A 56154-nucleotide genomic window follows, 5' to 3' on the forward strand; every position below is an offset into this window, starting at 1 on the left:
GGGTCGTTCAGCCCGATCTTGCCGGTGCTCTTGCCGAACCCGCGCGCGGACCACGTCATCACGACGAAGCCCTTCCTGGCGAGTTCGCGGGCGTCGTCGGCGACGCTGGTCTTGTCCCCGCCGAAGCCGTGCGCGAGCAGGACAGCGGGCGCGGGCACGGTGGCGGGCAGGAAGGTGGTCGTGTCGATCTTGACCTGCTCGGCCGAGCCGGGCGCGGCGGGCATGTCGATCAGCGCGTCCTGGGTGGGCACCGCGGGCGGGGCCGTGTCGCGCGTCGCCCAGAGGACGGTCGCGGCGGCGAGCACCACCACGACGGCGCCGAGCGCGGTGAGGCGGCCGCGGCGGGTGCGCGGGAGCGGGAGTCGGGGCACGGTGTGAACCTATTCGAGGGTTGCTGAGAGTGCTGCCCCTGGTTCACAGCGATCACACGCCAGGGACCACCTGGTGGACCGAGGTGACCGAAATTACAGGCCCAACCCGGTGACGTGGGCGATTCCGGCTGGCGCTCGGGTGGGGAGAACCGGCAAACTGGACGCGCTGTGAGGGGAGTATTCCTTCGCGGCGGTGTCGTCAGCACGGTGGCCCTGCGCCCCCGGCACCGTCGGCCGGTGTTCGCACCGGCGGAAGAGACCTCCGGTTAGTTGCTCATGCGCGCTATCCGGAGGTTGAAGTTCCATGACTGTCCCCCTGTGGCTGTGGATCGCCACGATCGGTGGCCTGCTCGCGCTCATCGCGCTCGACCTGGTCATCGTCGATCACAAGCCGCACGCGGTCACCACGGGGGAAGCCGCTCGCTGGGTGATCTTCTACGTCTCGTGCGCGGTGCTCTTCGGCGCCGGCGTGTGGTTCTTCGCCGGGCACGACCCGGGTGTCGAGTTCTTCACCGGGTACATCACCGAGTACTCGCTGAGCGTCGACAACCTGTTCATCTTCATGATCATCATGGCGTCGTTCAAGGTTCCCGCCATCCACCAGCACCGCGTGCTGCTGGTCGGCATCCTGCTCGCACTCGCCATGCGCAGCGTGTTCATCGCGGTCGGCGCGGCCCTGATCGAGCAGTTCGTCTGGGTGTTCTTCCTGTTCGGCGCGGTGCTGGTCTGGACGGCCATCAGCATGCTGCGGGGCAAGGGAGAGGACGAGGAGTACCACGAGAACGCGCTCACCCGGCAGGTCCGCAAGATCGCCCCGGTGACCGACGACTACCACGACCACAAGTACACCGTGAAGATCAACGGCAAGCGGATGATCACGCCGATGCTGCTGGTGATCGTGGCCATCGGCTCCGCGGACCTGCTGTTCGCCGTCGACTCGATCCCGGCGATCTTCGGCATCACGCAGGAGGCGTTCCTCGTCTTCACCGCCAACGCGTTCGCGCTGATGGGGCTGCGGCAGCTGTACTTCCTGCTCGGCGGCCTGGTGACGAAGCTGGTCTACCTCACCTACGGCCTCGCGGTGATCCTCGCCTTCATCGGCGCGAAGCTGTTCCTGCACGCGCTGCACGAGTACCACGTGGTGCCCGACTGGCTGGACATCAACAACTGGATCTCCCTCGGCGTGATCGTCGTGGTCCTCACCATCACCACGGTGGCCAGCCTGGCGAAGGCCCGGCGGGACGAGCGCAAGCAGGTGGCCGCGTGACGCCCTACGAAAGTCGTTCGCACAGCTAAGGGATTCGGGTACCGTCGGACAGGTGCGCCCTGCCGACATCGAAGCCCTCGTCGTCCCCGGCCGTCCCGCCCTGCGCGGAGACCTGCTGCTGACGGCGGTGCAGCACCCCGACCTGAAGACCAACGCCGCGCACAGCGCGCTGAGGCGGGTGTCGCTCGACGGCACCGAGTCCGCGTGGACCCACGGTCCGCACGACTCGGCGCCGTCGATCTCCCCGGACGGGCGCTGGGTGGCCTTCCTCCGCGCGGGGGACGGCAAGGGCGCCGACGGCCGCCCGCAGCTGCACCTGATGCCGGCCGACGGTGGTGACGCGCAGCGCCTGACGTCCCTGCACCTCGGGGCCGGCGAGCCGGTGTGGGCGCCGGACTCGCGGCGCATCGCGTTCGTCGCGCGGGTGCCGGAAGCCGGCCGGTACGGCACGGCGGACGCCGACGACGAGACACCCGAGCCGGCGGCCGAGGCCCCGCGCCGGATCACGCGCATGGACTACCGGATCGACGACGTCGGCTTCCTCCGCGACCGCGTGCAGCGCCTCTTCGCCGTGGACGCCGTCGCAGCCTTCGAAGAGGGCGAGCTGCTCGAGCCGGAACCCCTGACTCCGGGCGAGTTCGACCCGGCCCACCCGGTGTGGACGCCGGACGGCACCCGGATCGTCTTCACCGCGCCGCCCGAGTGGGGCGCCGCCGAAAGCGACTCGCGCGACATCTGCGCGATCGCCGCCGAGGGTGGCGACCCCGAGGTCGTCGTGCACTGCCCGGGTTACTCGGAGCGCCCGGCCTTCGGTGCCGACGGCACGTTGTTCTACTACGGACAGTCCTTTGAGGACCACCGCGAGGCTGCGTCCACCGGGCTTTACGCCGCGACGCCGGAGTTCGGCGTCGGCCCGGTGAAGGCCCGCCGCCTCACCGACATCGAAACCGTCGACTGCGAGGGTTCGGCCGGTCCGCCGGTGGCGCGCGAGGCCGACGTGCTCGTCGCCGTCCGCAACCGCGGCGCGGTGGAGCTGCGCGCGGTCGCCTTCGCCGCCGCCGACGCGCCGCTGGCGGACCTGACCGTGGTCTACGCGGACCGTTCCGCGCTCCGGTCGTTCACCGTGGACGGCCCGGTGATCGCGGCGGTCGTCGCCACCCTGGAGACCTCGGGTGAGGTCGTGCTGCTCGCCCCGGCCGCCCCGCGCGTGCTGACCGACTACTCGAAGCCGTTGCGGGACAAGGGACTCCGGCCGGTCCTCGAGCTGGAGACCACCGCCCCGGACGGCTACCCGGTGCACGGCTGGCTGGTGCTGCCCGAGGGTGAAGGCCCGCACCCGGTGCTGCGCGTGGTGCACGGCGGCCCGTTCACCCAGCAGGACTGGGCGGTGTTCGACGAGGCGCAGGTGTACGCGTCCGCGGGGTACGCCGTGGTGCTCGGCAACCCGCGCGGCTCGGCGGGGTACGGCCAGCAGCACGGCCACGCGATCACGCACGCCTTCGGCACGGTCGACGTCGACGACGTCCTGGCCCTGCTCGACAAGGCGCTGGAGCGCCCGGACCTGGACGCCTCACGCGTCGGGATCATGGGCGGCTCGTACGGCGGTTTCATGACGAGCTGGCTGGCCGCGCACCACGGCGAGCGCTTCAAAGCCGCGTGGAGCGAGCGCGCGGTCAACGCGTGGGACTCGATGGTCGGCAGCTCCGACATCGGCTACACCTTCGTCGACTCCTACATCGGCGCCGACCCCGAGGTGCAGCGCGACCGCAGCCCGCTCAGCTACGCGGACAAGATCCGCATCCCGTTCGCGGTGGTCCACTCGGAGCAGGACTGGCGCTGCCCGCTGGAGCAGGCGCAGCGGATGTTCGTCGCGCTGCGGCGCGCCGGCGCGGACGCGGAGTTCGTGCTGTTCCCCGGGGAAGGCCACGAACTGTCCCGTTCCGGCCGGCCGCGCCACCGCGTCCAGCGGTTCGACGCGATCCTGGAGTGGTGGGGCCGTCACCTGTAACCGCGCCGGTATTGTCCCGGGCCCGGCGGCCTGCGAATCTCGGTACCCATGACGGTGCCCGAGGTGGACTTCGAACTGGAGACCTGGCGGATGGTGCTGTTCCGCAAGGGACCTCGCGCCGACGAGATCTCCGGCGAGATGGCTCTTGAACTGCGCGCGCGTCACCTCGCGGCGGCCCGCGCCCAGCAGGCGGCCGGGACGCTGCGGCTCGCGGGCGCGATCCCGGCGCCGTCGGCCACGCTGCCGGTGACCGGGGTGGCCTTCTTCCGGACGTCGGAGGAGGAGACGCGCGCGATCCTCGACGCCGACCCGGCCGAGCAGGCCGGGCTGATCGCCTCGGAGATCGTCGGGTTCGTCTGCCCGCGAGGCACGCTTGGCTGAGCGCGGCCTGATCTGCTTCGACGTCGACGGCACGCTCGTGCCCGGTACGTCCTCGTCGGTCTGGGTGGCCGCGCGGCTCGGCGGTGAGGACGCGCTCGTCGCCGCCGAGGTCGCGTACGCCGAAGGCCGGATCACGAACGAGGAAACGGCGACGATCGACGCCCGCGGCTGGGCCGGCCGCACCGAGGCGGAGATCCGGGCCCACCTCGAGACGCTGCCGCTGGTCGGCGGGATCGCCGAGACGGTGGCGTGGTGCCGCGAGCAGGGCCTGCGCCCGATCCTCACCACCCTCGCGTGGACCCCGGTCGGCCGGTTGCTCGCCGGGCGGTTCGGGTTCGCCGCGTACTGCGGGGCGGAGCCCGAGGTCGAGGACGGCCGCTACACCGGCCGCGTCGCCCGGCACCTCGACGAGTACGGCAAACGGGACTTCGCGCTGAGCTACGCGGCCGAGCTGGGCGTCTCCCCGGATCGCTGCGCCGCGATCGGGGACAGCCGCTCGGACCTGAAGCTGTTCGCCGCCGTCGGGCTGAGCGTCGCTTTCAACGGTGACGCCGCGGCCCGGGCTGCCGCGACCCACGTCGTCGACGGCGGTGACCTGCGGGCGGTCGTCCCGCTGCTCGAAGCTCAGTTCAGCAGCGTGTAGTTCAGCTCTTCGCAGACGCGGCCGAGCGGGACGTCCAGGCCGGGGTGGTCGAGCGGCAGCAGCACGTCCGGGGCGATCGGCAGGGCCGCGCCCGCGGGCGGGTCCCACAGGCAGATCGCCGGGTCGCCGGAGTCCATGGACGAGCGGTACCAGAGGCCGTCGAGGTCGCTGAAGGCCGCGCGGATCGCCCGGGCCCAGGCCTGTGTCAGCTTCTTCGGCCCGCTCGAGATCTCCTGGGACGCGCCGACCCGCGTCGGCCACAGGCCGGTCAGGTCGAGCAGCCGCAGCGTGCGGGTCGGGCGGACCACGACCAGCCGGGGCCCGCGGGTGCGGCGGTCGACCGTCGAGCTGGTCTGGAACACCTCGGCGATCGACGTGCGCACGGTGAGGCCGAAGTAGAGGACCCCGTTCGCGGGATCGGTGACCGGCGCGCCGCCGCGGCCGGGCGACTGCTGGTCGAACCGGCCGTGCGGGAGCGGGCCGGTGTAGCGGAACGAGTTCCACTGCTGGGGGTGGTTGCCGTGCGCGGTGAAGATCCGTACCAGCCTGGTCGCGGGCTGGACCGTCACCACGTCGTTGGCGCGGTTCAGCTGCCGGACCAGGACGGATCGGGCGGGCGGCAGCGGTAGCCGGGCCATGGGTCGGGGGTGGTCCGTCCTTGTCGGTGATCTTGCTCGGGGAGGTCCAGCCTAGAACGGCGAGCCGAGCGTGGCGATGAGGCGCGCGACGTGCTCCGGGTCACCGCCCGAGAGGAGCCACTGACGCGGGGTCGCCGGGTGGTCGTTGATCACCAGATCGGGTTGGGGTGTGCTCATGAAGGCGGCCACGACGAGCGCGGGCTGGTCCTCGGGCAGAGCCTTGAGCACGGCCTCCAGGCCGGGCAGCACGCCGGAGCCGGCGAACTGCCACGCCGGGAGCCGCCAGCCGCCGTCCTTCCAGCCGGTTAGGCGGCCTTCCTTGAGGCGGTGCCGGATCCGGCTGTCGTCGACCCCGAGGGCCTTCGCGGCTTCGTTGACGCTGAGAGCGCCTTCGGCGAGCACGGCGTGGGCGGCGACGGTGCGCGCCCGGAAGTCCGGTTCCTCTTCCCGCCGCGGCGAAAGATCCAGGCCGACGTCGGTGAGCGCGGCGCGCTGATCGGCCGAGAAGTAGTGCGAGGGATCGGGATTCGGTGGGGACAGTCTGCGCGCGGCGTCTTCGACGAGCGTGAGGAACTCGTTCGCGTCGACCTTCAGGCCCGCCTTGGCGAGGATGTTCTCCAGCGCTACAGACATGCCGCTCAGGTTAACCCGAAACAGCGCGGCTGTGCGGGTTCGTGCGGGTTCGTGCCCTATCTGTGGGGGAATTCACCAGAGATCGACACTTTACGCACATCACTCAACACGTTGAGTAGGCAACTTCCGGCAAGTCTGCCCGCATCGGACGACGTTGTCCAGGCTTGACACTCCGCGGTCCGAGCCTTACGTTCCGTGTGAGTAAACGATTTCCGCTCCGTGCTCACAGGATCCGGCGGGTTGGCGCCGGCCATGGGGGACACAGGGGGTGGGGCGTGCCTGGGGGGCCTGGCACGAGCCGGCCCCCCAGGCACGTCTGTCCCTCGCCCCTCGCTCGAGCGCGACTCGATCCCCGGCCCAGCGCCACTCCAGGCTCGCCGGCCGCCCCTCAGTCACGCGAACCGACCTTCCAGGCGCGTGAGCCGACCGTCCACGCACGTGAGCCGACTCCTCCAGGTACGCGAGCCGACTGTCCGGGTACGTGAGCCGACTGTCCGGGTGCGTGTGCCGACCTTCCGGGTACGTGACCCGACTCTTCGGGTGCGTGAGCCGACTTTCCGGTGCGTGAGCCGACCTGCGGGGCACGTGAGCCGACTGTCCGGGTATGTGAGCCGACTGTCCGGGTGCGTGAGCCGACTCTCCAGGTACGCGAGCCGACCTTCCCTGTACGCGAGCCGACTCTTTAGGTACGCGAGCCGACTGTCCGGGCGCGCGCCGACCTTCCCAGGTACGCGAGCCGACCTTCCGGCATGTGAGCCGACTCTCCGGGTGCGTGAGCCGACTCTCCAGGTACGCGAACCGACTCTTCGGGCGCGCGAGCCGATGCTTCCGGTGCGCGAGCTGGCCTTGCCGGAACGCGAATCGGCCCTGCAGGTACGTGAACCGGGCATCCAGTGCGCGAGCCGACTCTCCGGGTACGTGAGCCGACCCTCCAGGTGCGTGAGCCGACGCTTCCGGTGCGCGAGCTGATCTGCCGGGTGTGCGCGCCGATGCTTCGGTGCGCGAAGCGGCCGTGCGGGCACGCGAGACGTCCCCTTGGGCGCGCCAGGGGCTCTCCGGATGCGCGGATGGAGTCGCCGGGTCTGCGAGCCCGACCGTCCGCACAAGCAGGCCCACTCGCCGGGCGGGTCAGCGGCGGGAACTCTTCCGTTCGATCAAGCGCGCTTCGAGTGTCGTCGTGGTCGCGTCGCGGGTGCTGTCCGAAATCCGGGCCAGCAGCAGCTGGGCCGCCACGCGGCCGACCTCGTAGGCCGGCTGGGCGACCACCGTCAGAGGCGGGTCGATCAGCGTCGTCCAGGGGGCGTCGTCGAAGGAGACGATGCCGATGTCGCGGCCCGAGCGCAGGCCGCGCGCCGAGAGGGCCTCCAGGACCCCGATCGCCATCGTGCTGTTCGCGACCAGCAGCGCGTCCGGCGGGGAGGGCTCGTCCAGCAGCTCCAGCGCCGCCAGCCGGGCGCCTTCCGCGCGGTACTCCGCCCGCCGGGACACGATGTTCCCCTCGCCGACGACGTCGGCGTAGCCCGCGAGGCGGTCGTCGGCCGTGCGGACGCCCGCGGGGCCCGTCAGGCAGCCGACGCGGCGGTAGCCGCCCGCCAGCAGGTGCCGCGTCGCCTCGGCCGCCGCGTGCCGCGTGTCGACCAGCACCTGGTCACCCGCCTCGGCCGGCAGCGGCCGGTCGACCGCCACCAGGGGGGTGCCCTGGCGGCGCAGGCCCTCGACGTTCGTCGACCGGCCGGTGGGGGACAGCACCACCCCGGCGACCCGCTCCTGCAGCGCGACCTCGATGTAGCGCCGCTCCTTGTCCTCGTTTTCGTCGGAGTTGCAGAGCACCACCGAGTACCCGGAACGCTGCGCGAGGTCCTCGACGCCGCGCGCGATCGCCGTGAAGAACGGGTTCTCGACGTCGGAGATGATCAGCGCGAGCACCGCCGTCTCCTGCCGGCGCAGGTTCCGGGCCAGCCCGTTCGGGTGATAGCCGAGCTCGGTGGCGGCCTCCTGGACCCGCGCGGCCAACGTCGGGTCCACAGTGGACTTGCCGTTGAGCGCGCGCGACACAGTCGCCGTGGAGACGCCGGCCCTCGCCGCGACGTCACTGATGGTGGCCACACGCCCTCCCGACCGAAGCCCTGGTCACACTTCGAGGGGGAGAATAGCGCTCCCGGTAGTCGTCGACCGTCCGCTCACCTTTCCGGGCCAGGGCCGGCGGCCGGCGTTACGCCGAACGGACCTGGTCCACAGTGGACCGCCCGGGGAAGTAGGCGCGCGGGGTCAGGCCGGTCAGGGCCCGGACGTCCCGGCTGAGGTGGGCCTGGTCGGCGTAACCCGCGGCGGCGGCCAGCGCGGCCAGCCCCGGTGCGCGCGGGGCCAGCGAGACCGCGCGCTGGAAACGGCTGACCCGCAGGTACGTGGCCGGTCCGTAGCCGATCGCCTGGACGAAGCGGCGCCGCAGCCGACGTTCGGCGACACCGACCTGACCGGCGGCTTCCGCGACCCGCGTGGCCCCGGCCTCCAGCCGGGCGACCAGCGCCGCCACCGCCGGATCGGGTGGCGAGGCATCCGGCAGGCGTGAGGCGATCACGCGCGCCGGGGAGAGATCACCGGAGAGCAGGCGCTCGGTCAGCAGCTCGCCCTGGCGGCCCCACAGCTCGGGCAGCGTGACGCGTCGGTCGCGTAGCTCGTCGGCGGCCACGCCGAGCACCGCTGCCGCGCGGCCCGGCGTGAACCGCACGCCGCGCAGCACCTCGCCGGGCCTGGTCACGGACGACCAGGCCGTGGTGTCCGGGCCCGCGACGAACACGCCGGTGTCCCCGACGACCAGGTCCAGGCAGCCATCGGGCACGATCCGCTTCGGCGCCGAGGCGGCCGACCGCCACACGCAGCGGGCGACGCCCCGCAGCGGCGGGGGTGGTGCCACCTCTTCGTACATACTCCGATCATGCACCTGGGGTCCGACAATTTCGCGCCGCCCATCGACTCACTGGCCTGGATCCACGTCCGCGACCGGCGGCTCCTTTCGGTCCGCACCACCGGCAAGGCGACGTTCTACCTGCCGGGTGGCAAGCGCGAGCCGGGCGAAGGCGACGTCGCCGGGTTGTGCCGGGAGATCCGCGAAGAGCTGGGGGTGACGCTCGACCCGCTCAGCTTCCGGTTCTTCGCCGTGCTGGAGGAGCAAGCCGACGGTTTCGCCGACGGCCGCCTGGTCCGCATGACCTGCTACACGGCCGACCACGAGGGCGACCCGACGCCGTCGGGGGAGATCGCAGAGGCGGCCTGGCTCAGCTCGGCGGAGGCATCGATGTGCCCGCCCGCCGGACAACGGCTGCTGCGGATACTGGCCGACGCGGGGTTGGTCGACTGAGGTCGGTTGCGCCGCCGATGTTCGCCGACACGCTGGTCGGGGCTCTGCTGCGGATGGGCTGGTCTCGGCTAGAGGTCGGATGCTCGCCGCCGCGGTGGTCAGGGTCGTGCGGCGACGATGCTGTGGCTGCTGGCCGGTGTCGGGTGGACATGTCTCGGCTCGAGGTCGGATGCTCGCGCCGCGGTGGTCGGGGTCGTGCGGCGATGGTGCGGTGAATGCCGGCCCGGTGTCGGGTGGACATGTCTCGGCTGCAGGTCGGATGCTCGCCGCCGTGGTGATCGAGGCCGTGCGGCGATGGTGCTGTGAATGCTGGCCGGTGCCGGGTTGGTGGACTGACCTCGGGTGGAGTCGGCTGTGCTGTGGAGACTGCTCGGCGCCGTGGCTGCGGCGACCGTGTCGACCGACGCTGGATCAGGTCGATTGACCTCGGCTGGAGTCGGGCTGCGCCGCTGATGTTCGCCGATGTGATGAGCAGGGTTCTGCGGTGACAGTGCCAGCCGATGCCTGGTTGGTGGAGTGACTTCGGGGTGAGGTCGGCTGTGCTGCGGCTGTTCGCCGATGCGGTGCTCAGGGTGATGCCGCGCTCACCACAGCTCCGAGGCGGCTGCACTGCGCATGCACCGCCTCGTCGCGGAGGCGGTGCATGCCGGCTGGTCACGGCTCGAGGTCCACCACCCCGCGGCCCGTGGTGATGTCGAACGGCACCGATGCCTGGTCGTGGACGATCAGCCAGTCGTCGCCGAGTTTGCGGAAGCAGAACGTGGCCCGGACCCACATGCCCCTCGCCTCCGTTCCGTCGCCGAGGGTGCCGCTCAGCCTGCCGAAACAGTGGCCGAACGCCAGGTCCTCGCCCGCCGTGACGGTCAGGTTGCGGACCTCGTAGCTCACCTCCGCGAACAACGTGAACGCTCTGGCCCAGTTCTTCAGCTTCGCGTCGACCCCCACGTGCTGCAGCGGTGGCTCGACGTCGAACGACACGACGTCCGCCGCGTAGATGCTCCTCAGCGCGTCCAGGTCCTTTGCCCTGATCCCCTCGACGAGCTTGTCGATCTGCTGCCGGATCGCCGTGGTCATGCTGTCTCCTTCGGTCGGGGAACTCCCTCAATGAGAACGACGACGCAGCATGAGCGAATGTGAGGTCCAAGAGCGCACCCGATTGGGTGAAAGTTGGACTTCTTATGGATCGGGGGCTAACGCGGAGTTAGGTCACGGCGAGATGTAGTCGACGCACTCGACGGAAGTGCGCTCGACGAGAGAAGACCTTTCCATGGGTGTTCCCATCGTTACCCCGCCCGCCACGCCTACCGAGCGTGACCGCCAAAGCCGGTGCCGGCCCGCGGGCAATGTCGTCGTCGTGCTCGGTGTGATCGCCGTGGCCATGGCGGTGACGTCGTACGTCGTGCCGCGGTCCACGCACGGGCCGGTCCGGGACGAGCCGGTGGCCGCGCCGGTCGCCCCGGCCGCGGTCAGCACCGTCAGCCACTCCGTCGTCTACGAACTGCTCGGCGCGGACGGCGCCCGCAACGTCACCTACTCGGGCGCCGGGGCGGCGCTGGCCCAGCAGGCCGAGGTCGCCACGCCGTGGTCGGCGGCGTTCACCCGCACCGGCCCGGCCGACCGCACCGAGTTCTACTCCATCGCCGCGCAGAACCGCGGGCCGGGCGAGCTGCGCTGCCGGATCAGTGTCGACGGCGTCGTCCTCGCCGAGAAGGCCGTGTCCGAACCCGGCCGCCAGTTCAGCTGTGCCGTCTGAAAACCCGGCTGAAAACCCGTCTGAAGGCCGTCCGAAAGGCGCGTAAGGCAGGATTCAGGGCGTGATCACCTTCGGGCCCGCCCTGGTGGCCGTGCTGATCCTGCTCACCGTGGCCGGGGCCGCCATCGTCCGCTGGGGCGAGCTGGGCCAAGGCCGCGCGGTGCTGATCGCCGCCGTCCGCGCGGTCGCGCAGCTCGCGCTCGTGTCGCTGGTGATCACCGCGATCCTGCGGTCCAACCCGCTGACCGGCCTGTTCGTGCTGCTCATGTTCGGCATCGCCGCGGCGACGTCCGCGCGCCGCGCCGGGAGCTGGGCGAACCTGCCCTGGACGGCGCTGGCCATCGCGGCCGGCGTCGCCCCCGTACTGGGCCTGGTCCTCGGCGCCGGGGTCGTCCCGCTGCGCCCGATCGCGGTCGTGCCGATCGCCGGCATCGTCATCGGCGGCGCCATGACCGCGACGTCACAGGCCGCCCGCCGAGCCCTGGACGAACTCAAGGCCCGCCACGGCGAGTACGAAGCCGCCCTCGCCCTGGGTTTCATGCCGCGCCCGGCCGCGCTCGAGATCTGCCGCCCAAGTGCCGGCCACGCCCTCATCCCCGCGCTCGACCAGACCCGCACAGTGGGGCTGGTGACGCTGCCCGGCGCGTACGTCGGTGTCCTGCTCGGCGGCGCCGGCCCGATCCAGGCGGGCACCACGCAGGTGCTCGTCCTGATCGGGCTGCTCGCCGCCGAAGCCGTCTCGATCCTGGTGACCGTCCAGTTCGTCGCGGCCGGGAAGCTCAGCCGAGCGGGTTAGCCAGGTGCGCGGTGTCGTTGAAGCGCCGCACGATCCAGCGGTCGCCGAGCAGCACCAGGTGCGAGATCGAGCCGTTGTCCGCGCCGAGGTAGGCGAACCGCTCGACGGACCGGCCGGCCTGGGCGAACACCTCGCCGATCACACCGCCGTGGGTGAAGACGGCGACGCGCTGGTCGGGGTGGGCGGCGGCGATGCGGGTGAGCGCGTCGCGCAGCCGGGCGCCGAACGCCTCGTCGGACTCCGCGCCCGGGATGACGTCCCAGCGCTGCTCGGCCCACAGCCGGTCGACGATCGGGTGGCCGTCGGTCGTGTACTTGCGGAAGAGGCCGTTCTCCCAGTCGCCCAGGTGGATCTCACGCAGGTCGCGCTCGACGACGGGGGTGATCCCGAGCTTCTCGGCCAGCGGCGCCGCGGTCTGCACCGTGCGGCGCAGCGTCGTCACGTAGATCGCGTCGATGCGCTCGCCGGCCAGTCGGACGCCGATGCGCTGGGCGTGGTCGCGGCCCTCCGGCGCGAGGTCCGGGTCGGCCTGGCCGTCGACCAGGTCGAACGGGTTGCTGGCCCGGGCCGGCGCGGATTCGCCGTGCCGGACCAGGAAGATCTCGGTCGCGCCCGGGGGCGGGCTGAACCGGTGCTGCCGGTATTCGATCTCCTGCTCGGGCGTGCTCGTCATGGCCCCGACATTAGCCGAGCTGTTTGTCCACGAAGCACCATCGCCAGGTCTCGCCCGGTTCGAAGCTGCGCATCACCGGGTGCCTGCTCTCGTGGAAGTGCCGGGTGGCGTGCCGGCGCGGCGAGGAGTCGCAGCACGCGACGTTGCCGCACTTGAGGCACATCCGCAGGTGCACCCAGGTCGTGCCCTCCTCGATGCAGGCCGCGCAGGTGTCCGGCGAGCTGGGGTCCTTGTCCACCCACTCGTGCGCCAGGTGCTTGCACGACCCCGCGGTCGCGGCCGGGGTGCGCAGCTCGCGGCCTTCGACGTCGGGTTCCTCCTCGGCGCGGTCCAGCATGGACTCCTCGATGTCGAGGCGCTCCAGGACCTTCCGCAGGACGTCGTCGTCGGCGCTGCCGGCGGCACGGGCCTTCAGGAACTGATCGCGTTCGACCTCGAGGAGCTGGATCCGCAGCCGGCGGTAGGCGTCGCTGGGCGTCTCGGCCAGCACGCTCTGGCGGCCGAGCTGCTCCCACGCCGAGTCGGACCGGTTCTGCAGCCGGTCGCGGATGCGCTGGATGATCTCGGGCGGGTCGTCGGGCTGCTGGATCTCTTCGAGCTTCAGCAGCGCCGCGGTGGTCATGTCGTGCAGCACGGACGCCTCCTGCAGCGCGTCCTCCGCCGGGTCCGGCCGGGGCAGGCGCAGCCGCCGGATCAGCGGCGGCAGCGTCATGCCCTGCACGGCGAGGGTGCCGGCCACGACGACGAACGCGGCGAGCACCAGCACGGCCCGCTGCGGGGTGTCCGTCGGCAGCACGAACGCGGCGGCGAGCGTCACGACGCCGCGCATCCCCGCCCAGGAGATCACCGCCGAGTAGCGCCACGGCCAGATCTTCGCCTTCTGCCGCTTCGGGATGAGCCGCCGTTCCAGCCGTTTCACGGTGCCGATGCCGAGCATCCACAGCATCCGCGTGAGGATCGTCGCGGCGAGCACCGCCACGCAGATCCAGGTGAGCATGCCCAGCGACAGCTGGGATTCGCCGACTTCGCTGAGGATCCGCCGCAGCTGCAGGCCGATCAGCAGGAAGACCATGTTCTCCAGCAGGAACGCGATGGTCTGCCAGTTCAGCCTGCTGGCCAGGCGCGCCGAGCCGGAGAGGATCTTCGGGGCCTTGTGGCCCAGGATCAGCCCGGAGACGACCACCGCGAGCACGCCGGACCCGTGGATCGCCTCGGCCGGGATGTAGGCGATGAACGGCACCGCGAACGACAGCGCGGTGTCCAGCACCGGCTCGTTCATCCGTGCGCGGATGAACGCGGCCACGAACCCGACGACCAGCCCGACCACGATCCCGCCGATGGCCGCGCGGAAGAAGTCGGCGCCGACCTGCCAGAGGCTGACCGAGCCGGCCAGCGCGGCGATGGCCGTGCGGAGGGCGACGAGCGCGGCCGCGTCGTTGAACAGGCTCTCGCCCTCCAGCAGCCGGATCAGCTTGCGGGGCATGCCGACGCGGCGTGCGACGACGCTGGCGGCGACCGCGTCCGGCGGGGCGACGATCGCGCCGAGCGCGATCCCGCCGGCCAGCGGCAGGTCGGGGATCACCGCCCAGGCGACCAGCCCGACGCCGAAGGCGGTGAACACGACCAGCCCGACCGACATCAGGCCGATCGCGCCGCGGTTCTTCCGGAAGTCGACCAGTGACGTCTGGATGGCCGCCGAGTACAGCAGCGGCGGGAGCAGGCCGAGCAGCACGACCTCGGGGTCCAGGTGGTACTCGGGGACACCGGGCACGTAGGACGCGCCGACGCCGACGACGATCAGGCACAGGGGCGCCGACCAGTCCAGCCGCCGCGCGAGCGCGCTGACAAAAAGGACGGTCACGACCAGGGCCACTATCTCTGCCGCGATGTGCACGGGGTAATCATCACCCGAACCGCCGTGGCGGTGTGCCGCGCGGGTCGGTTCTGGTTGAATCGTCCCGGCTCGAGGAGCGGACGCCGCCATCTCCTGTGGGCCCTGCCTGATCCGTTTCGTCCGATCATGGAGGGTTTTGATGGCGGTCTCACGGACAAGACGTGTGCTGCGGCTCGGCCTGGTGGCCGCGCTGACGGCTTCGGCGCTGGCGGGTGGCGTGTCGACGGCCTCGGCCGCGCCCGTCCCGTTCAGCGGTGTCGTCCCGGCACCGGCGAGCGCGGTCCCGGCGAGCGGGGTGACGTTCACCCTCGGCTCTGGCGTCGCGATCTCCGCCGACGTCGCCGCGATCGGCGACCAGCTCGCGACGACCCTGCGCCGGTCCACCGGCTACGCGATCCCGGTGCACTCCCCGCCGTCGGGCACCGACGGCGTTCGGCTGCTGCTTTCCGGCGCACCGGATTCGGTAGGTGACCAGGGCTACCAGCTCGACGTCACGGCGTCCGGCGTGGTCGTGCGGGCCCGGCAGGCCGCGGGCCTGTTCGCCGGCGTCCAGACGCTGCTGCAGCTGCTCCCGCCGACCGCGCAGGGCTCCACGGTGACGGCGGGGCCGTGGGTGCTGGCCGGCGGCCGGGTCACCGACCAGCCGCGGTTCGGCTACCGCGGCGCGATGCTCGACGTCGCCCGGCACTTCTTCACCGTCGCCCAGGTGGAGCGGTACGTCGACCAGCTCGCCCGGTACAAGGTCAACACGCTGCACCTGCACCTGGCCGACGACCAGGGCTGGCGGATCGTGATCAACGGCTGGGAGCGCCTCGCCACCTACGGCGGCAGCACCCAGGTCGGCGGCGGCCCGGGCGGTTACTACACGCAGGCCGACTACGCCGCGATCGTCGCGTACGCCCAGGCGCGGTACATCACGGTCGTGCCGGAGATCGACCTGCCGGGCCACACGAACGCCGCGCTGGCCTCCTACGCCGAGCTGAACTGCGACGGCAAGGCGCGCCCGCTCTACACCGGCACCGACGTCGGGTTCAGCTCGCTGTGCACGTCGAAGGAGATCACCTACACGTTCCTCGACGCCGTCCTCGGCCAGCTCGCCGCGCTGACGCCGGGCAAGTACCTGCACATCGGCGGCGACGAGGCGCAGTCGACGAAGCCGGCCGACTACAAGGCGTTCATGAACCGCGTCCAGCAGATCGCCGCCGCGCACGGGAAGAGCGCGCTGGCCTGGCACGAAGTCGTCAACGCGACCCCGGCGCCCGGGACCGTCGCCCAGTTCTGGGACACCACGACGAGCAACAGCGCGGTGACGGCGGCGGCCAGGAACGGCACGAAGCTCGTGCTGTCGCCGGCCAACCACGCCTACCTCGACATGAAGTACACGTCGAGCTCGCCGGTCGGGCAGGACTGGGCCGGGCTCGTCGAGGTCAAGAAGGCCTACGACTGGAACCCGGGCGCCTACCTCTCCGGCGTCGCCGAGTCCGCCGTCGCGGGCGTCGAAGCTCCACTGTGGACGGAGACGGTGACGACCAGCGCGGACCTCGAGTACCTGGCGTTCCCGCGGCTGGCGGCGATCGCCGAGCTCGGGTGGTCACCGCAGAGCACCCACGACTGGACGGCGTTCTCGAAGCGGCTCGCCACCCAGGGGCCCCTCTGGAAGCTGCTGGGGATCAAGTACTACAAGTCGCCGCAGGTGACCTGGCCGGCCGGCGCCTAGGCTGGACCCGTGACGACGGCAGAGATCACGGGTGGCGCGGTGCGCGGGTCCGTCAAGGACGGGGTCAGGACGTTCCTCGGCGTGCCGTACGCCGCGCCGCCGGTGGCGGAGCTGCGGTTCCGCGCGCCGCGGCCCGTGACGCCCTGGACCGGGGTGCGGGACGCGACGACGTGGGCGCCGCGCGCGCCGCAGCCCGAGCTGACCGGCCGCGGTTTCACCGGCGACGAGGACTGCCTTTACGTCAACGTCTACGCGCCGGACACGCCCGGCCCGTACCCGGTGCTGGTGTGGATCCACGGCGGTGGTGGCGTGATGGGCGCGCCGCACCAGTTCGACGGGTCGGCGTACGCCCGGCGCGGGGTCGTCGTGGTGACCGTCGCCTACCGGCTGGGTGTGCTCGGCATGCTGCACCTGCCCGGGGTCGCCGACTCGAACCTCTCGCTGCGCGACCAGGTCGCCGCGCTGGAATGGGTGCGGGACAACGTCTCCGCATTCGGCGGCGACCCGGCGCGGGTGACGCTGGCCGGGCAGTCCAACGGCGGCCGCACGGTCGGGACGCTGCTGGCCGTGCCCGCCACGGACGGCCTGGTCCGGCGGGCGATCGTGCAGAGCGGCACTGGCGTCGGCGCGGTGGTGCACACCCCGGACGAGGGCGCGGCGGTCGCGTCGGCTGTCCTCAAGGAACTGGACGCTTCGCCTGCGGACCTGGCGACGTTGCCGGTGAAGCGGATTCTCGAGGCGCAGCAACGGGTTTCGGCCGTCTCGGGGACCAAGGTGACTTATCGGGTGGTCGTCGGGGACGAGCTGCTGCCCGAACGCCCGCTGGAAGCCGTCCGCGACGTCCCGCTGCTCATCGGGACGACGGCCGACGAAGAAGACCTGTTCAGCTGGCTCCAGTCGGGCGGCGCGAAGCTCCTCGGCGTCGGCTCGACGATGCTGGAGCCTGCCGAGGTCGAAAAGGCCGTCGCGGCGTACACCGAGCTGCTCGACTGGCCCGAGGACCAGGTCCGCAACCGCGCGCTGACCGCGGGGGACTGGTGGATCCCGGCGATCCGGTTCGCCGAGAAGCAGCCGGACGCCTGGATGTACCGGCTGGACTGGCGGATCGCGCCCCGAGGCCGTGGCCTGGGCGCGCCGCACGGACTCGACCTGCCGCTGGTGTTCGACGACATCGACAACAAGAACTGGCGGTTCCTCTTCGCGGGTCGCACCCGTCCGACCGAGCGTTTCCAGGCCCTGGCCACGGAGATGTCCAGCGCCTGGATCCGGTTCATCACCACAGGCGACCCGGGCTGGCCGCGCTACACGCCGACAGACCGCGTCACGCGCCTCTTCGACGACGTCTCCACCACGGTCGCCGACCCGGACCGCGCCCAGCGCCTGCTCTGGGACACCCTCTAATGCCGTGAATGGCCCATTGAGGGACTCTAAGTCTCTCAATGGGCCATTCACGGACTTGGGCTAGACGGTGATCTTGTCGACGTTCGGGCCGCCGTTGGCGGTCGTCGCGGTCGTCTTGATCTTGTTCACCCCGGCGGTCAGCGTCACGTGGATCGTGACCGTCTGCCAGGTGTCCCAGTTCCCGGTGCCGCCGAAGGCCAGCGCGGACGCCACCTTCGTGCCGTTCACCGAGACGTCCATCGGGCGGTTCACCGTCGTGCCGTTGGCGTACCGCAGGACGACGTCGGCGGGGCCGGCGGCGGCCGCGTTCACGGAGAACTCCACCGCGCTCCCGGTCGCGTTGTCGTAGTTGACGAACCCGCTGCCGGTGAAGCCGGCGTGGTTCGACTCCGCGACACCGCTGGTGATCGTGGCGTCCTCGGCTTCGTAGTCGACGGGGTTGCCCGGACCGGGGCCCGCGGTGCCGTCCGCCGGCACCGTCTTCGTGCCCGTGTTCCAGCCCGCGACCCGCACGGACGGCTTGGCGCCCTTGAGGTCCGCGGTCCGGTACGTCGCGGTCAGCGTGGCCGACTCGCCGGGCCAGAGGCTGACCTGGTTGTCGGTCCACGTCACCGGCAGCACCGGCGCGCCCGCCGCACCGAGGACGTGCGCGTCGACGAAGAACGCCGGCACCTTGCCGGCAGAGCTGTTCTTCAGCGTCACCTTGGTGGTCGTGGTGCCGTCGGAGTTCGCCGTCGAGTTCGCGGTGGTGTCCACCGCGACCTGGCCCAGGCCGGTCAGCCCGGACAGGTCCGCGTACGACGTCGTCGGCGTGTAGTACCAGTCGCTGTTGTCCCAGTCGAGCGTGTCGGCCTTGGTGGACAGCCAGTAGACGTTGCGGCTGACCTCCTTGCCCGAGGAGTCGGTGAGGACCAGCTTCGCCAGGTACGTCGTCGACAGGCCGCTCACCGAGCCGATGGTCAGCGCGGTGGTCTTGGCACCGTCACCGCCGACCGAGAGCGTCTTCGACTGGTTGTACTTCTCCGTCCCGTCGAGGTTGTACAGCTTGACCGACGCGGTCAGGTTCGACGCCGCGTCGTGGTTGTGGTTGACCACCACGACGGACTTGTTGTCGTACGAGTACTGGATGTGCAGCGGCTCGTTCGCCTTCTTGGCCCCGAAGTAGGAGCCGTTCTGGTCGAGGTAGGCGTCGAACAGCTGCCAGTGCAGCGACGTCCAGCCGCTGTTGAGCATCCAGTAGATGATCCCGGTCGACGGGTTCGAGCTGTCGCTGAAGTTGCGCGAGTGCGACTCGAACTCGGCGCGGACGTTCTCGTACTGCGCCAGCTGCGCTTTCCGGACGAAGTCGTCGAGGCTCGCCGGCTTGCCGTAGCGGCCGGTGAGAGCGTCGCCGAAGAGCTTCAGGTTGGCGAACGTCGAGGACGACGACCGGTGGTACTGCGCGGTCGACGGGCTCTTCCACAACGTGTCCAGCTCGCTCGGCGACATCATCCGCTTGAGCGTGTCCATCGTCGGGATGTCCGGCCCGGCGCTGGTTTCGGAGTTGAAACCCCACGCGCCGCCCAGGTCGCTGTGCGCCTTGTCGTACCAGTAGTTCGGCGGGACGTAGTCGTACGGCCCGTTCATCTTCATGCCGGACGCGCCGAGCTGCGGCGACGACTTCGCCGACGCGGCCGGGACCACCGGAGTGGGCCAGTCCGCGTCGGTCAGCGCGTCGAGGTAGTTCTTCTCGATCGTCGCGTCGGGCGCGAAGTCACTGCCGATCAGGAACGAGATGACGCTCGGGTGGTCGCGCAGCCGCTCGGCCTCTGCGGTCATCGACGCCTTCGCGACCGGGTAGTCGGCGGCGGTCCAGGGGTCACCCTTTTCGCTGCCGTTGACCTGGCCCTCCCACTTGTCGCAGCACTCCCAGCCGGGCAGCGTCAGCACGCCCATCCGGTCGGCGAGGTCGAAGAACTCGTCGGGCTCGATGTGCCCCTCCAGGCGCACGGTGTTGAGCCCGAGGTTCTTGACGTAGGCGAGCTTGTCCGCCGCGTACTGCTGGTTCCAGCGCAGGAACAGGTCCGGCGAGTAGCCGCCGCCCTTGATCAGCAGCGGACGCCCGTTGATCGTGTACGACCGGCCGCCGCTCGAGTTCTTCGGCGCCTTGACCTCGCGCACGCCGAAGCTCTCGTGGGAGGAGTCCGACGCCGCGCCGCCAACGCTCGCGGTCAGGTCGAGGTCGTAGAGCGGCTGCCCACCCATCCCGGCCGGCCACCACACCTGCGGGTTGTCGATCCCGACGACCGGGAACGTGACGGTCTTCTTCTCCTTGGCCGCCAGGGAAACCGCCTGGCTGATCGCCCGCCCGGCGACCGTGCCGGACACCGTCGCCGAGACCGCGGCGGCCGAGTCGTTGCGGACGTCGGCCTTGACCGTCAGGTCGGCGTGCGTCGTCCCGTTCAGCTTCGTGACGACGTGGCCGCCGCGCAACGCGACCGGCCCGCTGCGGCGCACGAGGACGTCCCGCACGATGCCCATGTTCTGGTCCGGCGGGGTCTGCGCCCAGTCGATCCAGCCCATCGACAGGTCCTTGTCGGGGTCGTTCGGGTAGACCTTGAACGCGACGCTGTTCGTGCCCGCCTTGACCTGCGCGGTGATGTCCAGGTCCTGGCGGGTGTAGGCGCCGGTGACCTGCGCCTTGTCCGCGATCTTCGTCCCGTTGACCCAGACGTCGGCCTTGGACAGCACGCCGCTGAAGTCGAGGTAGGTGCGCTGGGTGGTGTCGGTGACGGTGAGGTCGGTGCGGTACCACCACGGGACCTTGAAGTCCGCGGTCGGCACGTTCTTCATGTTCGTCGAGTAGAACGGGTCGGCGTACTTGCCGTTGGCCAGCAGGCCGGCGTAGACGGTCGAGCGCGGGCCGACCGGGTACCAGCCGGCGGTGTTGAAGCCCGGCTTCGAGACCGCCGAATCGTCGCTGACCTGGGCCGAGGTCTGGATCAGGAAACCGGGGACCGCGGTGGCCGGCCCGGCCGCGGCGACCGTGGCTTTCGCCGCTTCCTGGCCGCTGGCCGCCGGGACGGAGGCCCCGCTCACCGCGACGGCCAGCGTGACCGCCGCCAACAGCCGTAGAGTTCTTCTTTGCCGATGACTCACTAGCGCGCCTCCTAGGCACCGCGGCGGCGAGGAAAGGTGACCATCGTTAGGGAACTTTCCTAACAATTGCGGACGATAGTAGCGGTCCGATCACTCCGGGAACAGGGGCGTTTGCCCGATTGGCCAGACCCGGGCGGCTCCGGGCGGCGTGCCCCGCTCAGCGGAACATCGGCCCGGCCCCAGGCTTTCGCGATCGGCCCCGAAGGGTGCGACCACCTCGAGCCGGTGCCGTCGGCGAGCTTCGCATGCACGTCGACGACCGTGCCGGGCCGAACACCTCTTGGCCGGCGAGACTGCCGATTTCGGCCGTGACGGTGTGCGGCCTGTTCAGCTGCTGGAGGGCCCGCCGACCAGGAGCCCGCCCACGATGGCCGGGCCCCTCCGCGCTGCCTCAGGCCTCCGCGTCGAGGTAGACCCACTGGCCGTCTTCGCGGCGGAAGCGGCTGTTCTCCTCCATGAAGGCGTCGCGGCCCCGGTGGCGGTAGTGCGCGCGGAACTCGACCGTGCCTTCGGTGTGCAGCAGGCCGCCGCCGGTGCGGGCGAGGATCTCCAGCCGGGTCCATTCCTGGCCCGGATCGAGCGCCAGCTTCCGCGGCCGGGTGTCCGGGTGCCAGGTGCGCAGCAGGTAAGCCGGGTCGCCGACGGCGAAGGCGCTGAACCGGGACCGCATCAGCAGTTCGGCGGTCGGTGCCGCCAGGCCGCCGTCGTGGAACCGGCCGCAGCAGGCGACGTAGGACTCGGCGAGGCCGCACGGGCACGGAGCGGGAGGCATCGGCAAAGTGTGCCACGGCCGGGCCCGGCCGTGACGGCCGTCCTTTGTGGACTAGCCGCCGTTGACCGGCTTGCCGCTCTCGCGGGCTTCCTGGGCGCCGCGCACCGCGAGGCGGTCCGCGCGCTCGTTGCCCGGCAGGCCCGCGTGGCCCTTCACCCAGAGCCACTCGACCTCGTGCTCGCGGACGGCCTCGTCGAGGCGCTGCCACAGGTCCGCGTTCTTGACCGGCTCGCGCGCCGCCGTCTTCCAGCCGTTGCTCTTCCAGCGGGGCAGCCACTGCGTGATGCCGTTGCGCACGTACGTGCTGTCGGTGAACACGCGGACCTGGGACGGGCGCTTCAGGCTCTCCAACGCCCGGATCGGCGCGGTCAGCTCCATCCGGTTGTTCGTCGTCGGGGTGGCCTCACCGCCGTACAGCTCGCGCTCGTGCTTGCCGTAGGTCAGCACCGCACCCCAGCCCCCGGGGCCGGGGTTCCCGCTGCACGCGCCGTCGGTGTAGATCTCCACGGCCGGTCCGTCCTCGCTCGCCACGGCGGCGACCCTACCGGTCGTCTTGCCCTCGCTTCGGGCCACCACGCCGGGTTACGGTGGAAATCCGGAGGGGAGCCATGACGGGGCACGACGACCACGCCGAGGGGGCGCTCCTGGCCTACCTCGCCGACGCCGATCGCGAGTACCTGCTCGCCCAGGGCGTCCGGCGTCGCTTCCGCGCCGACGACTACGTGCTCATGGAAGGCGACCCGTCCGACCACGTGCACGTCCTGGTCTCGGGCTGGGTGCGGATTTCGAAGATCGTCGAGGACGGCCGCGAGGTGCTCTTCGGCCTGCGCGGCCCCGGCGAGGTACTGGGTGAACTGGCGGCCATCAACGGCTGGGCGCGCACGGTGTCGTGCCGCGCCATGGAACCGTGCCAGGTCGTCCAGTTCACCGGCGCCCAGTTCCTCGCCGCGCTGCGGGCCCGGCCCGAGATCGCCATCGCGACGATCAAGACCGTCGCCGTGCGGCTGCGAGCCGCCGAGAACGCGCGCGTCGCCTCGGCGGCCTACGACGTGAGCCACCGGGTCGCGGTCCACCTGGTGCGGCTGGCCGAGGAGCACGGCCGTACGGTGCCGGAGGGCATCGTCATCGAGGCGGGATTTTCGCAGGAGGACATGGCGAGCCAGGTCGGCGCGGCGCGCCGGACCGTCGCGCGGGCGCTCGCCGTCCTGCGGGAGCGGGGCATCGTCGAGACCGGCCGGAAGCGCGTCCTCATCCGCCGGATGCACGTCCTGCGCGCCCTGGCCCGTTCTGAGCCAAACGGCACACAAGGCCCGTGACAACGGGCATCTGAAGCTCGTCCTCCGCGCGCCATTCTGGGATCGGCCGGAAAAGAAAAGAGATGCCACCGGCCGGATTCCGTTTTTGAGCGAGGCTCGGGGGAGTGCTTGTCGTGAACGTCTACTGCAAAATCCGGACCCTGGTGAAATCCGTTTCCGCCGCGTTCGCAGCCGGCGTCGTCGCGGGATTGCTGGTGGCCTCCGGGACCGCGGTGGCACCGGCGGCACCGGCCCCCGCCTCGTCCTGGGTGCAGCGATGAGGAGGTGTGTGATGGAGAGCCACTCGATCTGGGCGCTGATCTTCGGCGCGAACTGACGCACCCGCGGTGCGGCCCGGCCGGCCGGCTCGTGGGGGGTCGACCGGCCGGGCTATTCACGGGGAAAGAATGTCCCCCATCTGTCATTCCGGAACGGAACCGTCGCTGGTAACGTGATGAGCCGTCCTGCGACTCTCTTTCTGCCGCAGCAAAGGAGGAGGGCCGGGTGACGGCGGAGAACTCCTTCCCGTTCGTGCGCGAGCTGAACGAGCTGCGCCGCGGCCGCGGCCTGGACGCCACCGATCTGCACCAGCGGATCGGGCCGTGCCTGCGGGCGGCGTGCGAGATCGCCGATACCGACCAGCCCGCCGCCGCGCGGCACAAGCTCGTGCTGCGGCTCACCGAACTGTGCGGGCGGCTGCCCGCGGACCTGCGGCTGGCCGCGCTGGCGGCGCTCGGCCTGCACGAGGAGGCGGCCGGGGAGTTCCTGGACCGGCGGATCTTCTGGCTGGCCAGCGTGCTGGACCGGGACCCGCGCACCGCGCGCCGCCGCATCGACCTCGCGTTCCGCCGGCTCGACGAGCTGCTCGGCGCGCCCGACCAGAACCGGGACCTGCACCCGCTCGCCGGCTGGTACGTCGAGTCGATGAAGGCGATGGTCCGGCTCGACCGCGACCCGCCGGACCTGCAGGAGGAGCGCCGGATCGTCGCGGAGGTCGACGAGCTCGACGAGCTGGTCCTCTCGTTCAGCGTCCCGGCCGTGCCCGGCAGCGACCCGGTGCCCGACATCAGCGCCGACGTGCTCTTCGGCGGCGAGGTCGTCGAGGCGAAGCAGGTTTCGGCGAGCCACGCGCAGTTCATCATGCGGCTGCCCAGCCCGTTGCGGCTGGGCCAGCGCCACGAGTACGGCATCCGGTTCGCGCCGCAACGGACGTCGTTGCGGCCGTACTACGTCCTCACGCCGTTGCGCCGCTGCGAGAAGTTCTCGGTCCGCGTCCGCTTCGACCGCGCCGACCCGCCGTCGCGGGTGTGGCGGCTCAACGGCGTGCCGGGCCGGGTGATCGACGACGGCGTCGACTCGGGCGACGCGCTGACGATCAACCGGGTCGGCGAGGTGGGCCTCGAGTTCCACGGGCTGCACCAGGGCCTGAGCTACGGCCTGCAGTGGGCTTTCGATCGGTCTTTCGACCCTCGGGAGGACTGAGGAGCCCATGCGCACCGTCCCGGTGTCCGCGACCGTCGTCCGGATCGGGATCGTCGCGCCGAGCCGCGGGCGGACCGCGCGTTCGGTGCACCTCGGCGTCACCCTCGACGCGGTGCTGGACGACGTGTTCGACGGTGTGCCGGTGCCCTACCGGACCCCGACCTGGTTCCGGCGGCCGGAGGGGGACAACACGACGCTGGTCATCCCGCCGACGGTGCCGTCGCGGTGGGTCGCGACCGGGCTGGTCGGCCTGGTGGACGAGGCGCTGGGGAGCCGCAACCGCCACCTCGCCCAGTTCGGCCGGCTGCGCCTGCGGCTGGCGATCGACCACGGCGACGTCGTGCTGCGCCCGCCGCACTTCGGCGGCGCCGCGATCGCGTTGTCGTCCTGGCTGTGTGATTCGGACGAGCTGAAGGCGGCGTCCGCGGCGGCGCCGGAGGAGGACCAGGTGCTGATCGTGTCCGACCGGTTCTACACGGCCGTCGCCGGCGAAGGCGAGCAAGACCTGGACCCGGCGGTGTTCCGGCAGGTCTTCGTGGCGGCCGGGGGCGGCCTCGAGATCGGCTGGCTGCGGATCCGTCCGGATGCTGGGACGTGGAATAGCGAGGACGACGACGGGTTGGCACCGTTGTAACCGACGGGAAGGGCCAGCGATGAGCACGTTCACGAGCGAGTGGCAGGACTGGAAGACCCGGCGCGAGTCGGACCTCGCCGAGCCGCACGGCTGGCTGGCGCTGGTGTCGCTGGACTGGCTGACCGATTCCCCGCGCGAGTACCCCGGCATCCCCGGCCGCTGGTGGCAGGACGCCGACGCGGCGTACGTCGACCCGGCCGGCGCTTCGCTGACCCACGAAGGCGAGCCGATCACGGACGTCCGCCGGTTCGAGCTGGTCAACAGCGGCGCGGGCACCCGGGTGCTGTCCGGTGACGTCGAGATCGAGGTGGCCCGGCGCTCGGGGTACCTGATCCGGGTGCACGACCCGAAGGCCGAGGTGCTGCGCGCCTTCCACGGCGTCCCGGCCTACGAGCCGTCGCCGTCCTGGGTGCTCGACGGCCGGTTCGAGCCGTTCGACGAGCCGCGGCCCACCACGGTCGGCGCGGTGGTCGAGGGCCTGAGCCACGTCTACACGGCGCCGGGCCTGGTCCACTTCGAGCACGACGGCGCGTCGCACACGCTGACCGCGTTCAACGGCAAGGAAGGCGGCTTCAGCATCCTGTTCACCGACGGGACGAGCGGCGTGACGACGTACGCCGCCAACCGCTCGCTGCCGGTGGGCGCGCCGGCCGCCGACGGCACGGTGACGCTGGACTTCAACCGCGCGGTCAACCTGCCGTGCGCGTTCACGGACTTCGCGACGTGCCCCCTGCCCCCGGCGGGCAACCACCTGGCCTTCGAGGTGGAGGCGGGGGAGAAGACCCCGTACGAGCGCTGACGGGGCCTGCCCCTCGCTTCAGCTGGCGACGTCGATCACGACGCGGTTGGGCGCGGTGAGCGTGAAGACGTTCACCGTGGTCCGCGACCGCACGCCGAGCCCGACGGTCAGGTGCCCCTCGAAGTCCCCGGTGACGGCGACGGCCATGACGTTGCGCAGGTTCCGCGTCCGGAACTTCTGCGGCCCGGGATAGGTGGGCGCGCCGGCGTCGTCGTGCGCGGCGGCGGGCGTCGCGGAGACGTTGACGAAGTACTCCCCGGTGAGCCACACGATGTCCCCGGTCGGGTCGGCGGTGAGCTCGTCGACGAGCTGGTAGCTGACGCCGGGCGCGGATCCGGCGGTGAGGTCGAGGACCACCCGGTCGAAGCCGGGGTTGACGCCGGTCCGGATGTTCGTCAGGGCGGGAAGGGTGGTGGCGGCACCGGCGGGTGCGGCCGCGGCGGTCGCGGTGGCGGTACCGGCGAGCAACAGGACGACGGCGGCGAGCGCACGTCGGACGGGTCTGGACATGAAGGGCCTCCTGGCGGGTGTGAACCGGTGGAAGTCCCAGCGCTGGGTATGCGGGAGACGTCCGGTTCGTCCGGTGAGTTGCCCTCGGTCCGGAACCGTTACCCGGCTGCTCCGAACGTGTCGAGCGCTGTCCCGGCCGGAGCGCCGTTGCTGGAGCTTGTCAGGAACGACGGTCCCCGCCCGCCGGGGGCAGCCACTCGTGGTCCGCCTTGGGGAGCTGCCCCTTCCCGATCCCGAGATCGGCTCGCGCGTGCTCGTAGAAAGCATCACGCCGAAGGCTGACCGCCTCGGAGGAGACAGCGAAGTCTTCGAGACACACGTCGGTGCCGGTCACCACTCGGCTGAGGCGCCGGACGGCGTCGTGCCATTCCCGCCCCGCCGCGACTGCCGCCGGTGAGCCGAGCAGCAGTACCGATTCCCACTTCATCGCCCGCTGGGTTTCGGCGTCGGCGAGCTCTCGAAGCCCCGGTTCGCCGTCCAACGGCCGGACGACAGCCGGATAGCCGCGGCCGGCCGCGATCCGGTAGGACAGTTCCGCGCATGCCTTCACGGCGACCGCGTACTCGCTGTAGGCACTCAGCCGTTTGTCGTCCCACCGCACCGAATGTGCCCGGCGCCACTTGCCGCGCTCGGTGAGAGTCGTGGCCGTGAACGAGGCTGCGGCGCCCAAGAGCACCGCAGCCAGCGTCACCGCCTGCTGGGCGACTGCTCACCAGCCGCGTTCGCGCCATTCGGCGAGCTTCGGGCGCTCCGCGCCCAGCGTCGAGTCGTCGCCGTGGCCCGGGTAGAACCACGTCTCGTCCGGCAGCTCGTCGAAGATCCGCGACGACACGTCGGCCACCAGCGACGAGAAGTCCTCGGGAGACGTCGTCCGGCCCACCCCACCAGGGAACAGCGAGTCCCCGGTGAACAGGTGCGGGTGGCCCGACGGGTCCCGGTAGAGCAGCGCGATCGACCCCGGTGTGTGACCCCGCAGGTGGATCACCGAAAGAGTGACCTGGCCCACCGAGAGTGTGTCTCCGTGCTCGACCAGGAAGTCCGGCGGCACCGGCAGCGGGGAAGCGTCCAGCGGATGCGCCGCGGTGTTCGAGCCGTTCGCCCCGGCCACCGCGCCCAGGGCCTGCCAGTGGTCCTGGTGCTGGTGGGTCGTGACGACCGTGCGCAGGGCCGGCCGATCGGGGCCGTGGCCGATGAGGTCCGAGATGCGCTCGGGGTCGTTCGCCGCGTCGATGAGGAGGGCTTCGTTCTCCTGGCGGCACACCAGCAGGTACGTGTTGTTGTCCATCGGGCCGACGGACAGCTTGGTGATGGTCAGCGCGTCCAGGGTCCGCCGGGTGGCGTCGCCGCCCGGGTCGACGTGCCCGGTGTAGGTCTCCACGATGTTCACCGTGCACACGGTAGTCGGGGCCCTGCAAGCGGTTCCACCCGCACAAGCGCCCGCTCACCCCGGCACGTAGGCTCACCGGAGCCCCGCAAGCCGACCCCGGGAAGACCGTGCCGACGACTCCGACGCCGACCCCGGGGCGAGCCGTACGCCGGATCAGCTGGGATCTCCTGCGGGTCGTCGCGGTCCTCGCCGTCATCCTCGGGCACGTCACCCACCAGGGTGCACTTCTGCACCCGGAACTCACGGGGTACCCCTTCCGGGTGACCGCGCAGTTCGGGGCGGCGATCCTCCTGGTGATCTCCGCGTTCTTCGTTTGCGCGAGCCTCCGCAAGGGCAATCCGCGCCGGTGGCTGTGGAACCGGATCGCGCGCCTCGTGCCCGCCTACCTGGTCGCGGTGCTCGTCACCTACCTGGTGACGCGGTACGCGGCCATCCGCTTCAGCGGGCTGCCGTTCCCGCCGGGGGTCACGGGCTTCCTCTTCGGAGTGCCGCAGGGCCTGCCGACGGACCCCTCGCCCTGGTACATCCCCACCTGGGCCGATCTGCTCGCCAACCTGGGCATGGTCCCCGAATGGGGTTACCGCTTCGAGTGGTTCTACTACCTCGACGGCTCCTACTGGACACTCCCCGTGCAGCTCGCGGCCTTCGCCTGCGCGGCGCTGCTGTGGCCGCGGGCCTGGCGGACGCACCGGGTGACCGTCGCCCTGCTGTGGGCCCTGATCCTGGTGCCGCTGGTCATCCGGTTCGCGATCGTCCCGCCGTCGCTGGAGCCGAGCACGCACCAGAAGGTCGTCGACTCCGTCTTCTACGGCCTGGGCCTGCACCGCGCGCACGTCTTCGCGATCGGCGCGGCCCTCTGGCTGTGGTCGAAGAAGCGGCTCGCGCACTGGCACGTCGCGCTGTTCGTGGTCGCCGCGTGCGTGGCGCAGGACCTGCAGGTCTTCCCGTTCCACCGGGCCCTGCCGCAGGACGCCCAGCGCTGGCCCTCCACGATCGGGTTCGTCGTGCTGCTCCTGCTGGTGTGCCTCGCCGCCCGGGGCCCCGACTGGCGCTTCCCCGGCCTGCGCCGGATCGCCCCGGCCGTCACGTGGCTCGCGGGCATCTCGTATGGTCTTTATCTGGTGCACCAGGAACTGGGTTACATCCTGGCGCGCGCCCTGATCAACGTCGGCGTCCCCGGCTGGCTGCGGCTCCCCGTGGTCGTGGCCGCCGCCGTGCTGGCGGGCTGGGCGGTCACCGCGGGCGTCGAACGGCCGGTCCACCGGTGGCTCACCGCTCGGCGGGATCGCGACCAGAAGCCCGAAGAACCGCAGGTCAAGGACTCGGAACCAGTTTCTGTCGGTGGTGGCTCGTAGCATGGAGGCGGCCGCCCGTGCAGCTCTGACCGGGCCGGCAACCGCAGCTGGAGAATGACACTGAAGGGACCCTGGCGTGGCTGATCGCCTCGTTGTTCGCGGCGCCCGCGAGCACAACCTCCGCGGCGTGGATCTCGACCTGCCCCGCGACAGCCTGATCGTGTTCACGGGTCTGTCCGGGTCCGGCAAGTCGAGCCTCGCCTTCGACACCATCTTCGCCGAAGGGCAGCGCCGGTACGTCGAGTCGCTGTCCGCGTACGCCCGTCAGTTCCTCGGGCAGATGGACAAGCCGGACGTCGACTTCATCGAGGGCCTCTCGCCCGCGGTGTCGATCGACCAGAAGTCCACCTCGCGCAACCCGCGCTCGACCGTGGGCACGATCACCGAGGTCTACGACTACCTCCGGCTGCTCTACGCCCGGGCCGGCAAGGCGCACTGCCCCAAGTGCGGCGAGCCCATCAGCAAGCAGACCCCGCAGCAGATCGTCGACCAGGTGCTCGAGATGGACGAGGGCATCCGCTTCCAGGTGCTCGCGCCGGTCGTGCGCGGGCGCAAGGGCGAGTACGTCGACCTGTTCGAGAACCTGCAGCAGCAGGGTTACGCGCGCGTGGTCGTCGACGGCACGGTGCACGCGCTCACCGACCCGCCGAAGCTGAAGAAGCAGGAGAAGCACCAGATCGGCGTGGTCGTCGACCGGCTGAGCGTGAAGTCGGCGTCGCGGCAGCGGCTCACCGACTCGGTCGAGACGGCGCTGCGGCTGGCCGACGGCCTGGTCGAGCTCGAGTTCGTCGACCTGCCGGAGAACGACCCGCACCGCGTGCGCGGCTTCTCCGAGAACCTGGCCTGCCCCAACGGCCACCCGCTGGCCATCGAGGACCTCGAGCCCCGCTCGTTCTCCTTCAACTCGCCGTACGGCGCGTGCCCGGTGTGCACCGGCATCGGCGTCCGCAAGGAGGTCGACCCGGAGCTGGTGGTCCCGGACGACGAGCTGACCCTGGCCCAGGGCGCGATCGCGCCGTGGGCGGGCGGGCAGAGCGCCGACTACTTCGTCCGGCTGCTCGAGTCGCTGTCGGAGACCATCGGCTTCCGGATGGACACGCCGTGGCGCAAGCTGCCCGCGCGCGCCCAGAAGGCGGTGCTGCACGGCGTCGACGAGCAGGTGCACGTCCGCTACAAGAACCGCTACGGCCGCCAGCGCTCCTACTACGCGAACTTCGAGGGCGTCATCCCGTTCCTCGAGCGGCGCCAGGAGCAGACCGAGTCCGAGTACATGCGCGAGCGGTACGAGGGCTACATGCGCGAGGTGCCGTGCCCGACCTGCCAGGGCACCCGGCTCAAGCCGGAGATCCTCGCCGTCACGCTCCAGCACAAGACCCGCGGCGACATGTCGATCGCCGAGGTCTGCGGGCTCTCGATCGCCGAGGCGTCGCAGTTCCTCGACGAGCTGGAGCTCGGGCAGCGCGAGTCGATGATCGCCGGTGCGGTGCTCAAGGAGATCCAGGCCCGCCTGCGCTTCCTGCTCGACGTCGGCCTGACCTACCTCTCCCTCGACCGCGGGTCGGCGACGCTGTCCGGCGGCGAGGCACAGCGCATCCGGCTCGCCACCCAGATCGGTTCCGGCCTGGTCGGCGTGCTGTACGTGCTGGACGAGCCGTCGATCGGCCTGCACCAGCGCGACAACCACCGCCTGATCGAGACGCTGAGCCGGCTGCGGAACCTGGGCAACACACTGATCGTCGTCGAGCACGACGAGGACACCATCCGCTCCAGCGACTGGGTGGTCGACATCGGCCCGGGCGCCGGCGAGCACGGCGGCCACATCGTCCACAGTGGACCGTACAAGAAGATGCTGAAGAACAAGGACTCGATCACCGGGGCGTATCTGTCCGGGCGCCGCAAGATCGACGTCCCGGCGATCCGGCGGCCGATCGACAAGAAGCGGCAGCTGACCGTCGTGGGCGCGCGTGAGCACAACCTGCGGGCGCTGGACGTGTCGTTCCCGCTCGGCGCCCTGGTCTCGGTCACCGGCGTCTCCGGCTCGGGCAAGTCGACGCTGGTCAACGACATCCTCGCGACGGTGCTGGCGAACAAGCTCAACGGCGCCCGCCAGGTGCCGGGCCGGCACACCCGGGTCAACGGCCTGGCCCAGGTCGACAAGCTGGTGCGCGTCGACCAGTCGCCGATCGGGCGGACCCCGCGGTCCAACCCGGCCACCTACACCGGCGTCTGGGACCACGTCCGCAAGCTGTTCGCGGCGACCACCGAGGCGAAGGTCCGCGGCTACCAGCAGGGCCGGTTCTCGTTCAACGTCAAGGGCGGCCGCTGCGAGGCGTGCGCGGGCGACGGCACGATCAAGATCGAGATGAACTTCCTGCCGGACGTCTACGTCCCGTGCGAGGTCTGCAAGGGCGCGCGGTACAACCGCGAGACCCTCGAGGTGCACTACAAGGGCAAGACCGTCTCGGACGTGCTGGACATGCCGATCGAGGAGGCGGCCGAGTTCTTCGAGCCGATCAAGGCGATCCACCGGCACCTGGCCACGCTCGTCGACGTCGGCCTCGGTTACGTCCGCCTCGGGCAGCCCGCGCCGACCCTGTCGGGTGGTGAGGCGCAGCGCGTGAAGCTGGCCAGCGAGCTGCAGAAGCGCTCCACCGGCAAGACGGTCTACATCCTCGACGAGCCGACCACCGGCCTGCACTTCGAGGACATCAGCAAGCTGATCGGCGTGATCAACGGGCTGGTGGACAAGGGCAACACGGTGATCGTGATCGAGCACAACCTCGACGTGATCAAGACGTCCGACTGGATCATCGACATGGGCCCGGAGGGCGGCAACGGCGGTGGCACGGTGATCGCCGAGGGCACGCCCGAGCACGTGGCCGGGGTCGAGACGAGCTACACGGGCGAGTTCCTGCGCCACGTCCTCGCGGCCGAGTAAGCCGGGTGGCGCCTCACCGCTCCTGGCCCGTGGTCTCGTGGACCACGGGCGAGAGCGGCCCGTAGTGCAGCGCCCGGAGGCGGTAGGCCGAGCCCTGTTCACCCGGGAGGGTGGACAGGGCGCACGTCGTCGTGTCCGGGTCCGTCACCTCGACCGGGTCGAAGTCCGGTGCGCCGGGGCGGCGGATCTCCAGCAGGAACCCGGCTTCGCCGGTCGTGTGGTCGGCCCAGGTGAACGTCACCGTGTCGCCGCCGGCCACCGCGTGCAGTGCCGTCGCGTCCGTGGCCGCCGGCGCGCCCGCGGTCGTCTCGGCTGACACCGGGCCGGTGAACGGCTGCTCCCGGTAGTAGAACGGCGTCTCCGGGATCAGGTCCGGGTGGTGGTAGCTCGTCGTGTGCGGCGGCAGGAACCGCAGCGTCGTCCACGGCCCGGCGGGGTCGTTCGCGTACTCGACCCGGTGGCCCGCGTCGTCGTCCGGCCAGTGGAGCACCACGTCGGTGGGAGACGTCAGGGACGCCGTGAAGGCGGGCGCCGGCGCCGGTGTCGCGGCACAGCCCGCGGCCAGGAGCGCGACGCAGAGGAGCGGTTTCACGGACACGGCGGCCTCCCGTGGACATCCGGGCGGCGGCGGGACGGTGATCAGCTTAGGAACCCGCCCGCACGGCGACAAGACCGTGCCGATCACCGGGACACACCAATCCACCCGCGAACCGGCACCGAACCGCGCGAATCCCCGCTGAACCGTTTCGGCCGGGCGTCCGTGTCTGGGATGTCGAGGTCCGCTGGACGGCGGTGCCGCCCTCACCGAGGAGAAGAACGTGATGAACCGTATCCGGACGGCCGTCGTCTGCGCTGCCGCATTCGCTGTCGTGGCCCCGCTGTCGGCTTGTGGCGACATGGCCACGGGAGCCGTGGGGCCGGAACACGGCCAGCCCGGGCACGTGATGCTGGCCGCCGCCACGGTGGCGGGAGTCGGCGCGGTCGTCACGGACGCCTCCGACAAGACGCTGTACCGGTTCGACAAGGACATGTCCCAGCCGCCGACGTCCACCTGCGACGGTCAGTGCGCGGCGACCTGGCCCCCGGTGCTCGCCGGGGAGGCCCCGCCGATGCTCAAGGGCATCCAGGACACCCAGGTCGGCACGCTGGACCGCAAGGACGGCAGCAAGCAGCTCACGCTGAACGGCTGGCCGCTCTACGAGTTCTCGGGCGACAAGGCGCCGGGGCAGGCCAACGGCCAGGGCGTCAACGGCACCTGGTTCGCCGTCGCCCCGGACGGCAGCAAGATCACCGCGCCGGCCGCCGCCGGCTCCTGAACCCTGACGGTTTCCGGGCAAACGAGGAAGGACGGGCAGCCGATGAACACCATGGTCGCGCTGCGCTCGACCCACGCACCGCCGGTGGCGCTGCGGGTTGCAGTACTGTCCTCGCCGACTCAGAACACCGTCGGGAGGACGAGGGTGGCGATCGGAGGCAGGCGGCCTAAGAAGGCCAAAGGCGAGGACCTGATTCGGCAGCTTTACGCCGAACACGGCCGGAGCCTGCTGGCCTACGCGACGAGGCTGACCGGTGATCGGGCGGCAGCCGAGGACGTGGTCCAGGAGACGCTGGTACGGGCGTGGAAACACGCAGACGACCTGCAGAACGACGGGAAGGGTTCGGTGCGCGGCTGGTTGCTGACCGTCGCGCGCAACCTGGTCACCGACCGGGCGCGAGCCCGGGCGGCACGGCCACAGGAAGTGGCCGAACCGGCCGAAGGCGTGCCGACCCCGGCCGTCGAGCGCGACCACGCCCAGGGCGTGGTCGACTCGATGACGGTGCTCGGCGCGATGGACGGTCTGTCCAACGAACATCGAGAGGTCCTGGTGGAGATCTACTACCGGGGACGGACGGTGGCCGAAGCGGCGAGAACACTGGGCGTCGCACCGGGTACCGTGAAATCAAGGTCGTACTACGCACTCAGGGCTCTCAGAGCCTCGATGATCTCGGGAAGCGGAACGGAGGTGGCGCGGTGAACGCCGTGGACGAAACACACACGCAGCTCGGCGCGTACGCCCTCGGGGCGCTCGACCCGGCGGAGGCGGCCGACTTCGAACGAAGGCACCTGCAGACCTGCGCCCAGTGCCGGTTCGACCTGAACGAGCTGGTCGCTCTGCGCGAGTCGCTCGACGAGGTACCGCCCGAGGCGTTCCTCGACGGGCCTCCGGAAGGCGGGGACCTGCTGCTGCAGAAGACCCTCCGCCGGATGCGCGAAGAGGAGACGGCGGCGCCGGTGCGGACCGCGTCCCGGCCGGCGTCACGCCGGGGCCTGGCCCTGGTCGCGGCGGCGGTGCTGGTGGTGGCCGCGCTCGGCGGCGGGGTGCTCGTGGGACGTCAGACCGGCTCGGAAAGCGGCCCGATCGCGATCCCCGCACCGGCGACGGACGTGCCCGGCACGAAGAACGCCGAGGGGCGGGATCCGACGACCGGCGTGCAGCTGGCCGCGTCGGTGAGCCCCTTCGCGGGCTGGGTCCGGGTCAACGTCGCGGTCAAGGGCGTGAAGGCCGGTGAGCAGTGCCTGCTGCAGGTCGTGACCAAGGAAGGCCAGGCGGTCACGGCGGGCAGCTGGAAAGTGTCCGAGAAGTGGGAGAGCCAGGGTTTCTCGCTCGACGGGTCCGCGCTGGTCGCGCCCGACGACGTGAAGTCGGTCGACATCGTCACGGTGGACGGCCGGAAGCTGGTCTCGGCCCCGGTGTGAGGCCGTGATGGGCGCGCGCTACCGGTTCCGCAGCTCTTGGCTGCTACCCGGTACCGCGCCCGAGCGGGTGTTCGGCGCGGTCACCGACCTCGCCGGCTACCCGCGGTGGTGGTCGGACGTCCGCACGGTGCGCCGGGTGGACGACGACACCGCCGAACTGGTCTGCCGCTCGCGGCTCCCGTTCCGGCTGGTCGTCCGGATGCACCGCGACCACCAGGACGAGCGGGCGGGCCTGATGCGGGTCAGGCTCAGCGGAGACCTCGAAGGGGTGCTGGCGGGCACCGTCCGCGCGACGGGCGCGGGGACGCTGCTGGAGATCACCCAGGACGTCCACGCCCGCAAGGCGCTGCTGCGGCGGCTGGACACGGTGGCCCGGCCACTCTTCCGCGTGAACCACGCGCTGATGATGCGCCGGGGCCACCGGGGTTTGAGCACCTACCTCGCGTGATCGGGACGGCGGCACGGCCGGGAGAACCCGTGTCGTCGCCCCGATCACGCGTGTCGGCCCCCCAATCACGCGTGTCGGCCCCCCAATCACACCGAACCGGCGACGCAGACCTCCGGCTCGGTGGCCTTCCGGCGGGGACGCCGGGCCAGTACCGCAGCGCCGAGCGCGATCGCCGCGATCAGGAAGCCCGCGCTCGTGCCGTAGGCCAGCCGGAAACCGGACGCCAGCGCCTCGCGGTGGTCTGCCGAACCCAGGCTCGCCGTGCGGGACGCGGCCACCGTCGCCAGCACGGCCGTCCCGATCGCCGCACCCACCTGCTGCGTGGTGTTGATCAGGCCGGACGCGACCCCCGCGTCCTCCGGCGCGACGGCGGTCATCGCCAGGCCCATCAACGCGGGGATCGCCACGCCGGCGCCGAGACCCATCACCAGCAACGGCGGCAGGACGTCGGTGAAGTAGCTGCCGTGCACCGAAACCCGGGTGAGCAGCAGCAGGCCGGCGATCACCAGGCCCAGGCCGGACAGCAGGACCGCCCGCGGCCCGAACCGCTCCGCGAGCCGGCCCGTGAAGCCGAGCGAGGCCACCGCGATCACCACCGGCACCGGCAGGAACGCGACGCCGGTGCGCAGCGCGTCGAGACCCAGCACCTGCTGCAGGTACAACGCGGTGACGAACTGGAAGCCGAGCATCCCGGCGACCATCAGGACCATCACCAGGTTGGCGCCGGTGACCGCGCGGATCCGGAACAGCCGCAGCGGCAGCAGGGGCGTGCGCGCCTTCGCCTGCCGCACCACGAACGCGACGAGCAGGACGGCGGCCGCGGCCAGCGCACCCCGGACGGCGGAGGTGATCCCGTAGACGCCCAGCATCACCGCGGCGGTGACCAGCACCGCGCCGAGCGCGTCCAGGCCCGCCCGCAGGCCCGTGCCGCGATCGGCTTCGACCACCCGGACGGCCAGCACCAGTGCGACCACGCCGATCGGCAGGTTGACGTAGAACGTCCAGTGCCAGCTCAGCGCCTGGGTCAGCGCGCCGCCCGCGATGAGCCCGATGGACGCGCCCGCGGCCTGCGTGAAGCTGTAGACGCCGATCGCCTTCGCCCGGGCCCGCGGCTCCGGGTACATCGTGACGATCATCCCGAGCACCACGGCCGACGCGAGCGCGCCGCCGACACCCTGCACGAACCGCGAGACGACCAGGACCGCCGCGTTGCCGGCGAGCCCGGCCGCCAGCGACGCGGCCGTGAACAGGCCCAGGCCGCCGAGGAACACCCGGCGGCGGCCGAGCAGGTCGCCGAGCCGGCCCGACAGCAGGAGCAGACCGCCGAAGGCGACCAGGTAGGCGGTGACGACCCAGGCGAGCCCGGCGGGCGTGAAGCCGAGGTCGGCCTGGATCGCGGGCAGCGCCACCGCGACGATGCTGCTGTCGAGCACGACCATCAGCGACGCCGCGCACAGCACCGCCAAGGCGAGGCCGCGGGATCGGACGGGATGGTTCTCGGCCATGTCAGGCCCTCCAGTTGAGCGTTGCCCCTGGTCGTCTCCAGGGCACTTCTTGTAACAGTGCCCATCATGTGTGACCATGGGTGCGCCGTGAAGGAGGCACTTTCATGTCCCAGGGGAACATCGATGTACCTGTCCAGGTCACCGAGATCGACCCGGAGAAACTCGACGTCTGCACGGTGCTCGAAGTCATCAACCGGATCAGCGGCAAGTGGGCGATCGGCATCCTGCTGGAGGCCACGCGCGGCCCGGTGCGGTTCACCGAGCTGGAGCGCTCGGTCGCGGGCATCAGCCGCCGGATGCTGACGCTGACCCTGCGCAACCTCGAGCGTGACGGCCTGCTGGTGCGCACGGTCTTCCCGACGGTCCCGCCGCGCGTGGAGTACGAGGCCACGCCGATGGCGAAGGAGCTGTACCAGTCCCTCAACGGCCTGCTCGGCTGGGCGGAGCGGCACCGCGAGTCGATCGCCGCCGCCCGCGTCGTCTACGACGGCCACGCCGCCTGCTGAAACGCCGGAGGCGGCACTTTCACGTGAAAGTGCCGCCTTGGGTGAAGACGTGGAACGGGCCGCGGTGCGAAGTCGGGGAACTCGCACCGCGGCCCGCGTGGCTCGTGCTCAGCGGGGGCATGAGCACGAACGGGTGGGGGTTACCGCGCGGGTTCCTTGGCGGCGTCGTCCAGGTCGTCGGTGCCGGCCGCGTGGCTGTGGTCGTCGAGCATGGTCGCCTCGTCGAAGGGTTCCTGCCCGGCGAAGACCCGCTCGGCCTTCTCCCGGTCGAACTCCTTCGTCCAGTTTCCGATGAGGACGGTCGCGACGGCGTTGCCGGCGAAGTTCGTCAGCGCGCGGGCCTCCGACATGAACCGGTCGATGCCGAGGATGAAGCCGACGCCGTTGACCAGCTCCGGCCGGTGCGACTGCAGGCCGGAAGCCAGCGTCGCGATGCCCGAGCCGCTGACGCCCGCCGCGCCCTTCGACGCGATGATCATGAACGCCAGCAGGCCGATCTGCGAACCGATCGAGAGCGGCTCGTCCTGCGCGGCTGCGATGAACAGCGTCGCCATGGTCAGGTAGATCGCCGTGCCGTCCAGGTTGAACGAGTAGCCGGTCGGCACCGTGATGCCGACGACGGACTTGCTGACGCCGACGTGCTCCATCTTCGCGATCAGCCGCGGCAGCGCCGACTCAGACGACGACGTCGACAGGATCAGCAGGAACTCGCGGCCGAGGTAGCGCAGCAGGTTCCAGATGAAGACGCGGGCCCCGAGCCACAGCACGATCCCGAGGATCACGAACACGAAGATCAGGCAGGTGGCGTAGAACCCGATCATGATCACCGCGAGGCTCTTCAACGCGGCCCAGCCGGTCGCGCCCACCACCGCGGCGATGGCGCCGAACGCGCCGATCGGGGCGGCCCACATGATCATGGACAGGACCCGGAAGACCAGGCGCTGGATGTGCTCGATGCCGCGCAGGATCGGGGCGCCCTTCGGGCCCAGCTTCTGCAGCGCGAAACCGACGAACAACGCGACCAGCAGGGCCTGCAGGACCTCGCCGTCGGTGAAGGCGGAGACGAAGGTCTTCGGGATGATGCCGAGCAGGAAGTCGACCGGGCCTTCGGCGCCGGTGGCGGACTTCTGGACGCTCTTCACGTCGGCCGGGTTCAGGTGCAGGCCGGTGCCCGGGTGCAGGATGTTGCCGACGACCAGGCCGATCGCCAGGGCGAAGGTCGACATGATGATGAAGTAGAACAGGGCCATCAAACCGACCTTGCCGACCTTGGCCGCCTTCGCGACCGAGCCGACGCCGATGACGATGGTGCAGAAGATGATCGGCGTGATCATCATCTTGATCAGGTTGACGAAGCCGTCACCGAGGGGCTTGAGGCCCTTGGCGAAGCCGGGGAAGAGGAAACCCACCAGGATTCCGAGCGCCACCGCGACGATCACGGCCAGGTACAGGTAGTGGGTCTTGTCCCGCTTGCGCGGGGTCTCCTCGGTTGTCGGTGGGGTCGGCACCGTTGCCTCCAGCTCAGGGGTGTTCCAGGTTGCGGCACACTGTAGGCCCACCGAGGTGACCCGGCTCACTTGTGTTCATTGAGTTCGCGCGATGATCGCACCGTCCCGTTCGGACACCCGGCCCCCGGTGTGCTGGTATGAGGAGGTGTCCCCGACGTCGTCCCGCTGGAGCCTGGCGCGCCAGCTGCTCGTGCTGCAGCTGGTGGTGCTCTGCGTGCTCGCCGGCGCCGGGATCACGTTCGCCTACCTCGATGCGTCGCACGCGACCGACCAGAACGCCAAGGACCAGGTACGGGCTGTGGCCTCGACCGTGGCGGACGCGCCGTCCGTCCTCGCCGCCGTGGACACGCCGAACCCGAGCGTCACGCTGCAGCCGTTCGCGGTGCGCGTGCAGACCGACACCGGCGTCGACTTCATCACGATCATGAGCCCGGCCGGGATCCGCTACACCCACCCGAACCCGGCCCTGATCGGCCAGCACTACATCGGGACCATCGCGCAGGCCCAGCACGGGCAGGAGTACACCGAGACCTACACCGGATCACTCGGCCCGTCGATCCGGACGGTCGTGCCGGTGTTCGGCCCCGGGCAGCGGGTGGTCGCGCTCGTCGCCGTCGGGATCACGGTCGCGGCGATCTCGGCGGAACTGCGGGAACGACTGTGGCCGCTGTTCGGCGTCGCCGGTGCCGTGCTGCTCGTCGGCGCGTTCGGCGGCTGGCTGATCAGCGCCCGGCTGCGCCGCCAGACGCGCGGGATCGCGCCCGGCGAGCTCAGCAACCTGTTCGAGTACCACGAAGCCGTGCTGCACTCGGTCCGTGAAGGCGTGCTGCTCGTCGGCCGCGACGGCCGGATCGGACTCTGCAACGACGGCGCGCGCGCCCTGCTCGGCCTCGACACCGACCCGGTCGGGCGGGAACTGACCGCGCTGGGCCTGCCGGCCGAGCTGGTGACGGCGTTCGGGTCGGCCGAAAACCGCGCCGAGGAACTGCACCTGACGGACGCTCGGGTGCTGCTGGTCAGCACGACCGCCGTCCGCGCGGGCGGCCGGTCGCAGGGCACCGTCGTCGTCCTGCGCGACCACACCGAACTGCAGACGCTGACCGGGGAACTGACCACCGCCCGCGGCCTCGCGGAGGCGTTGCGGTCGCAGGCGCACGAGGCGGCGAACCGGTTGCACACCGTCGTTTCCCTCGTGGAGATCGGAAAACCCGAGCAGGCCGTCGAGTTCGCGACGGCCGAGCTCGCTCTCGCCCAGGAGCTGACCGACCGCGTCGTCGGCGCCGTCGCCGAACCGGTGCTCGCCGCGCTGCTGCTGGGCAAGGCCGCCGAGGCGAGCGAACGCGGGGTGGAGCTGACCATCACGCCGGACACGATGATCGACGACGCGACCCACGGCGTCGCCGCCCGCGACCTCGTCACCATCCTCGGCAACCTGATCGACAACGGCATCGACGCCGCGGTCCACGGCGGCGGCCACCCCGCCGTCGTCGTCACCGCCCGGTCCGACGTGGACGAACTGCTGCTGCGCGTCGCCGACACCGGCCCCGGCGTCCCCGAGGGCGCCGACGTCTTCCGCCGCGGCTGGTCGACGAAGGCGGGGGAGGGCCACGGGCTCGGGCTCGCGCTCGTCGGGCAGGCGGTGCGCCGCTACGGCGGTACGGTCGACATCGGGCGGGACGGGGGCGCGGTGTTCACCGTGCGGCTGCCGCGGCAGGAGGCGGACCGGTGATCCGGGTGCTGGTGGTGGAGGACGAACCGGTGGCCGCCGAGGCGCACCGCGTCTACGTGGAACGGCTGGCCGGTTTTTCGGTGGCGGGCGTGGTCCACTCCGGCGGTGACGCGCTGCGGTTCTGCGAACGCGAACCCGTCGACCTGGTGCTGCTGGACTTCTACTTGCCGGACACGCACGGCCTGGCGGTGTGCCGGTCCCTGCGCGCGGCCGGGCTGCCGATCGACGTCATCGCCGTGACGTCGGCGCGCGACCTCGGCCTGGTGAAGGCCGCGGTGTCGGTCGGCGTCGTGCAGTACCTGCTGAAGCCGTTCACCTTCGCCACCCTGCGCGAAAAACTGGAGCGCTACGCCGAGTTCCGCGACGCGTCCGGCGAGGTCTCCGGCCAGGCCGAGATCGACCGCGCCCTGGGAACGCTGCGCACGACCGAGCAGCCACCGCTGCCGAAGGGCATGAGCGTCCAGACCCTGGAAGCGATCACCGACGCACTGGGCGGCGCGGCGGAAGGCCTGTCGGCGGGCGCGGCGGCCGCGGCGATCGGCGCGTCCCGCGTCACCGCGCGCCGGTACCTGGAGTACTTGGCGGACAACGGGATGGCGCACCGGGAACCGCACTACGGCCAGGTCGGGCGGCCCGAGGTCTGGTACCGGCCGACCCGCGTATAACGGCTTATAGCCGGTCGGTCAGGAGCTGCGCGAGACGCGGGTAGACCTCGCTCCGGAACGGCCGCAGATCCAGCTCCGCCAGCCGGGTCTGGCCGTGGGACTTCTTCGCGACCAGCAGCATGATGTCACCCGAGTTCGAGCCTTTCGACAGCTCGCACGTCCGCGTGGTGCCGTTCACGCCGGGGATCGGCACCGCGGGCGCCGCGCAGTCCTGGGTCCACTCCGTGACCAGCGACGCGAACCGCCCGGTGCCCGGGAGGACGTCGATGAACAGGTCGTGGACCAGCCGGCCGCCGGTCCGGCTGGCGTAGTTGCACCGGTAGGTCGTGACGCCCTGCCGCGGGTCCGGTGGCTGCTCGACGGCGTAGGTGTCCAAGGTGGCGCCCATCACCGCGCTCATCTCGGTCACCCCGAGGAAGGGGCACGCCGAGGTGACCTTCGCCGGTGACTGCGGTGGTGGTGGCTGGGGCGTCGTCGGCGGCTGCGATCCGGGCCCCGGGCCCAGCGGCGGCGCGTCCGACGACGGCTTGGAAACCGAAGTCGTCGGAGCTGCCGAAGTGGTCTTGGCCACCGGCTCGGGCGCCGGCGCCGTACAGGCCGTCAGCAGCGTCAGCGCAGCGACCGTGACCAGAATTCCCCCTCGAATCCCCATTTCGGCAGGATAGCCCGACTTCCGGCGGTTCCGGCGGCGAAAGCACTGCGCTAGACCGGGACCATGTCGAAATGGGCCGGGCTGGCCGCAGCGCTGCTGATCGCCACCGGGATCGCCACACCCGCGTACGCCGACGAGCCGGCGACAGTCGTCACCGACGTCCAGGTGACCGGGCCGGTCGCGCAGCGGTTCAACCTCGTCGTCCTCGGCGACGGGTACACCGCGGCCGAGCAGCCGAAGTTCTTCGCCGACGTCGAGCGGCACATGGAGACGCTCTGGTCGCTCGAGCCGTTCAAGTCCTACCGCAGCTACTTCAACGTCTACGCCGTCTCGATCGCCTCGCCCGAGTCCGGTGTGGACTGTGACCCCGGCCTGGACGCGCCGCAGCGGAACACCCCGCTGAACATGGGGTTCTGGGGTGGCTGCGACGCCGGGAGCGTGCAGCGGCTGCTCACCGTCGACGACGCGGCCGCGCAGCGCTACGCCGATCTCGTGCCCGGCACCACCCGCGCGAACCGGCAGATCCTCGCGCTGGGCAACAGCGCAACCTACGGCGGCGCGGGCGGCACGTACGCGACGGCGTCCGGCGGCAACGCGCTGTCCGCGCTGATCTCCCCGCACGAGCTGGGTCACTCGCTCGGCGGCCTCGACGACGAGTACGACTACTACGCGCGCAATGTTCCTGGCGGGGCGTACGAGGGCGGCGAGCCCGCGTCGATCCACCACACCGTGCTGACCGAGCGGCAGATGCGTGACCAGCACGCGAAGTGGTACCGGTGGCTCGGCGAGCCCAGCGAGTCCGGCGGCACGATCGGGCGCTACGAAGGCGGGCTGTACACGCAGACCGGCGTCTGGCGGCCCAGCGCGCACTCGATGATGAAGACCCTCGGTTACGCCTACGACCAGGTCGGCCGCGAACGGATGACCCAGCGGATCTCCGCGAAGGTCCCGCTGCTGGGCGACGGCACCCCGGCCGGCACGATCGGCGCCGACCGGGTCGTGTGGGTCCGCACGATGCACCCGGTCGACCACCGCCTCGACGTCACCTGGACCCTGGACGGGCGCCCGGTCCGCGGCACCGACGCGCTCGATCTGCGGCAGGCTCACGTGAAGCCGGGCAAGCACACGCTGACGGTGAAGGTCACCGACCCGACGCCGTTCGTCCGCGACCCGGCGGCCCGGCCGACGGCGACCCGCACGTGGACCGTCGACACGTCGGTGACCACCACGCCTTCGGGAGGCCCCGCGGTCGTGGGTTCGACGCCCACCGCGCAGTCGGTCGGCGGCCACGACGTCGTCTACGTCGAAACGGGCGAGCCGACCGGCTCGATCCCGCCGGTCCGCTGGGCGCTCGACGGCCGTCCGGCCGGGAGCGGCCCGGACTTCGCGCTGCACTCGGCATCGGGCGCGCACACCCTCACCGCGACCACCGGCGGCACGACCCTGACCTGGACGGTGGACGCGTCCGGCCCGACGACGACGGCCGAGCTGCCGCCCGGGCACGTGTACCACGGTTCGTTCACGATGCGTCTGACACCGTCCGACGGAATGCCGGAGTTCCGCGTGGACGCCGACGGCTGGCACAAGTACTACGGCTGGCCGACGGACCCGGACGCGCCGTACCTGTTCACCCCGACCGGCACGGAGATCGACGGCCTGGCGTACGGCAACCTCGGCCCGGGCGGCCTGACGGTGTCGCCGTTCGCGCCGCGCACCCCGGGTTACGGCCGCCACCGCATCGAATACCGCTCGATCGACGCGGCGGGCAACGTGGGCCCGACGCGCTCGGTGACGGTGACGCTGCTGCCGTGAACCGAGCTATCCACAGGCACTTCCGATTGTGGACAGCTCGGCTCACCGCTCGGCTTCCGGCCGGTTTTGCCGGCATCCACCGATAGACTGGACTGGGGACGCCCCCCGGAGAGGGTGGGGGCTGGACTGCGCGGCCGGTGATGCAGTGACCCCCGAGAGTCCCGAGTGGAGGGGCGGGAAACCGCATGATGGACGACGGCGAGTTCCGCGCCAAGCTGCTGGCTTCGGTGGAAGCCGGCCTGGGCGTTCTCGAGATCAGGCCGCTCCTCGTCGAGCAGCTCGAGCAAGGCGTGAAACGCGACGACCTCTACCAGGAGCTGCTCGACACGATCCACTCCTTGCGCGCCGAAGGCCGCGAGGCCGACGAAGACGCCGTGGCCGATGTGGCCGATCTGTTCTCGGAGTGGGTGCCCGCGGAATACCGGTTGTAGGCCGTCAGCGCGGCCGGCCCGGCACCCCCGGCCGCGTCTGCCACGGGTGCGGCCCGTCCAACGGCCGGTACTCCACGCCCAGCGCGTCCAGCCGCGGCAAGTGGTGGTCCCGCAGCCGCGGCAGGAACTCTTCGTAGTCCCGCGTCCCGCTGCTCCACGCCACCTCCGCGAACGCCGACAGCCGCGGGAAGGCCATGTAGTCCACCCGCCGGACGCTGTCCAGGTGCTCGCTCCACACCTGCGCCTGCACACCCCGCAGCCGGGGACCGGTCAGCGCCGGCTCGTACGCGTAGACGTCCTCCAGCGTGTGGACCATGCCGACCGGGATCGGCTCGTCCGGGTGCGGCGACTGGCGGTGGTCCAGGTACACGTGCTGTTCCGGGCACATCACGACGTCGTGGCCCGCCGAAGCCGCCTGCTGACCGGCGGTCTCGTTCTGCCAGGAGCCGATCACCATCGGGGGGAGGCCGCCGATGTCGAGGACCTCGTCCCAGCCCATCGGCGTGCGCCCGCGGGACACCAGGTGCTCGGCGAGCAGCCGGACGAACTTGCGGTGCTCGTCGGTCGCGCCCGGCATCTCGTCGCCGCCCAGCGCGATCACCTGAGACGGGAAGATCTCCAGCAGGTGGTCGAACACCGTGCGGAAGAAGTCCAAAGTGGACTCCGTCGGCGAGAGCAGCGAAGTGCTGATGCCCCAGGCGGTCCAGATCTCGTAAGAGTCCTCAGTGCCCAGAGAAGGGTAGGCCGCCAGAGCCGCACGCGCGTGACCCGGGATGTCGATCTCCGGCACCACCGTGATGGCCCGGGACGCCGCGTAGGCGACGATCTCCCGCAGGTCGTCGCCGGTGTAGAAGCCGCCGTGCGGCCGCCCGTCCTGCTCACCACCGCTGCCCACCATCGACGACGGCCGCCAGCCGCCCACGGACGTCAGTCGCGGATACGAAGGGACGTCGAAGCGCCAGCCCTGGTCGTCGGTCAGGTGCAGGTTCAGCACGTTCAGCTTGTGCGCGGCCAGCAGGTCGACGAACCGCAGCACCTCGGCCTTGGTCCGGAAGTGCCGGGCGACGTCGAGCAGGCAGCCGCGCCAGCCGAACCGCGGGTGGTCCTCGACCACGCCGCACGGCAGGGAAAGCTCACCGAGGACCACCGAGCGGAACGCGGAAGGACCTGCCAGCTGCCGCAACGTCTGCCGCCCGTAGAACTCCCCGGCCGCGTCACCACAGGACAACACCACGCCGGACGGCGAGATCTCCAGCCGGTAGCCCTCCGCGGGCAGGTCGGCGGAACGAACGTCCACAGTGGACGGCCACGGGCACGAACCCGAAGCTGGCGTCACCGAAACCGGGCGGGGGAGCAGTGTGTCGAAAGACATGTCAGCCCTTCACGGCGCCGGCCATGCCGGACACCAGCCGTCGTTGGACGAGGACGAAGAACACCAGCACCGGAATGGTCATCAGGGTGGACGACGCCATCACCGCGCCCCAGTCGGTGTCCTCCGGCTTGAAGAACACCAGGATCGCCTGCGGCAGCGTCTGGTTCTCGGTCTTGGAGATGATGAACGTCTTGGCGAAGAGGAAGTCGTTCCAGGCGTGGATGAACGCCAGCACGCTCACCGCCACGAGACCGGGCGCGACCAGCGGGAACAGGATCTGCCAGGTGAACCGCATCCGGGACGCGCCGTCGATCTTCGCCGCCTCTTCGAGCTCCACCGGCACCGCGGCGACGAACCCGCGCAGCATCCAGATCGCGAACGGCAGGCTGAACGCCAGGTGCACCAGCACCAGCGAACCCAATTCGTTCAGCCCGAACGCCGGCGCCACGCCGCCGATCTGGCGCATCAGGAAGAACAACGGGATGGTCAGCGCCTCCACCGGGACCATCTGCGCCACCAGGATCATCACCAGCAGCACGGTCCGGCCCTTGAACGAGAACCGCGTCAGCGCGACCGCCGAGAGGAACGACAGCAGCAGCGACAGCACCACGACGACCAGCGCCACCATGAGGCTGTTCAGGAAGAACCGCCCGAAGCCGGACACCGTGAGCACGCGGGTGAAGCTGTCGAACGACGGGCTGAACGTCCACGGTTTCGGGTTCGCCGACTGGATCTCGCCCGGTGGCTTGAACGCCGAGAGCAGCATCCAGTACAGCGGGAACGCGACGATCCCGGCGATCACGACCGTGACGATCTCGGCGATCAGCCTGCCTGGGCGGCGGACGGCTAGAGCCATGCCGCGCTCCGGCGCTGCGAACGGACGTAGAGCCCGGTGACGGACAGCAGCAACAGTGTCATGACGACTCCGATCGCCGAGCCGAGGCCGTATTCCTGCCCGGCGAAAGCCTGTTGGTAGGCGTAGACGTTGAGGACCAGGTTGCGCCCGGCCACGCCGCCGCCGTTGGTCATCACGTAGATCTGGGTGAACACCTTGAAGTCCCAGATGATCGACTGGACGGTCGCGATCATCAGCAGCGGCCGCACCATCGGCAGCACGATCGTCCACGTCGAGCGCCAGGCCGACGCGCCGTCGAGCGACGCGGCCTCGAGCACCTCTTCCGGGATGCCCTTGATCCCCGCGTACATCGTCACGAGGACGAACGGGAACGAGCACCAGATCACCTCGGCGGCGACCAGGCCGAACGCGCCGATCGTGCCGAAGGTCCACGAATGGTGTTCGAAAGGCAGCCCGATGCCCGAGAGCACTTCGTTGACCAGGCCGAAGTCGGTGTCGAAGAGGAACAGCCAGACGTAGGAGCCGGCGATCGCCGGGGTGGACCACGCGCCGAGCGTGGCGAGGAACAGCAGCGTCCGGGGCAGCGAGCGGACCCGGCTGGCCAGGACCGCGAGGCCGGTGCCGACCAGCAGGCTGCCGACGACGCAGGCCGCGGCGAACCCGACCGTCTTGCCGAGCACGGTCCAGAACTCCGTCTGCGACAACAGGTCGGCGTAGTTCGCGAAGCCGAGGAACACCAGCGGAGCGTTGCCCGCGGCCTGCGGCTGGCCGTAGTCGTAGAACGAGATCAGGACGAGCTCGTAGATCGGGTACACGAGCAGCGCGGCGAGCAGGACACCCGCGGGCAGCAGGTACAGGATCGCGGCCCGGCCGTCCCGCCGCCGCCGTCTCGGCGCCTTCACCGGCGCCGAGACGGAACGGACTTGCTGTGCCACCACTACCCGAAGGCCTTGTCCATCGCGGCGGCGGCGTCGGTCAGCGCGGCGGCCGGGTCCTTGCCGCCGGTGGCGATCTGCTGGACGGCGGTCGGCAGCACGTTCTGGCTGTCGATCTTGGACCACGCGGGCGTCGCCGGGACGAACTTCGTGCCCGCCTTGAGGGTGTCGACGAACGGCTTGAGGAACGGGTCGTTCGCGGCGAGCTTCTGCTGCACGGAGCTCAGCGTCGGCAGGTTGCCCATCGCCGTGTACATCTTCTCCTGGTACTTCGCGCCGCCGAGCAGCTCGATGAACTCCAGCGCCAGCCCGCGGCGCTTGCTCGCGTTGAACACGCCGAGCAGGTTGCCGCCCGCGAACGCCGGGGCGACGCTGCCGGCCGTGGTGCCCGGGATCGGCACGACGGCGTACTTGCCCTTCACCGCGCCCTGGTCGACGGCCTTGCGGTTGAAGTCGCCGCCGATCGTCATCCCGGCCTTGCCGCCCGCGAACGCCGTGACGCTCTGCGTGCCGGTCAGGTTCGCGCACTGCGCAGGCGGGCAGACGTCGTCCTTGATCAGGTTCGCGTACTGGGTCAGGCCGGCCTTGGCCTGCTCACCGGTCACCGCCGACTTCCACTTGCCGTCGCTCTCCTGCGCCAGCTCGCCGCCGTTGGCCCAGAGGAACGGCAGCATCGCGTAGGTGTACTTGCCGCCGACGGAGATGCCGTAGAGGTCCGGCTTGGCGGCACGGATCTTGCGAGCGTCGTCGGTCAGCTCGGCGAGCGTCGTCGGCGGCTTCAGGCCCAGCTCGGTGAAGACGTCGGTGCGGTAGTACAACGCGCGGATGCCGGTGTACCAGGGCAGGCCGTAGGTCTTGCCGCCGGCCTTCGCCGTGTCGACGACGGTCGGGATGAGGTCCTTGCCCTCGCTCCACGACGCGAGGTCGCCGGTCAGGTCGGCGAGCGCGCCGGTGGCGGCGTAGCTGGAGACGTCGGTGTTGCCGAACTCGGCGGCGTCCGGGGCGCTGGCCGGGTCGGTGAAGGCCCCGGAGAACTTGTCGGCGCGGCCCTCGACCGGCACCCACTGGACGTCGACCTCGACGCCCTGGTGCGCGGCCTTGAACTCGGCGATCGCGTCCTTGACCGCGGCCTCCTTCGGCGCGCGGTTGGCCTCGTCGAACAGCCAGACGCGGACGGTGCCGGTCTTCTCGTCCCCGCCGTTGCCCGCGGGCGCGGACTGCGTGGGGGCGCAACCGGCCAGCAGGGCCAGTCCCGCGACGAGGGGGAGGGTGCGGCGCAGTCTCATGGGGTCCTCCAGTAGGGAGGTCGTGAGTGCGTAACAGTGTTAGAACACTGTTACGCACTCACGACCGGTGCTCAGGCGAAGTAGACGGAGTTGACGCTGCCGACAGCGAGGCTCGAGGCGACCGCGCCGGGCAGGCCGGTCGCCGGGTCGCGGGGCAGCGAGGTGACGGTGCCGGAGCGCTGGTTCGAGACGTAGAACCAGCCCTCCGCCGGGTCGAGGGCCACGTGCCGCGGCCAGTTGCCGCCGGTGGTCACCGAGGACACCAGCTTGAGCGTCGCGCCACCGCCCGAGATGGCGAACGTGGCCAGCGTGTTCGGCCCGCGCACGGTGGCGTAGGCGAACTTCCCGTCCTTCGACAGCGCGATCTCGCCGGGGAACAGGTCACCGGTGCTGCCGCTCGGCACGGCCGGGACGACGGAAAGCGCCTTCAGCGTGCCGGTGGCCGCGTCCCAGCTCGCCACCGTCAGCTCCGGGCGCAGCTCCTGCAGGATGTAGGCGAACTTCCCGGTCCGGTCGAACGCGAGGTGCCGCGGCCCGGCGCCCGTGGGCAGCTTCAGCTGCTGGTGCAGCGCGAGCTTCCCGGTGGCGACGTCGAGCGAGTAGACGTACACCGAGTCGGCACCGAGGTCGACCGAGAGCACCCAGCGGCCGGTCGGGTCGTTGACGACCTGGTGCGCGTTCGGCGCGCGGTCGGTTCCCTGGTGCTGCGCCAGGTCCGTGGCCGCGCCGAGCTTCCCGCCGGCCAGGATCGGCAGCACGACGACGCTGCCGGTGCCGTAGTTGGCCGCCAGCACGTACTTCCCGCTCGAATGCACGCTCAGGTGCGTCGGCGCGCTGCCCTTGGACGAGATCTTGTTGAGCAGCTTGGGGTTCGTGACGTCGGTGATGTCCAGCGCCGAGACGAACCCGTTCGGGTCGCCTTCGTTGGTGACGTACAGGGTCTTGCCGTCGGCGCTGCGGTCGAACCACGACGTGTCGCTGATCCCCGGCACCGTGCGCACCGGGGTCAGCGTGGCGCCGGAGCGGCTCGTGACGTCGAGGCCGTGGCCGTCCGCCCCGGTGGTGTAACTGCCGACGTACACGGTCGCTCCCGCGGTGCAGGCCTTCGAAGTGGTTGCCGCCGCGGCGAACTGCGCACCGAGAACGGTGGCGGCGCTCGCGCCCGCAGCGGCGCCGAGGAACGTGCGACGGGAAAGTCCGGTCATCGTCATTGTCTCCCAACGGGTTCGGGCGGCGGCTTCCCTCCAGTATGGTCTAGACCACGGCCATGAGCAATGCCGAAACCGCGAAACCCGAGACGGAGAGCACGGTTTCCAGCGCCGTCCAGGACTTGATCGTCTGCGGCACGGTGATGTTGAAGTACCGCTGGACGATCCAGAACCCGCCGTCGTTGACGTGCGAGGCGATGATCGACCCGGCCGAGATGGCCATCACGAGCAGCGCCAGCTGGATCTGCGAATACCCGAGCTGGGCCACGGCCGGGCCGAGGATCGTGCTGGTGGTGACGATCGCGACGGTCGCCGAGCCCTGCGCGATCCGCATGCCGCAGCTGATGACGTAGGCCGCGATGATCACCGGGAGCCCGGCGTCGTGCAGCGAGTCGGCCACGGCCTTGCCGATCCCGGTCGCCGAGAGCACCCCGCCGAAGAACGCGCCCGCGCCGACGACCAGCAGGATCATCGCGACCGGCCGCAGCGACTTGGCGGCCAGCTCGTTGAGGTCCTTGCCGGTGAACCCGCGCCGCAGCCCGAGCAGCCAGGACGCGAGCAGCACGGCGACGGTCAGCGCCACGGCCGGCGTGCCGATGAACGCCGCGACCCCGGCGAGCGCGGAACCCTTCGGCAGCCAGATGCTGCCGAACGTGCCGGCCAGGATCAGCACCAGCGGTACCGCGATGATCGACCCGACCAGCGCCAGCGACGGCGGGTTCTCGTCGTTTTCGGCTTCCTCCTCAGCGAAGATCATGTCCTCGGGCACGCCGACGTCGATGCGCTTGCCGATCCAGGTCGCGTAGAGCACACCGCCGATGAGGAACGCCGGGACACCGCAGGCGAGGCCCATCAGGATGATCCAGCCGAGCTCGACGTGCAGCAGGCCGGCCGCGGCCACCGGGCCGGGGTGCGGCGGCAGGAACGCGTGGGTGATCGAAAGCCCGGCCAGCAGCGGCATCGCGTAGAGCACGAGCGACCGGCCGCCCTGGCGCGCGGCGACGTACACGAGCGGCGCGAGCACGAAGATGCCGATGTCGAAGAACACCGGGATGCCGAAGATGAACCCGGCGAGGCCCATCGCCAGCGGCGCGCGCTTCTCACCGAAGGAGCGCAGCAGCGCCCCGGTGAGCACCTTCGCGCCACCGGAGCGTTCCAGGATCGACCCGAGGATCGTGCCCAGCCCGATGATCGCCGTGATGTGCCCGAGAATGCTGCCGAACCCCTTTTCCAGCAAGGAGTCCGCCGACTTCTGGGCGGAGCCGACGATCGCCCCGACGGGCAGGCCGGCGGCGAGCGCGGTCAGCAGCCCGACGACGATCAGGGCGATGAACGGCTCCAGCTTGAGCTTGATGATCAGGACCAGCAGGACGGCGATCGAGACGGCGGCGAGCGTGAGCAGCCCGCCGGTGGTGTGCTGCAGCCAGTGGATCATCGGGTTCTCCCGGGATTGCGCAGGGATCGGCCGGCGAGGGCGCCGGTGGGACGGCCGTCGTCGAGGGCGGCGACGCCGTTGACGAACACGTGCGTGATGCCCGCGGCGGGCTGCCGCGGGTCGTCGAAGGTGGCGGTGTCGGAGACCGCCTCCGGGTCGAACAGGACCAGATCGGCGGCGTACCCGGCGCGGACGAGCCCGCGGTCGGTCAGCCGCAGCCGGCGCGCGGCCCGCCCGGTGAGGTGGGCGACGCATTCGGCGAGGTCCAGGACGCCCAGTTCACGGACGTACCGGGCCAGGTAACGGGGGAACGTGCCCCAGGCGCGCGGGTGCGGGCGGGCGCCGACGAGGAGCCCGTCGCTGCCGCCGGTGTGCGTCCGGTGGCGCATGATCGCCTGGACGTTCTCCTCGTGCCCGACGTGCATCAGGCAGGACGTGCCGAGACGTTCGTCCAGCAGGGTGTCGAAGTACAGTGCCGCCGGTTCGCTGCCCGCGGCGCGCGCCGAACCGGCGACACTGTGGCCCACCAGGTGGTTGTTGCGGTCGTTGCGGACGCCGTTGATCTCGATGGCGTCCCAGTCGATCGGCACGCCGTGCGCACCGTCCGAACCGGACTCCTCGATCTCCGCGCGGATCCGCTCGCGGGTGTCCACATCGGACAGCCGGGCGAGGGTGGCGTCGAGCCCGCCTTCGGTGGCCCAGCTGGGCAGCAGCGCCGAGAGGTAGGTCGCGCCCGGCAGGTACGGGTAGGTGTCGAGCGTGACGTCGCAACCGTCGTCGAGGGCGTCGTCCAGCAGCTGGAGCAGGTCGGGCGCTTTTCCTTTGTTCACCGAGAAGTTCATCGTCGCGTGCGCCAGGTGCAGCGGGCAGCCGGAGCGCCGGGAGACGTCGATCATCTCGGCGAACGCTTCGAGCGCGCCCTTGCCGTAGCTGCGGTGGTGCGGGCTGTAGAACCCGCCGCCCGCACCGACCACGCGGCACAGCTCGACCAGCTCGGCGGTGTCCGCGTACATCCCCGGTGTGTAGGTGAGGCCCGACGACATGCCCATCGCGCCCTCGGCCAGGCCGGTGGCGACGAGTTCCTTCATCCGCGTCAGCTCGGCGTCCGTGGCCGGGCGGTCGTCGAAGCCGACGGCGAGCATCCGGACGGTGCCCTGCGGCACCAGGTAGGCGGCGTTGACGGCGATGCCCTGGTCCAGGCGGTCGAGGTACTCGCCGACCGAGCGCCAGTTCCAGTCGAAGCCCGCCGGGTCGTCGTTCCAGCCGGCGAGCTGCTGGCGCAGCGCGTCGAGGACGGCGTCGTCGACCGGGGCGTAGGACAGTCCGTCCTGGCCGAGCACCTCGGTGGTCACGCCCTGGGTGATCTTGGCCGGGTGGTCCGGGTTGGCCAGCAGCTGCAGGTCGGAGTGCGAGTGCATGTCGATGAACCCGGGCGCGAGCACCAGGCCGTCGGCGTCGATGTTCCGGTTCCCGGCCAGCGAGCCGGCTTCGGCGACGCTGGCGATCCGCTCGCCGGTGATGCCGACGTCGTGCCTGGTCAGGGCGTCGCCGGTGCCGTCGGCGACCAGCGCGCCGCGGAGGACGACGTCCATCAGAACCACGTCCGGACGAGGTCGACGACGGTTTCGCCGTCGCCCGCCGTCACCGGCAGCAGCGGCCACTTGTCGAACACGGTGCACGGGTGCGAGAGGCCGAGCCCGATCCAGTCGCCGACCTCGACCGGCGACCCCGCCGGCAGCGTGAGGAAGGCGTGCTGGTCGTTCATCTTCGCGATGACGTGGCCTTCGAGCGGCTCCGCGGGGCCACGCGGGGTGCGGCGCAGCTGCGGTTCCGGCATGCCTTCGTCGAAGGACGCGTCGCGCTTGCCGATGGTCAGCAGCGCCAGTTCGTCGGACGGCTTCGACGTCACCTGCGCCCAGGCGTGCAGGGCCGGGCGGAACGACTCGACGCCGTCGATGCGCGGGTGCTCACCGAGCGGGGAGATCTCGCGGTAGAAGCCGTCGTCGTGGGTGATGTAGGCGCCGCTGCGCAGGACCGGGAGCACGTCGAGGCCGTCCGGCCACGGCTTGGTGAGCTCGTTGGCGACCTGGTCGAAGTAGGCGCTGCCACCGGCGGTGACGATGATCTGTCCTTCGAGAAGTCCCTTGTCCGCGAAGGTGATCGCGAGGTCGCGGAGACCGTCCACATAGGAGCTGATCTTCGCCAGCGCGGCGTCGTCGGTGTCGTGGGAGAGCGCACCTTCGTAACCGCCGGTGCCGCGCAGCCGCAGTGCCGGGCTGGCGTGGACCGCTTCGGCGACGGCCAGCGCGGTCGCCGTGTCGCGGACGCCGGTGCGGCCGCCGTCGGCCCCCAGCTCGAGAAGGACGTCGACCGGCCGGCTCGTGCCTTCGAGCGCTTCGGTCATCAGCTCGACACCGCGGACGGAGTCGACCCAGCAGATGAACTCGAACGCGGGGTCGGCGGCCAGCTCCTCCGCCAGCCAGCGCAGGCCGCTCGGGTCGAGGAACTGGTTGGCCAGCAGGATCCGCGAGACGCCGAACGCCCGGTAGATCCGCAGGTGACCGGCGTTCGCGCAGGTGATGCCCCAGGCGCCGTGCTCGATCTGGCGGGCGAAGAGCTGCGGGGCCATCGTCGTCTTGCCGTGCGGGGCGAGCACGACACCGCGGGCGGCGCACCAGGCGGCCATCGTCCGCAGGTTGTGCTCGAGGGCCTCTTCGTCCAGCACCACGAAGGGCGCGAAGAACCCGTCGGTGAACAGGTTGAGCCGCCGCTGCGCGGCTTCGCCCAGGGTGAGCCCGGTCAGGGCGGGCGCGGCCGAGCGGAACCGCCAGTCGATCCGCTCCTGGCGGAGGGCGTCGATTGCGGCGGTGTCGATCGAGCAAGGGGCGGGTGTGTTCATCGGCGGCGACCTCGGTTGCGTATGTTGCAACGACTGTTGCGCATTTTGAGTGCCATAGGTGTAGCATCCGGGTCGGCACAGGTCAACGGGAAGAAGGACAGGGGAGACGGAAAGTGACAAGCGGGCCCGAAGTGCTCTGTGTCGGCGAGTCGATGGCGCTGTTCGTGCCGGCCGAACCCGGGCCGCCGGACGAGGTGCGCCAGTGGACGCGCACCATCGGCGGCGCCGAGTCGAACGTGGCCTGTCACCTGCCCGCCCTCGGCGTCCCGAGCGGCTGGGCGAGCGCCGTCGGCGACGACCCGTTCGGCCGCGCGATGCTGCGGGAGATCGCCGCCGCCGGCGTCGACGTCAGCGCGTGTTCCGTCGACCCGGTGCGCCCCACCGGCCTCTACGTCAAGGAAAGCGGCGCCGGCGGCAGCCCGGTGCGGTACTACCGCGCCGGCTCGGCGGCGTCCGGGATGGGCCCTTCGCTGCTGGAGCGCCTGAACCTCGACGGCGTCCGCGTGCTGCACCTGTCCGGGATCACCCCGGCGCTGTCGGACAGCTGCCTCGCGCTGGTGCGCGCGCTGCTGGACGCGCCGCGCGGCGACCGGCTCGTCTCCTTCGACGTCAACCTGCGCCCCGCCCTGTGGGCCGGCCGCGACCCCCGCCTGCTCGCGGAGCTGGCCGCCCAGGCCGACATCGTGCTGACCGGTGACGACGAGGCCCAGCACGTGTGGGGGACCGGCGACCCGGTTGCGCTGCGGGCTCTCCTGCCGGGCCCGCGCACGCTGGTCGTCAAGCACGGTGAACGCGGCGCGACCCTGGTCGAAGGTGAGCCGCTGTTCGCGCCCGCGCTGCGGGTCGACGTCGTCGAGCCGGTCGGTGCCGGCGACGCGTTCGCCGCGGGCTTCCTGGCCGCGACCCTGCGTGGCGCTTCGCCACTGGAACGGCTGCGCCGGGGTCACCTCCAGGCCGCCGCGACCCTGCTCACGCACGACGACGTCGGCGTACCGCTGCCACGCACGGTCGTGGATACCCTGCTGCACGCGGGCCCGGACGAGTGGAGTTCGGCGCGGCTGACCGGAGAGGGCGTGCTCACTTGAGCCAGAGTCTGGACCGCGCGCTGACGTTGCTGAACTCGATCGCCAAGGACGCGCGCACCCTCGACGACCTCGCCGAGGAGATCGGCGTCCACAAGTCGACGGTGCTGCGCCTGCTGCGCACCCTCGAGCACCACCACTTCGTCCGCCGCGAGGGCACCCGGTACTACCGGCTCGGCAGCGCGATGTTCGACCTCGCCAACCAGGCCCTCGACTCGATCGACGTCCGGCGCAGCGCCCAGCCGGCGCTCGCCGCGCTCAACGCCCGCACCGGGCACACCGTGCACCTCGCCAGCTATGACGACGGCGAAGTCGTCTACATCGACAAGTACGAGGGCCGCCACTCGGTCCGGATGTACTCCCGCGTCGGCAAGCGCGCGCCGCTGCACTGCACCGCGGTGGGAAAGGTGCTCGTCGCCGCGATGGCTCCCGCCCGTCGTGAGGAGATCGCGCGGTCCATGGAGTACCCGGTGCTGACGCCGAACACGATCACCTCGGCCGAGGACTACCTCGCCGAGCTGGAGCGCGTGGCGGAGCTCGGGTACGCCGTCGACAACGCCGAGCACGAGGACTTCATCCACTGCGTCGCGGCGCCGGTGCGCGGCGCGGACGGCGAGGTGCTGGCCGCCGCGTCGATGTCGGTGCCGAAGGTGCTGCTCGACTACGAAGGCCTGCTCGCGCTGGTCCCGGACCTGCGGGCCGCGACGAACGAAGCTTCCGTCCACAGTGGATGGACGGAGAACGGAAAGGGGCACTGATGAGCAAGACGGCAGTTTCCACCGAGAACGCGCCGAAGCCGCCGGCGAAGTTCTCGCAGGCCGTCCGCAAGGGGAACCTCCTGCAGGTCGCCGGCCAGGTGGCCTTCGACCCGGCCACGAACGAGATCGTCGGCGACGACGTCGCGGGCCAGACCCGGCAGACGTTCAAGAACATCGAAGCCGTGCTCAAGGAGGCGGGCTCGAGCCTCGCCGACGCGATCATGGTGCGCGTCTACCTCACCGACACCGCGCACTTCGTGCCGTTCAACGAGGTCTACAACGAGCTCATCGGCGAGGGCCCGCACGCCGCGCGCACGACGGTGTACGTCGGCCTCCCGGGCGAGCTGCTCGTCGAGATCGACGTGCTCTGCGTGCTGGACTGAGGTTTTCCCGGGGCCGGTTCGCCCGGCCCCGGGACGCTCAGCCCAGGACGCTCGTGTAGCCGTTGATCGCGGGCTGCCCGCCGAGGTGGGCGTAGAGCACGTTC

General features: G+C 71.0%; 54 protein-coding genes (2 of these 54 running past the window's edge). 27 read left to right on the forward strand and 27 right to left on the reverse strand.

What is annotated here, in order from left to right:
• A protein-coding gene (locus tag ACIOD2_RS36135) for an alpha/beta fold hydrolase (RefSeq protein ID WP_400548623.1) crosses the window boundary here: on the reverse strand, nt 1-371 show its 5' end (the start). It extends 2497 nt beyond the left edge of the window; 371 of the gene's 2868 nt are visible here — the first part of the coding sequence; the start codon lies at nt 369-371; its stop codon lies beyond the left edge, outside the window.
• Nucleotides 372-675: 304 nt separating this feature from the next.
• On the opposite strand from ACIOD2_RS36135, the gene ACIOD2_RS36140 reads away from it, so the two are divergent.
• From ACIOD2_RS36140 to ACIOD2_RS36155, 4 genes are read left to right on the forward strand one after another with little or no spacing between them, the layout of a single operon-like run.
• Nucleotides 676-1638 carry a TerC family protein gene (locus ACIOD2_RS36140; RefSeq protein WP_400548626.1) on the forward strand — a complete coding sequence of 321 codons (963 nt, stop codon included), beginning with the start codon at nt 676-678 and terminating at the stop codon, nt 1636-1638.
• 52 nt (nt 1639-1690) lie between these two features.
• The gene (locus tag ACIOD2_RS36145) at nt 1691-3646 is read left to right on the forward strand and encodes a S9 family peptidase (RefSeq protein ID WP_400548629.1); all 1956 of its coding nucleotides are present in this window, start codon (nt 1691-1693) and stop codon (nt 3644-3646) included.
• A 48-nt stretch (nt 3647-3694) separates the two neighbouring features.
• Nucleotides 3695-4027 carry a hypothetical protein gene (locus ACIOD2_RS36150; RefSeq protein WP_400548632.1) on the forward strand — a complete coding sequence of 111 codons (333 nt, stop codon included), beginning with the start codon at nt 3695-3697 and terminating at the stop codon, nt 4025-4027.
• Nucleotides 4020-4670 carry an HAD family hydrolase gene (locus ACIOD2_RS36155; protein WP_400548635.1) on the forward strand — a complete coding sequence of 217 codons (651 nt, stop codon included), beginning with the start codon at nt 4020-4022 and terminating at the stop codon, nt 4668-4670. The genes ACIOD2_RS36150 and ACIOD2_RS36155 overlap by 8 nt, the downstream gene beginning before the upstream one ends.
• Here ACIOD2_RS36155 and ACIOD2_RS36160 read toward each other — a convergent pair.
• The 4 genes from ACIOD2_RS36160 to ACIOD2_RS36175 all read right to left on the reverse strand — a co-directional run bounded on the left by ACIOD2_RS36160 (nt 4652) and on the right by ACIOD2_RS36175 (nt 8867).
• The gene (locus tag ACIOD2_RS36160; protein ID WP_400548638.1) at nt 4652-5308 is read right to left on the reverse strand and encodes an RES family NAD+ phosphorylase; all 657 of its coding nucleotides are present in this window, start codon (nt 5306-5308) and stop codon (nt 4652-4654) included. The two genes, ACIOD2_RS36155 and ACIOD2_RS36160, sit on opposite strands and share 19 nt — an antisense overlap.
• A gap of 51 nt (nt 5309-5359) precedes the next feature.
• Nucleotides 5360-5941 (reverse strand): DNA-binding protein, encoded by a 582-nt coding sequence (locus tag ACIOD2_RS36165; protein ID WP_400548641.1) that lies wholly within the window; start codon nt 5939-5941, stop codon nt 5360-5362.
• A 1128-nt stretch (nt 5942-7069) separates the two neighbouring features.
• A complete protein-coding gene (locus tag ACIOD2_RS36170; RefSeq protein WP_400548644.1) occupies nt 7070-8047 on the reverse strand; it encodes a LacI family DNA-binding transcriptional regulator in 978 nt (325 codons plus the stop codon).
• 106 nt (nt 8048-8153) lie between these two features.
• Nucleotides 8154-8867: a helix-turn-helix domain-containing protein gene (locus ACIOD2_RS36175; protein ID WP_400548647.1), complete on the reverse strand. Its 714-nt coding sequence runs from the start codon at nt 8865-8867 to the stop codon at nt 8154-8156.
• A 9-nt stretch (nt 8868-8876) separates the two neighbouring features.
• On the opposite strand from ACIOD2_RS36175, the gene ACIOD2_RS36180 reads away from it, so the two are divergent.
• Entirely contained in the window at nt 8877-9299 is a 423-nt protein-coding gene (locus ACIOD2_RS36180; protein ID WP_400548650.1) for an NUDIX domain-containing protein, read from the forward strand.
• Nucleotides 9300-9953: 654 nt separating this feature from the next.
• Here ACIOD2_RS36180 and ACIOD2_RS36185 read toward each other — a convergent pair.
• On the reverse strand, nt 9954-10373 hold the full coding sequence (locus ACIOD2_RS36185) for a YybH family protein (RefSeq protein WP_400548653.1): 420 nt from the start codon (nt 10371-10373) through the stop codon (nt 9954-9956).
• Between the two features lie 193 nt (nt 10374-10566).
• Here ACIOD2_RS36185 and ACIOD2_RS36190 point away from each other — a divergent pair, with 193 nt between their 5' ends.
• Together ACIOD2_RS36190 and ACIOD2_RS36195 are read left to right on the forward strand one after the other, a co-directional pair.
• Nucleotides 10567-11052, forward strand: a complete 486-nt coding sequence (locus ACIOD2_RS36190) for an MmpS family transport accessory protein (RefSeq protein ID WP_400548656.1) — start codon at nt 10567-10569, stop codon at nt 11050-11052.
• A gap of 52 nt (nt 11053-11104) precedes the next feature.
• Entirely contained in the window at nt 11105-11848 is a 744-nt protein-coding gene (locus ACIOD2_RS36195; RefSeq protein ID WP_400548938.1) for an ABC transporter permease, read from the forward strand.
• Here ACIOD2_RS36195 and ACIOD2_RS36200 read toward each other — a convergent pair.
• Entirely contained in the window at nt 11832-12521 is a 690-nt protein-coding gene (locus ACIOD2_RS36200) for a histidine phosphatase family protein (protein WP_400548659.1), read from the reverse strand. The two genes, ACIOD2_RS36195 and ACIOD2_RS36200, sit on opposite strands and share 17 nt — an antisense overlap.
• Before the next feature lie 10 nt (nt 12522-12531).
• Nucleotides 12532-14415, reverse strand: coding sequence for a Na+/H+ antiporter (locus tag ACIOD2_RS36205; RefSeq protein ID WP_400548662.1), 1884 nt, complete (start codon nt 14413-14415; stop codon nt 12532-12534).
• 139 nt (nt 14416-14554) lie between these two features.
• Here ACIOD2_RS36205 and ACIOD2_RS36210 point away from each other — a divergent pair, with 139 nt between their 5' ends.
• The gene (locus ACIOD2_RS36210; RefSeq protein ID WP_400548665.1) at nt 14555-16132 is read left to right on the forward strand and encodes a beta-N-acetylhexosaminidase; all 1578 of its coding nucleotides are present in this window, start codon (nt 14555-14557) and stop codon (nt 16130-16132) included.
• A 9-nt stretch (nt 16133-16141) separates the two neighbouring features.
• Nucleotides 16142-17533 carry a carboxylesterase/lipase family protein gene (locus tag ACIOD2_RS36215; RefSeq protein WP_400548668.1) on the forward strand — a complete coding sequence of 464 codons (1392 nt, stop codon included), beginning with the start codon at nt 16142-16144 and terminating at the stop codon, nt 17531-17533.
• 60 nt (nt 17534-17593) lie between these two features.
• On the opposite strand, the gene ACIOD2_RS36220 is transcribed toward ACIOD2_RS36215, so the two are convergent.
• From ACIOD2_RS36220 to rnhA, 3 genes are all read right to left on the reverse strand, one after another.
• Nucleotides 17594-20671: a glycosyl hydrolase 2 galactose-binding domain-containing protein gene (locus ACIOD2_RS36220; protein ID WP_400548671.1), complete on the reverse strand. Its 3078-nt coding sequence runs from the start codon at nt 20669-20671 to the stop codon at nt 17594-17596.
• Between the two features lie 391 nt (nt 20672-21062).
• On the reverse strand, nt 21063-21443 hold the full coding sequence (locus ACIOD2_RS36225) for a YchJ family protein (RefSeq protein WP_400548674.1): 381 nt from the start codon (nt 21441-21443) through the stop codon (nt 21063-21065).
• A gap of 51 nt (nt 21444-21494) precedes the next feature.
• Nucleotides 21495-21974 carry a ribonuclease HI gene (rnhA, locus tag ACIOD2_RS36230; protein ID WP_323331160.1) on the reverse strand — a complete coding sequence of 160 codons (480 nt, stop codon included), beginning with the start codon at nt 21972-21974 and terminating at the stop codon, nt 21495-21497.
• Nucleotides 21975-22051: 77 nt separating this feature from the next.
• Between rnhA and ACIOD2_RS36235 the strand changes: the two genes are divergently transcribed.
• The 4 genes from ACIOD2_RS36235 (at nt 22052) to ACIOD2_RS36250 (ending at nt 25653) form a co-directional block, all read left to right on the forward strand.
• Nucleotides 22052-22759, forward strand: coding sequence for a Crp/Fnr family transcriptional regulator (locus ACIOD2_RS36235; protein ID WP_400548678.1), 708 nt, complete (start codon nt 22052-22054; stop codon nt 22757-22759).
• A gap of 483 nt (nt 22760-23242) precedes the next feature.
• Complete coding sequence (locus ACIOD2_RS36240) at nt 23243-24220, forward strand: hypothetical protein (RefSeq protein ID WP_400548681.1); 978 nt, start codon at nt 23243-23245, stop codon at nt 24218-24220.
• Nucleotides 24221-24227: 7 nt separating this feature from the next.
• Nucleotides 24228-24854, forward strand: coding sequence for a hypothetical protein (locus tag ACIOD2_RS36245; RefSeq protein ID WP_400548684.1), 627 nt, complete (start codon nt 24228-24230; stop codon nt 24852-24854).
• A gap of 19 nt (nt 24855-24873) precedes the next feature.
• Entirely contained in the window at nt 24874-25653 is a 780-nt protein-coding gene (locus ACIOD2_RS36250) for a DUF1684 domain-containing protein (protein ID WP_400548687.1), read from the forward strand.
• Nucleotides 25654-25671: 18 nt separating this feature from the next.
• Here the strand turns inward: ACIOD2_RS36250 and ACIOD2_RS36255 are convergent, their stop codons facing one another.
• The 3 genes from ACIOD2_RS36255 to ACIOD2_RS36265 all read right to left on the reverse strand — a co-directional run bounded on the left by ACIOD2_RS36255 (nt 25672) and on the right by ACIOD2_RS36265 (nt 27550).
• Complete coding sequence (locus tag ACIOD2_RS36255) at nt 25672-26163, reverse strand: hypothetical protein (protein ID WP_400548690.1); 492 nt, start codon at nt 26161-26163, stop codon at nt 25672-25674.
• Between the two features lie 160 nt (nt 26164-26323).
• Nucleotides 26324-26854 carry a hypothetical protein gene (locus ACIOD2_RS36260; protein ID WP_400548693.1) on the reverse strand — a complete coding sequence of 177 codons (531 nt, stop codon included), beginning with the start codon at nt 26852-26854 and terminating at the stop codon, nt 26324-26326.
• Nucleotides 26855-26872: 18 nt separating this feature from the next.
• On the reverse strand, nt 26873-27550 hold the full coding sequence (locus ACIOD2_RS36265; RefSeq protein WP_400548696.1) for an MBL fold metallo-hydrolase: 678 nt from the start codon (nt 27548-27550) through the stop codon (nt 26873-26875).
• A gap of 107 nt (nt 27551-27657) precedes the next feature.
• Between ACIOD2_RS36265 and ACIOD2_RS36270 the strand changes: the two genes are divergently transcribed.
• Both ACIOD2_RS36270 and uvrA read left to right on the forward strand, forming a co-directional pair.
• The gene (locus ACIOD2_RS36270; protein ID WP_400548699.1) at nt 27658-28905 is read left to right on the forward strand and encodes an acyltransferase family protein; all 1248 of its coding nucleotides are present in this window, start codon (nt 27658-27660) and stop codon (nt 28903-28905) included.
• A gap of 76 nt (nt 28906-28981) precedes the next feature.
• The gene (gene uvrA / locus ACIOD2_RS36275) at nt 28982-31843 is read left to right on the forward strand and encodes an excinuclease ABC subunit UvrA (RefSeq protein WP_400548702.1); all 2862 of its coding nucleotides are present in this window, start codon (nt 28982-28984) and stop codon (nt 31841-31843) included.
• 13 nt (nt 31844-31856) lie between these two features.
• On the opposite strand, the gene ACIOD2_RS36280 is transcribed toward uvrA, so the two are convergent.
• Nucleotides 31857-32441 (reverse strand): fibronectin type III domain-containing protein, encoded by a 585-nt coding sequence (locus ACIOD2_RS36280; protein WP_400548705.1) that lies wholly within the window; start codon nt 32439-32441, stop codon nt 31857-31859.
• Between the two features lie 223 nt (nt 32442-32664).
• On the opposite strand from ACIOD2_RS36280, the gene ACIOD2_RS36285 reads away from it, so the two are divergent.
• The 4 genes from ACIOD2_RS36285 to ACIOD2_RS36300 all read left to right on the forward strand — a co-directional run bounded on the left by ACIOD2_RS36285 (nt 32665) and on the right by ACIOD2_RS36300 (nt 35028).
• A complete protein-coding gene (locus ACIOD2_RS36285) occupies nt 32665-33159 on the forward strand; it encodes a hypothetical protein (RefSeq protein ID WP_400548941.1) in 495 nt (164 codons plus the stop codon).
• 144 nt (nt 33160-33303) lie between these two features.
• Nucleotides 33304-33858, forward strand: coding sequence for a sigma-70 family RNA polymerase sigma factor (locus tag ACIOD2_RS36290; protein ID WP_323331623.1), 555 nt, complete (start codon nt 33304-33306; stop codon nt 33856-33858).
• Nucleotides 33855-34580 carry an anti-sigma factor family protein gene (locus ACIOD2_RS36295; protein WP_400548708.1) on the forward strand — a complete coding sequence of 242 codons (726 nt, stop codon included), beginning with the start codon at nt 33855-33857 and terminating at the stop codon, nt 34578-34580. The genes ACIOD2_RS36290 and ACIOD2_RS36295 overlap by 4 nt, the downstream gene beginning before the upstream one ends.
• Nucleotides 34581-34587: 7 nt before the next feature.
• A complete protein-coding gene (locus ACIOD2_RS36300) occupies nt 34588-35028 on the forward strand; it encodes an SRPBCC family protein (RefSeq protein WP_400548711.1) in 441 nt (146 codons plus the stop codon).
• A gap of 86 nt (nt 35029-35114) precedes the next feature.
• Here ACIOD2_RS36300 and ACIOD2_RS36305 read toward each other — a convergent pair whose 3' ends face one another.
• A complete protein-coding gene (locus tag ACIOD2_RS36305; RefSeq protein WP_400548714.1) occupies nt 35115-36533 on the reverse strand; it encodes an MFS transporter in 1419 nt (472 codons plus the stop codon).
• A gap of 104 nt (nt 36534-36637) precedes the next feature.
• Between ACIOD2_RS36305 and ACIOD2_RS36310 the strand changes: the two genes are divergently transcribed.
• Nucleotides 36638-37039: a winged helix-turn-helix transcriptional regulator gene (locus ACIOD2_RS36310; RefSeq protein ID WP_400548717.1), complete on the forward strand. Its 402-nt coding sequence runs from the start codon at nt 36638-36640 to the stop codon at nt 37037-37039.
• A 140-nt stretch (nt 37040-37179) separates the two neighbouring features.
• Here ACIOD2_RS36310 and ACIOD2_RS36315 read toward each other — a convergent pair whose 3' ends face one another.
• The gene (locus ACIOD2_RS36315; RefSeq protein WP_400548720.1) at nt 37180-38547 is read right to left on the reverse strand and encodes a cation:dicarboxylate symporter family transporter; all 1368 of its coding nucleotides are present in this window, start codon (nt 38545-38547) and stop codon (nt 37180-37182) included.
• Between the two features lie 91 nt (nt 38548-38638).
• On the opposite strand from ACIOD2_RS36315, the gene ACIOD2_RS36320 reads away from it, so the two are divergent.
• Both ACIOD2_RS36320 and ACIOD2_RS36325 read left to right on the forward strand, forming a co-directional pair.
• Entirely contained in the window at nt 38639-40276 is a 1638-nt protein-coding gene (locus ACIOD2_RS36320; RefSeq protein ID WP_400548723.1) for an ATP-binding protein, read from the forward strand.
• The gene (locus tag ACIOD2_RS36325) at nt 40273-40941 is read left to right on the forward strand and encodes a response regulator (protein ID WP_400548726.1); all 669 of its coding nucleotides are present in this window, start codon (nt 40273-40275) and stop codon (nt 40939-40941) included. The genes ACIOD2_RS36320 and ACIOD2_RS36325 overlap by 4 nt, the downstream gene beginning before the upstream one ends.
• Nucleotides 40942-40945: 4 nt before the next feature.
• Here ACIOD2_RS36325 and ACIOD2_RS36330 read toward each other — a convergent pair whose 3' ends face one another.
• Nucleotides 40946-41593: a hypothetical protein gene (locus tag ACIOD2_RS36330; RefSeq protein WP_400548729.1), complete on the reverse strand. Its 648-nt coding sequence runs from the start codon at nt 41591-41593 to the stop codon at nt 40946-40948.
• A gap of 63 nt (nt 41594-41656) precedes the next feature.
• On the opposite strand from ACIOD2_RS36330, the gene ACIOD2_RS36335 reads away from it, so the two are divergent.
• Entirely contained in the window at nt 41657-43405 is a 1749-nt protein-coding gene (locus tag ACIOD2_RS36335; protein ID WP_400548732.1) for a M64 family metallopeptidase, read from the forward strand.
• A 185-nt stretch (nt 43406-43590) separates the two neighbouring features.
• Nucleotides 43591-43836 carry a hypothetical protein gene (locus ACIOD2_RS36340; protein ID WP_400548735.1) on the forward strand — a complete coding sequence of 82 codons (246 nt, stop codon included), beginning with the start codon at nt 43591-43593 and terminating at the stop codon, nt 43834-43836.
• A 4-nt stretch (nt 43837-43840) separates the two neighbouring features.
• Here ACIOD2_RS36340 and ACIOD2_RS36345 read toward each other — a convergent pair whose 3' ends face one another.
• From ACIOD2_RS36345 to ACIOD2_RS36380, 8 genes are all read right to left on the reverse strand, one after another.
• Nucleotides 43841-45208, reverse strand: coding sequence for a beta-N-acetylhexosaminidase (locus ACIOD2_RS36345; protein ID WP_400548738.1), 1368 nt, complete (start codon nt 45206-45208; stop codon nt 43841-43843).
• Between the two features lies 1 nt (nt 45209).
• The gene (locus tag ACIOD2_RS36350; RefSeq protein WP_400548741.1) at nt 45210-46064 is read right to left on the reverse strand and encodes a carbohydrate ABC transporter permease; all 855 of its coding nucleotides are present in this window, start codon (nt 46062-46064) and stop codon (nt 45210-45212) included.
• Nucleotides 46055-47002: a carbohydrate ABC transporter permease gene (locus ACIOD2_RS36355; protein ID WP_400548744.1), complete on the reverse strand. Its 948-nt coding sequence runs from the start codon at nt 47000-47002 to the stop codon at nt 46055-46057. The genes ACIOD2_RS36350 and ACIOD2_RS36355 overlap by 10 nt, the downstream gene beginning before the upstream one ends.
• On the reverse strand, nt 47002-48285 hold the full coding sequence (locus ACIOD2_RS36360) for an extracellular solute-binding protein (protein ID WP_400548747.1): 1284 nt from the start codon (nt 48283-48285) through the stop codon (nt 47002-47004). The genes ACIOD2_RS36355 and ACIOD2_RS36360 overlap by 1 nt, the downstream gene beginning before the upstream one ends.
• 71 nt (nt 48286-48356) lie before the next feature.
• On the reverse strand, nt 48357-49490 hold the full coding sequence (locus tag ACIOD2_RS36365; RefSeq protein ID WP_400548750.1) for a lactonase family protein: 1134 nt from the start codon (nt 49488-49490) through the stop codon (nt 48357-48359).
• 49 nt (nt 49491-49539) lie between these two features.
• Nucleotides 49540-50928 (reverse strand): GntP family permease, encoded by a 1389-nt coding sequence (locus ACIOD2_RS36370; protein ID WP_400548753.1) that lies wholly within the window; start codon nt 50926-50928, stop codon nt 49540-49542.
• A complete protein-coding gene (locus ACIOD2_RS36375) occupies nt 50925-52520 on the reverse strand; it encodes an amidohydrolase family protein (RefSeq protein ID WP_400548756.1) in 1596 nt (531 codons plus the stop codon). Before ACIOD2_RS36375 ends, ACIOD2_RS36370 begins: the two co-directional genes overlap by 4 nt.
• Nucleotides 52520-53827, reverse strand: coding sequence for an amino acid deaminase (locus ACIOD2_RS36380; RefSeq protein WP_400548759.1), 1308 nt, complete (start codon nt 53825-53827; stop codon nt 52520-52522). Before ACIOD2_RS36380 ends, ACIOD2_RS36375 begins: the two co-directional genes overlap by 1 nt.
• A gap of 113 nt (nt 53828-53940) precedes the next feature.
• Between ACIOD2_RS36380 and ACIOD2_RS36385 the strand changes: the two genes are divergently transcribed.
• The 3 genes from ACIOD2_RS36385 to ACIOD2_RS36395 are packed head-to-tail and all read left to right on the forward strand — an operon-like array spanning nt 53941 to nt 56050.
• Complete coding sequence (locus ACIOD2_RS36385; protein ID WP_400548762.1) at nt 53941-54912, forward strand: sugar kinase; 972 nt, start codon at nt 53941-53943, stop codon at nt 54910-54912.
• Entirely contained in the window at nt 54909-55667 is a 759-nt protein-coding gene (locus ACIOD2_RS36390) for an IclR family transcriptional regulator (protein WP_400548764.1), read from the forward strand. The genes ACIOD2_RS36385 and ACIOD2_RS36390 overlap by 4 nt, the downstream gene beginning before the upstream one ends.
• Nucleotides 55667-56050, forward strand: a complete 384-nt coding sequence (locus ACIOD2_RS36395; RefSeq protein ID WP_400548767.1) for a RidA family protein — start codon at nt 55667-55669, stop codon at nt 56048-56050. Before ACIOD2_RS36390 ends, ACIOD2_RS36395 begins: the two co-directional genes overlap by 1 nt.
• Nucleotides 56051-56087: 37 nt before the next feature.
• Here ACIOD2_RS36395 and ACIOD2_RS36400 read toward each other — a convergent pair whose 3' ends face one another.
• Nucleotides 56088-56154, reverse strand: the end of a protein-coding gene (locus ACIOD2_RS36400; protein WP_400548770.1) for a 1-aminocyclopropane-1-carboxylate deaminase. Its footprint extends 929 nt past the window's final position; the window shows 67 of its 996 coding nt (coding positions 930-996); its start codon lies off the right edge, out of view — the gene reads right to left on this strand; it ends in the stop codon at nt 56088-56090.

Origin of the sequence: Amycolatopsis sp. NPDC088138, assembly GCF_044741685.1 — a bacterium.
In the GTDB taxonomy this organism is placed as follows: domain Bacteria; phylum Actinomycetota; class Actinomycetes; order Mycobacteriales; family Pseudonocardiaceae; genus Amycolatopsis.

Bases quoted from the DNA above. Each gene is read 5' to 3' on its own strand.
- ACIOD2_RS36140 (WP_400548626.1), top strand. From the start codon at position 676: ATGACTGTCCCCCTGTGGCTGTGGATCGCCACGATCGGTGGCCTGCTC.
- ACIOD2_RS36150 (WP_400548632.1), top strand. From the start codon at position 3,695: ATGACGGTGCCCGAGGTGGACTTCGAACTGGAGACCTGGCGGATGGTG.
- ACIOD2_RS36160 (WP_400548638.1), bottom strand. From the start codon at position 5,308: ATGGCCCGGCTACCGCTGCCGCCCGCCCGATCCGTCCTGGTCCGGCAG.
- ACIOD2_RS36165 (WP_400548641.1), bottom strand. From the start codon at position 5,941: ATGTCTGTAGCGCTGGAGAACATCCTCGCCAAGGCGGGCCTGAAGGTC.
- ACIOD2_RS36175 (WP_400548647.1), bottom strand. From the start codon at position 8,867: ATGTACGAAGAGGTGGCACCACCCCCGCCGCTGCGGGGCGTCGCCCGC.
- ACIOD2_RS36180 (WP_400548650.1), top strand. From the start codon at position 8,877: ATGCACCTGGGGTCCGACAATTTCGCGCCGCCCATCGACTCACTGGCC.
- ACIOD2_RS36185 (WP_400548653.1), bottom strand. From the start codon at position 10,373: ATGACCACGGCGATCCGGCAGCAGATCGACAAGCTCGTCGAGGGGATC.
- ACIOD2_RS36190 (WP_400548656.1), top strand. From the start codon at position 10,567: ATGGGTGTTCCCATCGTTACCCCGCCCGCCACGCCTACCGAGCGTGAC.
- ACIOD2_RS36200 (WP_400548659.1), bottom strand. From the start codon at position 12,521: ATGACGAGCACGCCCGAGCAGGAGATCGAATACCGGCAGCACCGGTTC.
- ACIOD2_RS36210 (WP_400548665.1), top strand. From the start codon at position 14,555: ATGGCGGTCTCACGGACAAGACGTGTGCTGCGGCTCGGCCTGGTGGCC.
- ACIOD2_RS36225 (WP_400548674.1), bottom strand. From the start codon at position 21,443: ATGCCTCCCGCTCCGTGCCCGTGCGGCCTCGCCGAGTCCTACGTCGCC.
- ACIOD2_RS36235 (WP_400548678.1), top strand. From the start codon at position 22,052: ATGACGGGGCACGACGACCACGCCGAGGGGGCGCTCCTGGCCTACCTC.
- ACIOD2_RS36245 (WP_400548684.1), top strand. From the start codon at position 24,228: ATGCGCACCGTCCCGGTGTCCGCGACCGTCGTCCGGATCGGGATCGTC.
- ACIOD2_RS36250 (WP_400548687.1), top strand. From the start codon at position 24,874: ATGAGCACGTTCACGAGCGAGTGGCAGGACTGGAAGACCCGGCGCGAG.
- ACIOD2_RS36255 (WP_400548690.1), bottom strand. From the start codon at position 26,163: ATGTCCAGACCCGTCCGACGTGCGCTCGCCGCCGTCGTCCTGTTGCTC.
- ACIOD2_RS36285 (WP_400548941.1), top strand. From the start codon at position 32,665: ATGAACCGTATCCGGACGGCCGTCGTCTGCGCTGCCGCATTCGCTGTC.
- ACIOD2_RS36300 (WP_400548711.1), top strand. From the start codon at position 34,588: ATGGGCGCGCGCTACCGGTTCCGCAGCTCTTGGCTGCTACCCGGTACC.
- ACIOD2_RS36305 (WP_400548714.1), bottom strand. From the start codon at position 36,533: ATGGCCGAGAACCATCCCGTCCGATCCCGCGGCCTCGCCTTGGCGGTG.
- ACIOD2_RS36310 (WP_400548717.1), top strand. From the start codon at position 36,638: ATGTCCCAGGGGAACATCGATGTACCTGTCCAGGTCACCGAGATCGAC.
- ACIOD2_RS36320 (WP_400548723.1), top strand. From the start codon at position 38,639: ATGATCGCACCGTCCCGTTCGGACACCCGGCCCCCGGTGTGCTGGTAT.
- ACIOD2_RS36330 (WP_400548729.1), bottom strand. From the start codon at position 41,593: ATGGGGATTCGAGGGGGAATTCTGGTCACGGTCGCTGCGCTGACGCTG.
- ACIOD2_RS36335 (WP_400548732.1), top strand. From the start codon at position 41,657: ATGTCGAAATGGGCCGGGCTGGCCGCAGCGCTGCTGATCGCCACCGGG.
- ACIOD2_RS36340 (WP_400548735.1), top strand. From the start codon at position 43,591: ATGATGGACGACGGCGAGTTCCGCGCCAAGCTGCTGGCTTCGGTGGAA.
- ACIOD2_RS36345 (WP_400548738.1), bottom strand. From the start codon at position 45,208: ATGTCTTTCGACACACTGCTCCCCCGCCCGGTTTCGGTGACGCCAGCT.
- ACIOD2_RS36350 (WP_400548741.1), bottom strand. From the start codon at position 46,064: ATGGCTCTAGCCGTCCGCCGCCCAGGCAGGCTGATCGCCGAGATCGTC.
- ACIOD2_RS36360 (WP_400548747.1), bottom strand. From the start codon at position 48,285: ATGAGACTGCGCCGCACCCTCCCCCTCGTCGCGGGACTGGCCCTGCTG.
- ACIOD2_RS36365 (WP_400548750.1), bottom strand. From the start codon at position 49,490: ATGACCGGACTTTCCCGTCGCACGTTCCTCGGCGCCGCTGCGGGCGCG.
- ACIOD2_RS36370 (WP_400548753.1), bottom strand. From the start codon at position 50,928: ATGATCCACTGGCTGCAGCACACCACCGGCGGGCTGCTCACGCTCGCC.
- ACIOD2_RS36375 (WP_400548756.1), bottom strand. From the start codon at position 52,520: ATGGACGTCGTCCTCCGCGGCGCGCTGGTCGCCGACGGCACCGGCGAC.
- ACIOD2_RS36380 (WP_400548759.1), bottom strand. From the start codon at position 53,827: ATGAACACACCCGCCCCTTGCTCGATCGACACCGCCGCAATCGACGCC.
- ACIOD2_RS36395 (WP_400548767.1), top strand. From the start codon at position 55,667: ATGAGCAAGACGGCAGTTTCCACCGAGAACGCGCCGAAGCCGCCGGCG.